Annotated in this window: 44 protein-coding genes (2 of these 44 running past the window's edge); 13 read left to right on the forward strand and 31 right to left on the reverse strand. The window is 71.1% G+C overall.

Features of this window, described 5'->3' with window-relative positions:
* Positions 1-579, forward strand: partial view of a VWA domain-containing protein gene (locus L942_RS26230; RefSeq protein ID WP_037365341.1) — the final stretch only. Its footprint begins 582 nt before the window's first position; the window shows 579 of its 1,161 coding nt (coding positions 583-1,161); its start codon lies beyond the left edge, outside the window; its stop codon occupies positions 577-579.
* Between the two features lie 595 nt (positions 580-1,174).
* Here L942_RS26230 and L942_RS26235 read toward each other — a convergent pair.
* The 6 genes from L942_RS26235 to L942_RS26260 form a co-directional block, all read right to left on the reverse strand.
* Complete coding sequence (locus L942_RS26235) at positions 1,175-2,644, reverse strand: flavin-containing monooxygenase (RefSeq protein WP_106965036.1); 1,470 nt, start codon at positions 2,642-2,644, stop codon at positions 1,175-1,177.
* Between the two features lie 107 nt (positions 2,645-2,751).
* Complete coding sequence (locus tag L942_RS26240; protein ID WP_037365348.1) at positions 2,752-5,073, reverse strand: polysaccharide lyase 8 family protein; 2,322 nt, start codon at positions 5,071-5,073, stop codon at positions 2,752-2,754.
* Positions 5,074-5,152: 79 nt separating this feature from the next.
* Complete coding sequence (locus tag L942_RS26245; RefSeq protein ID WP_037365352.1) at positions 5,153-6,607, reverse strand: aldehyde dehydrogenase (NADP(+)); 1,455 nt, start codon at positions 6,605-6,607, stop codon at positions 5,153-5,155.
* A gap of 524 nt (positions 6,608-7,131) precedes the next feature.
* Positions 7,132-8,280, reverse strand: a complete 1,149-nt coding sequence (locus L942_RS26250) for a hypothetical protein (RefSeq protein ID WP_037365354.1) — start codon at positions 8,278-8,280, stop codon at positions 7,132-7,134.
* 4 nt (positions 8,281-8,284) lie between these two features.
* Positions 8,285-9,541: a glucarate dehydratase family protein gene (locus L942_RS26255; protein ID WP_037365357.1), complete on the reverse strand. Its 1,257-nt coding sequence runs from the start codon at positions 9,539-9,541 to the stop codon at positions 8,285-8,287.
* Entirely contained in the window at positions 9,541-10,467 is a 927-nt protein-coding gene (locus L942_RS26260) for a 5-dehydro-4-deoxyglucarate dehydratase (RefSeq protein WP_037365359.1), read from the reverse strand. The genes L942_RS26255 and L942_RS26260 overlap by 1 nt, the downstream gene beginning before the upstream one ends.
* Before the next feature lie 129 nt (positions 10,468-10,596).
* Here L942_RS26260 and L942_RS26265 point away from each other — a divergent pair, with 129 nt between their 5' ends.
* The 5 genes from L942_RS26265 to L942_RS26285 all read left to right on the forward strand — a co-directional run bounded on the left by L942_RS26265 (position 10,597) and on the right by L942_RS26285 (position 16,940).
* On the forward strand, positions 10,597-11,394 hold the full coding sequence (locus L942_RS26265; RefSeq protein WP_037365361.1) for an IclR family transcriptional regulator: 798 nt from the start codon (positions 10,597-10,599) through the stop codon (positions 11,392-11,394).
* Positions 11,395-11,442: 48 nt separating this feature from the next.
* On the forward strand, positions 11,443-12,267 hold the full coding sequence (locus L942_RS26270) for an NAD-dependent epimerase/dehydratase family protein (protein ID WP_037365363.1): 825 nt from the start codon (positions 11,443-11,445) through the stop codon (positions 12,265-12,267).
* 43 nt (positions 12,268-12,310) lie between these two features.
* Positions 12,311-13,192: a helix-turn-helix domain-containing protein gene (locus tag L942_RS26275; protein ID WP_037365365.1), complete on the forward strand. Its 882-nt coding sequence runs from the start codon at positions 12,311-12,313 to the stop codon at positions 13,190-13,192.
* Positions 13,193-13,284: 92 nt separating this feature from the next.
* Complete coding sequence (locus L942_RS26280; RefSeq protein WP_037365370.1) at positions 13,285-15,192, forward strand: maleylacetate reductase and hydroxyquinol 1,2-dioxygenase domain-containing protein; 1,908 nt, start codon at positions 13,285-13,287, stop codon at positions 15,190-15,192.
* A gap of 17 nt (positions 15,193-15,209) precedes the next feature.
* Positions 15,210-16,940 (forward strand): FAD-dependent oxidoreductase, encoded by a 1,731-nt coding sequence (locus L942_RS26285; protein ID WP_081655235.1) that lies wholly within the window; start codon positions 15,210-15,212, stop codon positions 16,938-16,940.
* Position 16,941: 1 nt separating this feature from the next.
* Here L942_RS26285 and L942_RS26290 read toward each other — a convergent pair whose 3' ends face one another.
* The 7 genes from L942_RS26290 to cmk form a co-directional block, all read right to left on the reverse strand.
* A complete protein-coding gene (locus tag L942_RS26290) occupies positions 16,942-19,245 on the reverse strand; it encodes a glycosyl hydrolase family 95 catalytic domain-containing protein (RefSeq protein ID WP_037365375.1) in 2,304 nt (767 codons plus the stop codon).
* A gap of 29 nt (positions 19,246-19,274) precedes the next feature.
* Positions 19,275-21,569, reverse strand: a complete 2,295-nt coding sequence (locus L942_RS26295) for a glycosyl hydrolase family 95 catalytic domain-containing protein (protein WP_037365379.1) — start codon at positions 21,567-21,569, stop codon at positions 19,275-19,277.
* A 525-nt stretch (positions 21,570-22,094) separates the two neighbouring features.
* Positions 22,095-23,459 (reverse strand): M1 family metallopeptidase, encoded by a 1,365-nt coding sequence (locus tag L942_RS26300; RefSeq protein WP_106965037.1) that lies wholly within the window; start codon positions 23,457-23,459, stop codon positions 22,095-22,097.
* Positions 23,460-23,541: 82 nt separating this feature from the next.
* Entirely contained in the window at positions 23,542-27,393 is a 3,852-nt protein-coding gene (locus L942_RS26305; RefSeq protein ID WP_440201343.1) for a Pls/PosA family non-ribosomal peptide synthetase, read from the reverse strand.
* A gap of 309 nt (positions 27,394-27,702) precedes the next feature.
* A complete protein-coding gene (der, locus tag L942_RS26310; protein WP_037365387.1) occupies positions 27,703-29,184 on the reverse strand; it encodes a ribosome biogenesis GTPase Der in 1,482 nt (493 codons plus the stop codon).
* A gap of 15 nt (positions 29,185-29,199) precedes the next feature.
* A complete protein-coding gene (locus L942_RS26315) occupies positions 29,200-29,856 on the reverse strand; it encodes a lysophospholipid acyltransferase family protein (RefSeq protein WP_037365389.1) in 657 nt (218 codons plus the stop codon).
* Entirely contained in the window at positions 29,853-30,578 is a 726-nt protein-coding gene (gene cmk, locus L942_RS26320; protein ID WP_037365393.1) for a (d)CMP kinase, read from the reverse strand. The genes L942_RS26315 and cmk overlap by 4 nt, the downstream gene beginning before the upstream one ends.
* A 227-nt stretch (positions 30,579-30,805) precedes the next feature.
* Between cmk and L942_RS26325 the strand changes: the two genes are divergently transcribed.
* Genes L942_RS26325 through L942_RS26335 form a run of 3 tightly spaced genes read left to right on the forward strand, consistent with a single transcriptional unit; the run spans position 30,806 to position 32,883 of the window.
* Complete coding sequence (locus L942_RS26325) at positions 30,806-31,174, forward strand: DUF4267 domain-containing protein (RefSeq protein WP_037365396.1); 369 nt, start codon at positions 30,806-30,808, stop codon at positions 31,172-31,174.
* A 36-nt stretch (positions 31,175-31,210) separates the two neighbouring features.
* The gene (locus tag L942_RS26330) at positions 31,211-31,693 is read left to right on the forward strand and encodes a cation:proton antiporter regulatory subunit (RefSeq protein WP_037365497.1); all 483 of its coding nucleotides are present in this window, start codon (positions 31,211-31,213) and stop codon (positions 31,691-31,693) included.
* Positions 31,693-32,883 carry a cation:proton antiporter gene (locus tag L942_RS26335; protein WP_037365400.1) on the forward strand — a complete coding sequence of 397 codons (1,191 nt, stop codon included), beginning with the start codon at positions 31,693-31,695 and terminating at the stop codon, positions 32,881-32,883. Before L942_RS26330 ends, L942_RS26335 begins: the two co-directional genes overlap by 1 nt.
* Positions 32,884-32,941: 58 nt before the next feature.
* On the opposite strand, the gene L942_RS26340 is transcribed toward L942_RS26335, so the two are convergent.
* From L942_RS26340 to L942_RS26380, 9 genes are all read right to left on the reverse strand, one after another.
* The gene (locus tag L942_RS26340; protein WP_106965023.1) at positions 32,942-34,843 is read right to left on the reverse strand and encodes a Xaa-Pro dipeptidyl-peptidase; all 1,902 of its coding nucleotides are present in this window, start codon (positions 34,841-34,843) and stop codon (positions 32,942-32,944) included.
* Between the two features lie 88 nt (positions 34,844-34,931).
* On the reverse strand, positions 34,932-35,684 hold the full coding sequence (locus L942_RS26345) for a pseudouridine synthase (protein WP_037365403.1): 753 nt from the start codon (positions 35,682-35,684) through the stop codon (positions 34,932-34,934).
* On the reverse strand, positions 35,674-36,528 hold the full coding sequence (gene scpB / locus L942_RS26350) for an SMC-Scp complex subunit ScpB (RefSeq protein WP_037365406.1): 855 nt from the start codon (positions 36,526-36,528) through the stop codon (positions 35,674-35,676). Before scpB ends, L942_RS26345 begins: the two co-directional genes overlap by 11 nt.
* Complete coding sequence (locus L942_RS26355) at positions 36,525-37,541, reverse strand: segregation and condensation protein A (RefSeq protein ID WP_037365408.1); 1,017 nt, start codon at positions 37,539-37,541, stop codon at positions 36,525-36,527. The genes scpB and L942_RS26355 overlap by 4 nt, the downstream gene beginning before the upstream one ends.
* Complete coding sequence (locus L942_RS26360) at positions 37,541-37,954, reverse strand: hypothetical protein (RefSeq protein WP_037365411.1); 414 nt, start codon at positions 37,952-37,954, stop codon at positions 37,541-37,543. Before L942_RS26360 ends, L942_RS26355 begins: the two co-directional genes overlap by 1 nt.
* Complete coding sequence (locus L942_RS26365; RefSeq protein WP_037365413.1) at positions 37,951-38,982, reverse strand: ParA family protein; 1,032 nt, start codon at positions 38,980-38,982, stop codon at positions 37,951-37,953. The genes L942_RS26360 and L942_RS26365 overlap by 4 nt, the downstream gene beginning before the upstream one ends.
* Before the next feature lie 132 nt (positions 38,983-39,114).
* Positions 39,115-40,047: a site-specific tyrosine recombinase XerD gene (gene xerD / locus L942_RS26370; RefSeq protein WP_106965024.1), complete on the reverse strand. Its 933-nt coding sequence runs from the start codon at positions 40,045-40,047 to the stop codon at positions 39,115-39,117.
* 40 nt (positions 40,048-40,087) lie between these two features.
* Complete coding sequence (locus tag L942_RS26375; protein ID WP_037365419.1) at positions 40,088-40,720, reverse strand: NUDIX domain-containing protein; 633 nt, start codon at positions 40,718-40,720, stop codon at positions 40,088-40,090.
* The gene (locus L942_RS26380; RefSeq protein ID WP_081655236.1) at positions 40,717-42,417 is read right to left on the reverse strand and encodes a CTP synthase; all 1,701 of its coding nucleotides are present in this window, start codon (positions 42,415-42,417) and stop codon (positions 40,717-40,719) included. Before L942_RS26380 ends, L942_RS26375 begins: the two co-directional genes overlap by 4 nt.
* A 97-nt stretch (positions 42,418-42,514) precedes the next feature.
* Between L942_RS26380 and aroA the strand changes: the two genes are divergently transcribed.
* Complete coding sequence (aroA, locus tag L942_RS26385; RefSeq protein WP_037365424.1) at positions 42,515-43,801, forward strand: 3-phosphoshikimate 1-carboxyvinyltransferase; 1,287 nt, start codon at positions 42,515-42,517, stop codon at positions 43,799-43,801.
* Here the strand turns inward: aroA and L942_RS26390 are convergent.
* Entirely contained in the window at positions 43,794-44,639 is an 846-nt protein-coding gene (locus L942_RS26390) for an alpha/beta fold hydrolase (protein WP_037365428.1), read from the reverse strand. The genes aroA and L942_RS26390 overlap by 8 nt on opposite strands.
* Positions 44,640-44,682: 43 nt before the next feature.
* The gene (locus L942_RS26395; RefSeq protein WP_037365430.1) at positions 44,683-45,363 is read right to left on the reverse strand and encodes a GntR family transcriptional regulator; all 681 of its coding nucleotides are present in this window, start codon (positions 45,361-45,363) and stop codon (positions 44,683-44,685) included.
* A gap of 135 nt (positions 45,364-45,498) precedes the next feature.
* On the opposite strand from L942_RS26395, the gene L942_RS26400 reads away from it, so the two are divergent.
* Positions 45,499-46,926, forward strand: coding sequence for an NCS1 family nucleobase:cation symporter-1 (locus tag L942_RS26400; RefSeq protein WP_037365433.1), 1,428 nt, complete (start codon positions 45,499-45,501; stop codon positions 46,924-46,926).
* Positions 46,926-47,636: an aspartate/glutamate racemase family protein gene (locus tag L942_RS26405; RefSeq protein ID WP_037365435.1), complete on the forward strand. Its 711-nt coding sequence runs from the start codon at positions 46,926-46,928 to the stop codon at positions 47,634-47,636. Before L942_RS26400 ends, L942_RS26405 begins: the two co-directional genes overlap by 1 nt.
* A gap of 4 nt (positions 47,637-47,640) precedes the next feature.
* On the opposite strand, the gene L942_RS26410 is transcribed toward L942_RS26405, so the two are convergent.
* A complete protein-coding gene (locus L942_RS26410) occupies positions 47,641-48,777 on the reverse strand; it encodes an acyltransferase (protein ID WP_037365439.1) in 1,137 nt (378 codons plus the stop codon).
* A 382-nt stretch (positions 48,778-49,159) separates the two neighbouring features.
* Between L942_RS26410 and L942_RS26415 the strand changes: the two genes are divergently transcribed.
* The gene (locus L942_RS26415; protein WP_037365440.1) at positions 49,160-51,025 is read left to right on the forward strand and encodes a glycosyl hydrolase family 18 protein; all 1,866 of its coding nucleotides are present in this window, start codon (positions 49,160-49,162) and stop codon (positions 51,023-51,025) included.
* Between the two features lie 383 nt (positions 51,026-51,408).
* Here the strand turns inward: L942_RS26415 and L942_RS26420 are convergent, their stop codons facing one another.
* The 6 genes from L942_RS26420 to L942_RS26445 form a co-directional block, all read right to left on the reverse strand.
* On the reverse strand, positions 51,409-52,356 hold the full coding sequence (locus L942_RS26420; protein WP_037365441.1) for a copper transporter: 948 nt from the start codon (positions 52,354-52,356) through the stop codon (positions 51,409-51,411).
* Positions 52,353-53,537: a putative cytokinetic ring protein SteA gene (gene steA / locus L942_RS26425; RefSeq protein WP_037365443.1), complete on the reverse strand. Its 1,185-nt coding sequence runs from the start codon at positions 53,535-53,537 to the stop codon at positions 52,353-52,355. The genes L942_RS26420 and steA overlap by 4 nt, the downstream gene beginning before the upstream one ends.
* A gap of 102 nt (positions 53,538-53,639) precedes the next feature.
* On the reverse strand, positions 53,640-54,788 hold the full coding sequence (locus L942_RS26430; protein WP_037365445.1) for a DUF1266 domain-containing protein: 1,149 nt from the start codon (positions 54,786-54,788) through the stop codon (positions 53,640-53,642).
* Between the two features lie 10 nt (positions 54,789-54,798).
* Positions 54,799-56,583 (reverse strand): DNA repair protein RecN, encoded by a 1,785-nt coding sequence (gene recN / locus L942_RS26435; protein WP_037365446.1) that lies wholly within the window; start codon positions 56,581-56,583, stop codon positions 54,799-54,801.
* Between the two features lie 96 nt (positions 56,584-56,679).
* A complete protein-coding gene (locus L942_RS26440; RefSeq protein ID WP_037365447.1) occupies positions 56,680-57,600 on the reverse strand; it encodes an NAD kinase in 921 nt (306 codons plus the stop codon).
* Positions 57,597-57,671, reverse strand: partial view of a TlyA family RNA methyltransferase gene (locus tag L942_RS26445; protein WP_037365448.1) — the final stretch only. The gene runs 753 nt beyond the window's last position; 75 of the gene's 828 nt are visible here — the last part of the coding sequence; its start codon lies beyond the right edge, outside the window; its stop codon occupies positions 57,597-57,599. Before L942_RS26445 ends, L942_RS26440 begins: the two co-directional genes overlap by 4 nt.

Raw genomic sequence — 57,671 nt, forward strand, 5'->3', positions numbered from 1 at the left:
CCCGAACAGCTTTCCGGCTTCGGCCGCCGAGAACACAGCGTCCGGCGGGACGTGATCCTGGCTGTCGACCAGTCCGGCTCGATGGCAGAATCCGTGGTGTACTCCGGCGTTTTCGGCGCGGCCCTCGCCTCGATGCGCGCACTGAGCACGAAATTCGTCGCGTTCGACACCGCGGTAGCGGATTTGTCCGACCACCTGGACGACCCCGTCGACGTCCTCTTCGGCACCCAGCTCGGCGGCGGCACGGACATCAACCGCGCCTTGGCGTACTGCCAAGGACTCGTGGAGCGTCCGGAGCAGACCCTCCTGGTGCTGATCAGCGACCTCTACGAAGGCGGAGTACGAGACGATCTGCTGCGCCGAGTCGCCGACCTGGTGGGCTCCGGGGTGCAGGTGGTCACGCTGCTGGCGCTGTCCGATTCCGGAGCCCCGTTCTACGACCACGACAACGCGGCCGCGCTCAGCGAACTGGGAGTGCCCGCGTTCGCCTGCACACCGGATCTTTTCCCGGATCTGATGGCCGCCGCGCTCCGAAGGGAGGACTTGAGCCGCTGGGCCGCCGCCGCGACGGCGCAATGACCGCCCGTCGCTGAACCCGCACCGCCAGAAAGCCCGGCTCCGGTCCGGCCGGGAATGCCGAATTCCGGGGAAAGCGGACAGCCCGAGGCGGGCGACGGAATCCTGCGAAAAGGAACTGCGCACGAGGAAACGGGACCTCCTCGGTCTCCCGCGGGGACACGTTGTAGCCGCCCCGGATGATGAGGTCTTTGGACCGGTGGACGAGGTAGTACCAGCCGTCCTCGTCCCGGTGCGCGCGGTCGCCGGTGCGCAGCCATCCGTCGCGGATCGCGTCGGAGGTGGCCTCCGGCCGCCCGTGGTATTCCAGGTTCGCGTGGGCGGACCCGGCCTCTCGGCGACCTCAACCTGGTCTAAGCACAAATGGCCCGCCGCCGTCCCTGCTGATCCGGAACACGAAGACCAGCTGGGCAGACCTGAACGACCTTGCCGGGACGGCAACGACTCCCGTCAGGTCAGGAGACCGCCCCGCTCGGGCCGGAAAGGCCCAGAGCGCAACGCCGCGTCCGCACCAGATCGTCCGAGCACGCCAGCCGGGAGAATCTCGACAGCTCCCCGCGCGGCCGCCACGGAAGCCGAACGTCGCCAGGTCAGAAGGTCAAGCGCTGCGCCGCGATTCCGCTCTCCCGAACCGCAGCACCCCGTCGTCCACTCGGCTCAGGCGCAGGTCCGCCGCGTCGAGCAGGTAGTTGTGCCGCATCAGCCACGGGCGGCGGGTTCCCTGGCGCGGCAGGGCCGAGGCGGCGCGGGTCAGGTATCCCGACGTCAGGTTCATGACCGGCCGCCGCCGAGCCGACGGGATCGCGGGCGGGCGCGGCACGCAGGTGTCGAAACCGTTGCGGGACATGTGGTTCAGCACCCGGCACACATAGCGGGCAACGAGATCCGATCGCAGCGTCCAGGAGGCGTTCACGTAGCCGATGCACCACGCCAGGTTCGGCACCCCGCCGAGCAGCATTCCCTTGTACACCAGCTGTTCCGAAGGTTCGACCGCCTCGCCGTCCACGGTCAGCTCGATTCCGCCGAACGCGAGCACCCGCAGGCCGGTCGCGGTGACGATCACGTCCGCGGGCAGGTGCGCGCCCGATTCCAGCGTGATGCCCTCGGGGGTGAACCGGTCGATCCGATCGGTGACGATGCCGGCCTTTCCGCTGCCGAGCGCCTGGAAGAAATCCGCCCCGGGCGTCAGGCAGAGCCGCTGGTCCCAGGGCTGGTACCGGGGCGAGAAGTGCGGATCCACCGGAATCGACGCGGGCAACTGCTTCGCGGCCGCGTCCCGCAGGAACGCCGCCGTGCGTCGCGGCAGCCGGCGGGAGACTTGGTACAGCAACGTCGTCACCAGGATGTTTTTCGCCCGCACCACGTGGTACGCGAGCCGCGAGGGCAGGATTCCGCGCAGGCGGCGGGCGAGCGAGTCCGTCCACGGGCGGGCCAGGACGTAGCTGGGCGAGCGTTGCAGCATGGTCACCGACTTCGCCGTCGCAGCCAGTTCCGGCACCAAGGTCACCGCGGTCGCGCCGCTGCCGATCACGACGACTCGTTTGCCCGACAAATCCAGATCGGACGGCCAGAACTGCGGGTGCACGACCTCGCCGCGGAACGAGTCCCGGCCGGGGAAGTCGACGACGTGGCCGTTCTCGTAGCTGTAGTAGCCGCTGCACAGGTACAGGAAAGAGCAGGTGTGGGTGACGACCTCGCCGTCGCGCGCGGCTTCCACTGTCCAGCGCGCCGAGCCGGACGACCAGGACGCCCGGACCACCCGGTGCCCGAACCGGATGTGCCGGGAAATCCCGTGTTCGGCGGCGGTCTCGCGGAGGTAGTCCAGAATCTCGGCGCCGGACGCGATGGCCTGGTCCTTGCGCCACGGCCGGAACGGGTAGCCGAGCGTGAACATGTCCGAGTCGGAGCGCACGCCCGGGTACCGGAAGAGGTCCCAGGTTCCGCCGATCGTGTCGCGTGCTTCGAGGATCGCGTACGTGCGGTCCGGCGCCTGCTGCTGCAGCCGGCAGGCCGCGCCGATGCCGGAAAGCCCGGCTCCGACGATCAGGACATCGAAATGCGCCACAATTCCTCCCCGGGCGAAGCGGCTCCGCCTCACCTTACGGCCGGAGCAGGTTCAAGTGGGGCCCCGCCGGACCGGGCCGGGAACCACCGGCCCGGCGGGGAAAACCGGGTTCACCGCAGGGAAACCACCTTGGTGGCGCCGAAGGAGCCGTTGAGCGGAACCTCCACCGTGCGCCGCCGCACCGTCACCCGGACGCTGTCCTGCAGCTGCGTCGGGTCGGAGACAGCGAGGCTGTTCCGGCCGAGCGCCACCGAAGCGGGTCCTGAGACTGATACTTCGTCTACGGTACCCGCACTGTAGAAGTTTGCGAGCAGTGTGTTATCCCACAGCCGCAAGGCCTGGACATCGGGCGTATTGGCCCGCACACGCCACGCGAGCGCCGAAGCGACCGTCCCGGCGACCGACGCGCCCGGCAGGACCGCGTACGCGTACTTCGCGTCCACCGGGTTCGTGCCGTGCTCGATCACGAGCTTTTGGTACCGCCGGGTGTTCGGCGTCGTGGTGCCCTTGGTGTTGGCACCGGTGTCGACGTCGCGCCACGCCCCGGTCCGGTCTTCGCGCAATGCGGTGACCTCGGCGTTGTCGAGCAGGACGTACCCGCCGACGTGGTCGAGGTGCAGCCAGCGCGGCCGGTGCAGCGTGCTCGAATCGCCGACCACGCGGGCGTCGGCCAGCAGCGTGCCGCGTCCGTTTTCGCCGAGGTTGCGGTTTTCGACCGTCGTCCGGACCGCCTGCCCGGACGTGTCGGTGATCCCCGCGCCGAGGCAGACGATGCCCGCCGGAGTGAAGAACCACGACTTCTTCGCCGTCAGCGAACCGTCCTCGGAGACGAAATCCATCGCGTACGCGCCGTGCCGGTCGTCCCAGCGCACGCCGCCGACGTGCGCCTTCGTCGTCAATGGCGTGGCCGCCAGCGGTCCCGGCGGACCCGCCTTCGCGGTGGTCCCGGGCAGCAGAGCCGGGTCGACAGTCGGCCAATAGGCGTCCGAGTAGTGGCCTTTCGCGGTGGGAAGGAACAGGTACAGCACCCCGTCGCCGACGTGCCAGCCGTGCAGGTTCATCCCGTTGATCGACTCGTAGCGCGAGATCCGCGCGGAGCCGACGCCGAGCGACGCGGACCAGCCCTCGGTCACGTGCACCATCCGGTCCTGCTGCCCGAAGATCCGGTGCGTCGCGACGATCGGCGCCGGCCGCACGCGTCCGGCGAGCATTTCCTGGGCGAACTCGATGCCCGGCGTCGCGACCAGGTCCGGGCCGGGCGCGAACCGTTCGGGATCGGGGATTTCCAGGAACGGCGCGTACGTGCCCTCCTTGATCCACTTGGCGGCGAGCCCGGACAGCTCGGTCTTCGCCGTCCCGGTCGCCGACCGCGCGAGGACAAGGGTCGCGACCGTCAGCTGGTGTCCGATGTCGTGCGCGGTTTCGCCCTGCCTCGACAGCATCCGTCCGCGCACCGGCTCCATCAGCGCGCCCGCGTACACGAACGGCGCGAACGTGTCGCCGACCAGCGCGTACACCTTCTGCTTCAGCTCGTCCGGCAGCGCGTACTCGGTGCCTTCGGTGACGTGGATCGTCCCGGCGAGCGCGGTCAGCAGGACGATGCCGTAGTGGCCGGGGTACGGGATGGTGTCGTGCTGGATGAAGGAGCCGTCGACGTGGAAGCCGTCGCCCGCCGCGCGGTCCAGCTTCGCCAGGACGCTGGCCGCTCCCCCGCCGGCGACGTCGGTGATCGCGTCGATGCCGGTGCGGATCCACGCGGGGTCGCCGGTCAAGGCGCCGGACACGATCGAGATCAGCGCCTTGTCCGCCCGGTTCGCGCCGGTTTCGACGATCTTCGGATTGTTCGCGCGCAGGTTCGGGTTGCCGACGAACCGCTTGACCGGGCTGACGTAACGGGCCAGTTCGTCGGCGGTCAGCTGGTCGGCGACCGTGACGAGCGTGTGCAGCAGGTAGTACGGCACGCCGATCTCGTAGGTGTACCAGTTGCCGATCTCGCCGACCTGCGGGTTGTACTGGCTGGCGTAGATCAGCTCCAGCGCCTTCTTGATCGCGTCGAGCACCTTCGGGTCGCCGGAAAGCGTGCTGCCCGGGGTTCCCCACTCGACCGCGATCGCCCGCAGCCGCGCGTACATCGACGTCGTGTAGTCGCTGCCCGGGCCGAGCGGCAGGTCAGTCCACAGTGGACCGTTTCCGGACACCGACATGCTGTCGTAGTACGACTTCGCCACCCGGCCGAGGTTCTTCAGCGCGGCCGTGCGTTCCGGCGACGGCCGGTTGATTCCGGTCTGCAGCTCGCGGTACCCCGCCACGATCTTCTTCAGCGGATCAGCGACCGGATCAGCGGCGGGTGCGGCGAAGGCCGGACGAGCCGTGGCGACGAGCGCGGCGGCGATCGCACCGCCACGCAGCGCGGTTCTGCGGTTCACGGGCATGACGGTGCCTCCCAGTGGGGTTGGGTCGCGAGCGGCGATCCCGGTGAGAGCCGGGATCGCCGCTCACGAGGGGGTCTGCTCAGCGCGCTCCGTCGACACGGCGCGGCAGCTGCCACGGGTTCGCTTCCTGCAGGGCTTCCGGGAGCAGCGCGTCCGGGAAGCTCTGCCACGCCACCGGACGCAGAAAGCGTTCGATCGCGGCGGTGCCAACCGACGTCGTGGTCGGGGCGGTCGTCGCCGGGTACGGGCCGCCGTGCTGCTGCGCCCAGCTGACCGTGACGCCGGTCGGCCAGTCGTTCCACAGCAGCCGTCCGGCCAGCCGGGTCAGCGAGGGCAGCAGCGGACGCACGAAGCCGGCATCGCTGTCCTCGCCCTGGACTGTCGCGGTGAGGCCGGGTTCGAGGCTGTCCAGTACCTCGACCAGTTCCGCCTGATCGGAGTAGGTGACGATCAGCGACGCGGGCCCGAAGTGCTCCTCCCGCACCGCCTCGCCGCCGGCCAGGAACTCCTTCGCGGTCGTCGCCAGCAGCGACGGAGTGAACGCGTCGCCCTCCTGCGCGCCTTCGACGATCGGCTCGACGCCCGACACCGCACGCAGGTCCGCCAGCTTCTGCGCGAATCCGGCCGCGATGCGGTCGTTCAGCATTTCCTGCTGCGCCACCGCACCGACCGCCTCGCGCAGCGCGTCGTCCAGCCCGTGACCCTCGGGCAGGAACAGCAGGCCCGGCTTGGTGCAGAACTGGCCCGCGCCGAGGCTGAACGAACCGGCGTAGCCCTTCGCCACCGCCTCGCCGCGCGCGGCGACCGCACCCGGCGTGACGACGACCGGGTTCACGCTGCCCAGCTCGCCGTAGAACGGAATCGGCGTCGGCCGCGAGACCGCGATGTCGAACAGCGCGCGCCCGCCCGGCACGGAACCAGTGAAGGCGGCGGCGGAAATCCGCGGGTCCTTGAGCGCCGTGACGCCCTGTTCGACGCCGTGGATCACCGCGAACGCCCCCTCCGGCGCACCCGCGTCGGTCAGTGCCCGCGCGACGATCTCGCCGGTCCGCGTCGAGAGTTCTTCGTGGCCCGGGTGTGCCTTGAGCACCACCGGACACCCGGCGGCCAGCGCCGAAGCAGTGTCGCCGCCCGCGACGCTGAACGCGAACGGGAAGTTGCTCGCGGCGAACACGAGCACCGGACCGATCGGCACCAGCACGCGCCGCAGGTCCGGCCGGGGGCCCATCGGCCAGTCCGGGTCGGCGTGGTCGACGGTCGCGCCCAGGAACGCGCCGTCCCGCAGGACTTCGCCGAACAGCCGCAGCTGGAACGTCGTGCGCGCGAGCTCGCCTTTCAGCCGCGGCGCGGCCGGAAGGCGGGTTTCCCGGTGCGCCAGCGGAATCAGGTCTTCGGCGGCGGCGTCGAGCGCGTCCGCGGCCGCGGCCAGCCAGCGCGCCCGGTCGGCCGGGGTGCTCTCGGCGAACGGCCGGGCCGCTGCCGCCGCGGCGGCCAGCACGCTCTCCAGTTCGGGGGCGGAAGTTTCGCGGCTCAATGGATCTCCTCGTCAAACAAGTTCAGGGCGCCGAGTGCGCGGGGGCCGCCTGGTTCGGGCGGCGCGTGCCGTTCGCGGAGAGGGCCAGCCGTCAGCACGGCTTCCGGTTCAGTGGCAGAAGCTTCGCAACTCAACGAAACGGCAACCAACCACTCCACCGGCCCACCAGGCACACCCTCACCACAAGACCGAACGGCCAAGTCCAAGGCGGACGTTTCGCAACTCGACCTCCTCCAACAGCTTCAGAACGCCAAGCCCGCAGCGGCAACCAGCCACTCCGCACGCCCGGCCGACACTCCCTCAGCACCGGACCAAGCAGCCGCCGCCAATCCCAGGGCGGACTCGTCGCAGCTCAACAAACCTCCTCCAGCACGTTCAGGACGCCCAGTGCGCGGCGGCAGCCAGTCGGCCCGGGCACGCACTCAGCAGGCGAGCCTCCAGCAAACGGTCGAGCGGACACCGCCGCCGCACCTTCCACATCACTAGCGGACGTTTCACACCTCAACGGTCCTCCTTCAACAGCGTCAGGACGCCGAGTGCGCCGCGGCGGTGGCCGCGTGCAGGTCCGGCCAGCGTGCCGGTCCGGCGAGGCCCAAGTGGTAGAGGTGCAGTTCAGCCGCCCCGGCCTTGGCCAGTTCGCCCACGTACGCCTCGATGTCCGGCACCGCGCTCGCCGCGACCGCCGTGATGTAGCTGCCGATCGCGACCCGTTCCGGCAGCGCTCGGCGGGCGGCCGCGACCGCGTCGACGCTGCCCTGCCCGGGGGCCCAGTTCTGCAGCACCACGGTCTCGGCGTCGTCGGCGGCCGTCGGGGTCAGGCCCGGCAGCGCGCCGGTGACCCACGGGTCGAGCGCACCGTGCAGCACGATCCGTGCACCCGGCTCCAACGCGGCCAGTACCGCAGCCCGCAGCGCGTCGGTCGCCTGCTGCCGTCCGGAGAGCAGTTTTTCCTTCAGTTCAGCCGGAAGTCTATCCTCGGCCACCGACAAATCCGCGGTCGCGATCAGCCGCTGCACCTCGGCGCGCAAGGTCGCCCGGACGTCCGAGGGGTCGAGTCCGGGCCAGCCGTCGGCACAAGCGTCGCAGCAGCAGATCGACAACAGCCGCGCGGTGGCCGGGGCCCACACGCCATCGGTTTTCTCGTGCTGGTGCTGGTGCACTCCGCCGAGCGGGCCGCACGCCTCCAGGATCACCGACGAAAGCTCCAGTCCCGCAACGGATTCCGCGGCCAGCGTCGCCGCGTACTCACGTACCGCGGGCTGCGCCGGGCACAACGCCCACGGGTACGTCTCGTCGAAGCAGTTGCGTACCGCATGCTGCGGAAACGCGGTACCGAGCTGCGAGTTGTGCGTGAGCACGAGCCACCCGGCAGCCGGGATTCCGGCCTCGTTGAGCCGCCGGACCGCATCGCCGCCGCTGTCTTCTGCCGACACCCAGTCCGGCGTCGCGGGGACCAGATCGCGGCCCTGCCAAGCCTCCGCGCGCACCGGCCGGTAGAGCGCGGCGGTTCGCGCGATCACCGACGTCCGCTCGGCCGACCACGGCGTCGCGGCCCGGGCGCTGTGGTAGGCCAGGGCCACCGCGACCTCGTCCACGCCGAGGTCCTGCACCCGCTCGGCGAACGCGGTCTCGCCGAGCACGTCCCACGGATACGCGTATCCGGTCACCTTCACCGGCTCACCACCTCGCCGTGTTCGGCTCGAAGCCGGGCGCGTACTTGCGCATGTACGTCACGTCGTCCCGTTTGGTCAGTCCACATCGGACATAGTCCTCGTGCGCCCTGGCGAGCGCGTCCTGGTCGAGCGTCACTCCGAGCCCGGGCCGGTCCGGCACCGCCACCGCGCCGTCGACGAAATTCAGCACGCCCGGCTCGATCACGTCGGCAGTCTTCCACGGCCAGTGCGTGTCGCAGGCATACGTCAGATGCGGGGTCGCGGCCGCGACGTGCACCATCGCGGCGAGGGAGATGCCGAGGTGGCTGTTGGAGTGCATGGACAGCCCGACGCCGAAGCTTTCGCAGGCCACCGACAGCGCCTGGGTGTCGCGCAGCCCTCCCCAGAAGTGGTGGTCGGACAGCAGAACCCCGATCGCCCGCTGCCGGAAAGCCGGCTCGAGGTCGCCGAAATCGACCACGCACATGTTGGTGGCCAACGGCATGCTCGCCTCGCGCGCGACCTTCGCCATTCCCTCGATGCCCGGCGTCGGGTCTTCGAGGTACTCCAGCACGCCGTCGAGCTCGGCGGCCACGCGGATGCCCGTTTCAGGCGTCCACGCCGCGTTCGGGTCGATCCGCAGCGGATGCCCGGGGAACTCCGAGGCGAGCGCGCGAATGCCCTCGATCTCCTGCTCTGGAGCGAAAACCCCGCCTTTGAGCTTGATCGAGCGGAAGCCGTGCTCGCCGACCATCCGCCGAGCCGAGCCGACCAGCGCTTCCGGCGTGCGGATCTCGCCCCAGCTGTCCTCTTCCCCGCCGAGGTGCGCGCCGTACTTGTAGAACAAGTACGCGGAGAAGTCGACCGCGTCGCGCGCCTTCCCGCCGAGCAGGTCCGCGACCGGACGGCCGAGGAACTGGCCTTGCGCGTCCAGGCAGGCGACCTCGAACAGCGAGTACACGCTGGCGATCGTCTTGCGGATGGAGAACCCGCCGATCAGCCCGTGCTCGTCGGTCAGCACGGTGCCGGCCAGCGCGCGGGAGACGATCCGCTTCAGGCCGGGCAGGTCGAAGATGTCGTGACCGGCCAGTTCCGGCAGCACCTTGCGCACCTCGCCGAGGAACGCCGCGTCGCCGTACGACTCGCCGAGGCCGACCACGCCGTCGTCGCACCTCACCTGCACCACGCTGCGCAACGCGAACGGCTCGTGCACGCCCATCACGTTGAGCAGCGGCGGGTCCGCGAAGGCGACCGGGGTCAGCACCACGTCCCGGATCTTCATCAGAGGCCTTTCAGCACGGCGAAACCGTTTTCGACGACCTTGCCCAGCCGGTCGATCTGCTCCGGCGTCGGCTCGACCAGCGGCGGCCGGACGGTGCCGACCTTGTCGCCGCGCAACCGGGCGGCGGCCTTGACCAGCGACACCGCGAAGCCGGGCGTCTCGTCGCGCAACGCCACCAGCGGCAGGTAGAAGCCGGCGAGCAGCGCGTCCATCGTCGCGTTGTCTTCCTCCGCGAGCGCGCGGTGGAAGCGGTGCGCGATCTCCGGCGCGAAGCAGTGCACCGCCGAGGAATACCGCGCGACGCCCACCGCCGCGTACGCCTTCGCGGACACCTCAGCGGTCGGCAAACCGTTGAAGAACAAGAAATCCGCGGAACGCTGCGTGCCGAGCGCCCGGATCGTGGTGACGATCCGGGTCATCGCTTCGACGTCGCCGTAACCGTCCTTGATCCCGACCACCGACGGGATGTCCAGCAGCTTCGCGGCCGCCGGCGCGGTGAACACGCCGGTGCTGCGGTGGTAGACGATCACCGGCACAGTGGTGTCGCCGACCGCGTAGCGCACGTAGTCGACCAGCCCCTCCTGCGGCCCGGTGACCAGGTACGGCGGAAGCAGCAAGACGCCGTCGGCGTTCCCCGCCTGCGCCGCCGCGACGCCCGCGCGCGCACCGGCCGCGCCGCCGCCCGCACCGACCCACACCGGCACTCGCCCGCCGGCGACCTCGCGTGCCTTGGCCAGCAGCGCGGCGACCTCGTCGACCGACAGCGAGCTGAACTCCCCGGTGCCGCACGCGACGAACAGCGCGCCCGCACCGGCGGCGATGTGGCTCTCCGCGTTTTCCGCGAACCCGTCGAGGTTGAGCTCGAGGTCTTCGGTGAACGGGGTCAGCGGGAACGCCAGCAAGCCGTCCAGCTCGATCTGTGCCATCAGTGTTCGCTCCAATGTTCACATTCTTGAATGGAGTCTGCTATCGTGACCATGTTCACCCACAAGAACGTTGTTCGGGACGCTAATATGGCCGGACTCACAAGTCAACGGCCCGGTTGGAGGACGCGCATGGCGCAGAAGACGGAGCCCGCCACCGCTCCCGCGGAGTCCGCGGGCGTGAAGTCGGCGCGGCGCGCCATCGACCTGATCGAGACGTTCGCCGCGAACGACGTGTGGCTGTCGCTGTCGGATCTCCATGCGCGCACCGGGTTCCCCCGCTCCAGTCTGCACGGACTGCTGCGCACCCTGCTGGACGCGGGCTGGCTGGAGGCCGACGCGAACTCCGCGCGCTACCGGCTCGGCGTGCGCGCGCTGATCTGCGGCACCGCGTACCTCGACCGCGACGCGATCGTGCCCTACGCCACCGAAGCTCTCGAGCGCATCCGCGAGAAGACCGGTTTCACCGCGCATTTCGCCCGTCGCAACGGCACTGAGGTCGTCTACCTCGAGACGCGCGAATCGCAGCACTCCACGCACCTGATCTCGCGCGTCGGCCGCACCCTTCCGGCGCACGCGACCGCGCTGGGCAAGGCCTTGCTCGCCGAGCTGACCCACGAAGAGGTCGAGGCGCTCATGCCCGAGAACCTGGCCGCGCTCACCCCGAACACCATCACCACGCTGGACGCGCTGCACGCCGACCTCGCGCGCACCCGGGAACGCGGGTACGCCGCCGAGAGCGAAGAGGGCACCCTCGGCGTGCGCTGCGTGGCCGCGGTGATCCCGTACCGCATCCCCGGCACCGACGCGATGAGCTGCTCGATGCCGCTGGGCAAGGTCACCGACGCCGACGTCGAACGCGTCGGCGAGCTGCTGGCCGAAACCACCGCCGAGCTCGGCCAGCAGCTGCGCCGGGCCGGAATCCGCTGACCGCCGCCACCGTGTCACCCGCCCGCGGGCTTTCGTGAGAGGAAATCCATGCCAGACCAGCGTGTGCTGATCACCGGATCGGCCGGCGTAGTCGGCGCCCTGATGCGGCCGCGGCTGCGCCGGGAAGGCCGGGTGCTGCGGCTGCTCGACCTCGCCGACCAGGCCCCCGCCGAGGACGGCGAAGCGGTCGAGATCGTGACCGGCTCGGTCACCGACCCGGAGGCGATGGCCGCCGCCTGCGCGGGCGCGGACGCGGTGATCCACCTGGGCGGCCTCAGCCGCGAGGCGTCGTGGAAGGACACCCTCGACGTCAACATCAACGGCACGCACACCGTCCTCGAAGCCGCCCGCGAAGCCGGGATCCGCCGGGTCGTGCTCGCGTCGAGCAACCACGCCGTCGGCTTCCGCCGCAACGACGAGGCGGGCGAGAACGGCCACCCGGCCGACTCGAGCCCCCGGCCGGACACCTATTACGGCGTAAGCAAAGCCGCCATCGAAGCGCTGGGCAGCCTCTATGCGTCGCGCTTCGACATGGACGTGATCGTCATCCGCATCGGATCGTGTTTCGAAACTCCGCTGCCGCTGGGCCCGCGCGGGTTGTCCACCTGGCTGTCGCCGGACGACGGGGCGCGGCTGTTCGAGGCGTGCCTGAGCGCGCCCTCGCCGGGCTACCGGATGATCTGGGGCGTCTCGGACAACACCCGCCGCGTCTACTCGCTCGCCGAGGCCGAGAAGCTGGGCTACCAGTCCCGCGACAACGCCGAGGTCTACGCCGAGCAGCTGGCCGGCAAGCCCGCGCCGGCCGGGGCGGCCGCCGAGTACCTGGGCGGGCCGTTCTGCACCGCGCCGCTGGGAGTGTTCAACCCGCTCTGAGAGGTACCCTCGCCCACGGAGACCCTCGAAGAGGAGGACGGCCGTGGGCGAGCTGGGGCCTGCCGACACGAACGGCATCCTGTCCCTGCCGTGGATCCGCCCGGAACGCACCAGCGCGGGCCTCGGCTGGGACCGGCTCTACCTGTCCAAACAGCGCGAACGGCCGTATCGCGCGGAGTTCGGGCCCGCTCGCACCCACCAGCTGATCCTGCACCTGGCCGGCCCGGTCACCGTCCGCCGCGGCGTCGGGTCGCCCGGCGAGCGCAGCCGGCGCATCCCGGCGGGCGGGCTCTTCCTCCAGCCTTCGCACCAGGAACTGTCGGTGGAACTCGGCGGCGAACTGGACACGCTGCACGTGTACCTGCCGGATTCGGCGGTGCAGGAAGCCGCCGAATCGGACGCGCCGGTCCGGCTGGCCGACGAACTCGGCAGCGTCGACCCGTTGCTGGAACAACTCGTTCTCGCGCTCGACCGCGTCGTGCGGGAGTGGGAGCCGGGCGCTCGCGCGTACGCGGATCAGCTCGGCGCGCTCGTGGCCGCGCAGCTCGCGCGTCAGCACCGCTCCGGGCGGAGCCTTCCGGCGGAGACACGGCCGGTCGAGGCGTTGACGGACCGGCAGTTCGCCCAGGTCCGCGAGCTGATGGACGAACGGCTCGCCGAACCGCTCGGGCTGGCCGAACTGGCCGCGGCGGCCGGGCTGAGCGTCAGCCGGTTCGCGCGGCGGTTCAAGGCGCGCACCGGCCTGCCGCCGCACCGGTATCTGCTGCGGCTGCGGGTGGAGCAGGCCGGACTGTTGCTGCGCACCGGCACCGAACCGATCGCGGACATCGCCGTGCGCTGCGGATTTTCGCATCAGGAACATCTCACCCGCGTTCTGCGCGCCCACCTGGGCACCACGCCCGCCGCGCTTCGCCGGGACGGCTGACGCGCGTTTCGTGCAGCCAGCTCAGCACTTCTGTGCAGGCGCGGGGTCCCCGCCGCCCGGATACTCGACGTACCCGCGTGGAAGGACCGTCGATGTTCACCTACACCGCCAACCCGGCCCGGGTCGTGTTCGGCAGCGGCACGCTCTCCGTCGTCCCCGACGAGGTACAGCGGCTCAACGCGCGCCGGGTGCTGCTGGTGGCCGGGAAGTCCGCCGCCGCGGCCGCCGACCGGACGGCCGAGGCGCTCGGCCCGCTGCTCGCCGCCCGCTTCGGCGAACCCGCCATGCACACTCCGGTCGAGGTCACCGAACGCGCACTCGCCTTGGTCGCCGAACACGACGTCGACTGTGTGGTGGCGATCGGCGGCGGGTCCGCGACCGGGCTGGCCAAGGCGCTCGCGCTGCGCACCGACCTCCCGCAGCTCGTCGTGCCGACCACCTACGCCGGGTCCGAGATGACGCCGGTGGTCGGCGAAACCGAGAACGGCCGAAAGACCACCCAGTCGTCGCCGAGGGTGCTGCCCGAGGTGGTCGTCTACGACGTCGACCTCACCCTCGGCCTGCCCGTGCCGACCTCGCTGACCAGTGGCGTCAACGCGCTGGCGCACGCGGTCGAGGCGCTCTATTCGGCGCAGGCCAACCCGATCGTCGACCAGTTCGCGCTCGAAGCGATCCGGCTCCTGGCCGCCGCGCTGCCCCGGATCGCCGCCGATCCGTCCGATGCGGACGCCCGCACCGACGCGCTGCGGGCCGCCTGGCTGGCCGGTTCCTGCCTCGGCTCGGTCGGGATGGGCCTGCACCACAAGCTGTGCCACACCCTCGGCGGCAGTTTCGGGCTGCCGCACGCGGAAACGCACACGATCGTCCTGCCGCACGCCATGGCGTACAACGCGCCGAACGCCGCCGGCGCGATGCGGCGGATCGCCGAAGCACTCGGTGCGCCGGACGCGCCGACCGCGGTGTTCGACCTCGTCGCCAGCCTGCCAGTGCCGCACTCGCTGGCCGAACTCGGTCTTGCCGAAGGCGATCTCGCCAAGGCCGCCGAACTGGCCACCGCCGCGCCGTATCCGAATCCCCGCGAACTCACCCGCGACGGCATCGAAGACCTGCTGCGGCACGCGTGGTCCGGCACCCGGCCGGCTCCGGCGCGGGGCGCGCCGCCGGATCTGCGCGGGCTCACCCAGGAGGTCGTGGACAGTTTCGCCGGCACGCCGGACCCGAGGCTGCGCGAGCTGCTGACCGAACTCGTCCGCACGCTGCATTCGTACGTCGTGCGCACCGACCTCACGCAGGAGGAGTGGGAGCACGCGATCGGTTTCCTCACCCGCACCGGGCAGATCAGCTCGGACACGCGGCAGGAGTTCATCCTGCTGTCGGACACCCTCGGCGTCTCGAGCGTGGTCGACGTTCTCACGAACTCGCGCACGCCGGACACCACGCCGTCCGCGGTACTCGGCCCGTTCTACGTCGAAGGCCCGCCGGAAACCGAGCAAGGCGCCGATCTCGCCGAGGGACTGCCGGGCACTCCGCTGTGGACGGACGTCCGGGTGACGGAACCGGACGGAACCCCGGTGCCGGACGCGGTCGTGGACGTCTGGCAGTCCAATGAGGACGGTTTCTACGACGTCCAGCTGCCCGACCTGGACGGCCCGGTGCTGCGCGCCCGGTTCCGCACCGACGCCGAGGGCAGGCTGCGGTTCTGGACCATCGTGCCGTCGGCGTACCCGATCCCGGACGACGGTCCGGTCGGCGGAATGCTGGCGGCGACCGGACGGCATCCGTTCCGCGCCCCGCACGTGCACTTCATGATCGCCAAACCCGGCTACCGCACGCTGGTGACCCAGCTGTTCGTCCGCGGCGGCGACTACCTCGACTCGGACACCGTGTTCGGCGTGAAGGACGGCCTGATCGTCGACTTCGCCGAGCAGGCCGGCCCCGCGCCGGACGGGCGCGAACCCTGGCGCCGGCTCGATTTCACCTTCCGCATCTCCCCCGCCTGACTCCCCGGGAACCCACCATGACCAGTTATGACACCGATGTCCTCGTAGTCGGCAGCGGCCCGGCGGGCGGTTCCGCCGCCTTGCTGCTCGCGACGTACGGCGTCCGCACCGTGCTGGCGACCAAGTACGGCTGGATGGCGCACACGCCGCGCGCGCACATCACCAACCAGCGGACCATGGAGGTGCTGCGCGACCTCGGCATCGAAGACCAAGCGCTCGCGCAAGGCACTCCCCCGGAGCTGATGGGCGACACCGTGCTGTGCACGTCGCTCACGGGCGAGGAGATCGGCCGGATCGCCAGCTGGGGCACCGCCGATCGCTCGGCCGCCGAGTACGCGGCGGCGAGCCCGTGTCACATGATCGACCTTCCGCAGACCTACCTCGAGCCGATCCTGGCGACGAACGCCGCCGCGCGCGGGGCGAAACTGCGCCTGGACACGGAATTCCTCGACTTCTCCCAGGACGCCGACGGCGTGACCGCGCGGCTGCGGGACCGGGTTCGCGGCGACGAGTTCACCCTTCGCGCCCGCTACCTGATCGGCGCGGACGGCGCCCGCAGCCGCATCGCCGAACAGGCCGGTCTGCCGATCGACGGCCAGTCCGGCAAGGCGGGCAGCATGAACATCACCTTCACCGCCGACCTGTCCGAATACGTCGCGCACCGGCCGAGCGTGCTGTACTGGGTGATGCGGCCGGGCGCGCATCTCGGCGGCATCGGGATGGGCCTGGTGCGGATGGTCCGGCCGTGGAACGAATGGCTGCTGACCTGGGGCTACGACATCGCGCAGCCCCCGCCCGAAGTGGACGGGGACGAGGCGGCCCGGATCGTGCGGGACCTCGTCGGCGACCCGGATCTCCCGGTGGAGATCACCTCGACGTCCCTGTGGACGGTCAACCACAGCTACGCCACGCAGTACTCGTCCGGCCGCGTCTTCTGCGCCGGCGACGCGGTGCACCGGCACCCGCCGTCCAACGGGCTCGGCTCCAACACCTCGGTCCAGGACGCGTACAACCTGGCGTGGAAACTCGCGATGGTGATCCGCGGCGAGGCGGGCGACGGGCTTCTCGACAGCTACAGCGCCGAGCGCGCCCCGGTCGGGAAGCAGATCGTGGACCGGGCGAACCTGAGCCGCGACCAGTTCGCGCCGATCTTCGCCGCGCTCGGCATCGACGGGGACACCGATGCGGACGGCATCGCCGCCGGTCTCGCCGCCTGCACCGCCGCGACCGAGGAGGGCGCGCTCCGGCGGAAGGAGCTGCGGGCGGCGATCGAGCTGAAGAACTACGAGTTCAACGCGCACGGCGTGGAGATGGATCAACGGTACGTGTCGAACGCTGTGCTTCCGGACGGCGCCGAACCCGCTGCCGACCGGGATCCCGAACTGTTCCACCGCCCCACGACCACGCCGGGCGCGAAACTGCCGCACGTCTGGCTCGTCGGCCCGGACGGGCGTCGGCTGTCCACTTTGGACCTGGTCGGCCGCGGCCGGTGGACTGTCCTCACCGGACTCGCCGGCGGCGCCTGGCGGGACGCCGCCGCGAAAGCCGGTGCGGACCTCGGACTGGACCTGCGGGTCGTGACCATCGGTTCGCCCGAAGCCCGCGACTCCTACGGCGACTGGGCCCGGATCAGCGGCATCGAGGAAGACGGCTGCCTCCTCGTCCGGCCGGACGGCTATCTCGCCTGGCGGCGCGCCACCGCCGGAACTGGACTGCTCGAAACGCTTCGCAGCCTCCTCGACCGCTAGCTCACGGCATCCCCCACGGATCGCTCGCGCTGCCCGGGGCGACCGGCCGGACGGTGAAGTCCGGCCGGTCGCCGCGGCGGCAGACATACGCGTCCTGACCGCGTCCGAGATCGACCTGCACGTCGCCGTTCGCCAACCGCCGCCACCGTCGCGGACGGCCGTGCGCGTCCGTCACCGTCAACTCGCCGTCGATGCCTGGCCGCAGCACACACGGCGCACCGGCCTCGCTGTGCACCTTCAGCCAGCGGGTTTTCCCGCCTTCACGCGATGCGCTCAGCAAGAACGCGCCTTCGGTCCGGAAGTCGCGCAACGCGATGTCGCCCCACGCTTCCGGTACCGCCGGGAACAGCCGGAGCACTCCGCCCCAGCCCTGCACCAGCATGTCCTGCATGGATTTCGCGGCCGACAACGGCGTTTCGATCACCGGACCGGATTCCTTGTACATCGTGTTCGGCTGGATGTACCGCTGCTGGAGTTCACCAAGGTAATACGCCGCCTTCTCGCCGCGGAGCATCTGCGCGGAGATCGACGCGGCACCGGTGAAAGTGTAGCCCTGCAACGCACCCTCGAAGCCGACCCAGTGGTTGAGCGAGGTTTCGATGATTTCGCGGTGCTCCGGTTGTTCCCAGGTGATCTCGTAGAGCGGGTAGATCTGCAGCAAATGCGAGTAATGCCGGTGCGATTTCGCGAACGGCACTCCGGCGCCGATCATGTAGCCGTTCTCGTCGGCTGGGTAGTCGGTGAGCGTGGCGAGCACCTGCTGCCACTTCCCCGCCAGCGGATCCGCGATCCGCAGCTCGCGCGCGGTGTCCAGCAATGTCTTGCAGCCCCAGCGGATCAGCGCGAGGTCGTAGTTGGTGTCCGGAGCGTTGACGCCGTACTCCGGGGAGAACGTCGCCGGAAGATGCAGGCGGCCGTCCGGGCCGGGGGCGAGGAAGTGCAGGTAGTAGTTGATCGCCCTGCGCAGCAACGGGAACAGCGTGTCGCGCAGCAGCTGGCGGTCCATCGTGTGCCGGTAGCTGAGCCAGACGTTGTGCAGCGCCCAGGTGAGGTTGCCGACCTCGGGCGTCGGGGTGTCCTGGCCCGGGATGCCGACCGGATAACCGCTGGTCGCATCGGCGAGGCCGTTGAGCAGCGTCATGTCGGTGGTGCGCGGGATGCCCGCGGAATCGGCCTGGTACGGCTTCGCGACCTGGCTGGTGAGCCGGTCGCGGTACTTGCCGAGCGCGTAGCTGACCGCGTCGAGTTCGAGATGGTTGGAGCCCTGGATGAGCCAGTACTCCAGCTGCACGTTCAGGTTCCACCACGTCGCGGGCCACGGCGTGTTTTCCAGCCATGGTCCGGAAGTGGCCATCACCGGCGCTTCGCGCCGCGCGGCGGACGCGACTTTGTACAGCTGGATCCAGTAGAAACTCTGCAGCCGGGTGTCCGGAATGGACAGAAAGCTGCGCTGGTAGTAGTCGTGCCACCAGCGACGGTGGTCCCAGGTCAGCACGTCCAGCGCGCTCGCTTGCCGCACCGTCCGCAGCGCCCGGACCGCCGAGGTCTTCTCCGGATGCGACCACGCGACCGACGTGTACAACGTCCGCGCGCTGCCCCGGGCGACCTCGCGCCAGGCCGTCACGTGCTCGCCGCCCGCGAGCAGCGGCTGTATCGCGAGATGCGCGTCGCCCGCCTGCCGCAACTGGACCGGCGGGTTCTCGGCATATCCCTCCGGCGGCGGCTTTTTCCACACCGGATCGGCTCGCGGGCTGATCGCCTTCGCCGGATGGAACACCCACTGGAAGCCGCGTTCGCCCTCCGACGGCCGCACCTCGACCGCCAGCAGCGACTGTCCGGTGTGGACGATCGCGCGCAGCTCCAGACTGCCCACCGCGGTGGTGATCGTGCCGGTCAGCTCGGCGTTCCACAGGTCGAGCCGCCAGTCGAGACCGGTGATCGCGCCGACCGGTTCGAGCGTGAAGTACCCGATCGGCAACCGCGCCAGGCCGAACAGCGAGCCGAACTGCGGCCGGTGGTCCTGCACCTGGCTGTGCTGGACGTTGAACCGGACCGCGTTGCGCTCGGGCTCGGCGTAGATGCCGGAGCCGAGGAAACCGTTGCCCAGGAACGGTCCCTCGTACCAGGTCTTCGGCATCCGCCGCCAGCGAAGGTCCGCGCTCGCCAGGAAATCCGCCCAGTCGATGCCGTCCCGGCTCAGCTCCGCGGCGCTCGCCCGCGGCAGCCCAGCCGGGGACAGCCCGGCCGTTCCGGCGGCGATCCCGGCGAGCGCTCCGCCGAGCACTGTCCGGCGCGAGATGTCCATGTCCGCCAACCTCCTCGTTGAAGCCGGTTCTAGTCAGGCAAACCCCAGGCCGGGACGGTGCCGAGCGAGGGAACATCTCGCGGCCCCAAGTCCGGCCGGGCACCGCGCGGGGTGACGATGACCGTGCTGTCTCGCCGCAACTCCAGCGTGATCCGTCGCGGTCCCACCGACCGCCACGGCAACCGTCGGCCCCCTTGATCGCGCACGTCGATGTCGCCGTCGATCCCGTGGTCGAGCACCAGCGGTGCCCCGGCTTCGCTGCGCACCCGCACGAATTCCGTCGCACCATCCCGCCGCGACGCGTCCACCAGGAACGCGCCTTCGGTGCGCAGCCCCGAGATCGACGCGTCCGGCCACTTCGCCGACACCGAAGGGAATGCCTTCACCACTCCCCCGGAACCCTGCAGCACCATGTCCACCACGGACTGTGCCGCGGTGATCGGGCTTTCGATGGCGAAGTTCGCACCCTCGCGGTACATCGTGTTCGCGGTCAGCTCGGTGTCCGCGACGATGTTCCGGTCGAGGAAGAACTTCAAGTACCGCAAGGCTTCCTCGGGCTGGTCCATCACCGAGTTCATCGACGACGCGGCCGCGTAGCTGTAACCGTGCCAGGCCGACTGGTCCGCCGCCCAATGCCGGAAGCTGCGGGTCATGACGTCCCGGTCGCCAGGCCGCTCCCAGTTCCGCTCCCGCAGCGGGTACAGCCAGAGCAAGTGCGAGAAGTGCCGATGCGAATCAGCGAGCCGGACTCCGTCGCCGATCAGCACGCCGTCTGCCGGATCCTCGTGGTACGGAACGAGTTTCGCCGCGATCTCCCGCCACATCGGCACCCGCGGCTCGTTCAGCCGCAGGATCCGCGCGGAGTCCGCCAGCGTCGTCGCGGCCCAGCGGATCAACGACAGGTCATAGGTGCAGTCGGCCGCGTCGGCGTACTCCGGCGACCTCGTGAGCGGCAGGTGCAGCCGCCCGTCCGGACCGGGGAACAGGAAGTGCCGGTAGAAGTTGAGCGCCTTGGCCAACGTCGGATACAGCACGTCGCGCAGCACCCGCTGATCGAGGCTGTGCCGGTAGGTGAGCGAGACATTGTGCAAGCCCCACAACAGGTTCCCGGTCTGGTCTGTTTTGGACGTCGTCCCCGGAACCCCCACCGTCCGGACGCCGCCGGGCCGCAGCCGCCAGTCCCCTGGATGCGAAAGCGCGTAGGTGTCGCCGTCGCGGTACGCGGACGGTACGGACACCTCCAGATTCGCGTGATCGCGGCGGAACGTCTCGGTGACCGCGTCCAGCTCCGGATGGTTGGAGCTGTTCACGATCGGATACGTGACCTGGACGTTGAGGTTCCACCACACCGCCGTCCAGCTGTTGCCGACCTCCGGGAACCACGGCCCCCACTCGGCGGTCACCGGGCCTTCCCGGCGGGTGGCCGAGGCGATCTTGTAGAGCTGGATCCAGTAGAACCGCTGGACCTGTTTGTCCGGCACGGACACGAAACTGCGCTGATGGAAGCTGTTCCACCAGCGGCGATGCCAGGCGAGCAGCAGATCCGGGTTCATCGAGAGCGTCCGGTCGACCAGCGACACGGCGTCGCGGGTATGCGTCGACTGCGGGAACGAATACGCGACCGCCGCAGCGAACAACCGCTTCGACCCGACCCGCTTCTCCCGCCACGCCGTCGTATACCCGCCCCCGGCGAGCAACGGCTGCGCGCAGTACCCGTTGGCCTGCTCGGGTTCCGGATTCGCGGTGTACTCCGGCGGCTTGCGCACCGTCCGCGTCGTGGCCGACACCAGGGGCGCGAAGCTCCAGGACGCGCCGGCCTCGCCCGCGCTCGGGTCGAGCGAGACGAGCAGGACGCCAAGATCGTTGTGCACGACGGCGGAGAACGCGACCTGCCCGCGAGTGGTGGTGATGACGCCGCCGAGTTCGGCGTTGTAGAGATCAAGCGTCCAGTCAACGCCGGTGATCGAGCCCGCGAAGGTGAGCGTGATCGCGCCGATCGGCAGCCGCGACAGCCCGATCCCCGCTTCCCACTGGATGCGCTGGTCCTGGACCTGGGTGTGGCTGAGCATGAACTTGACCACCTGCGGCGCCTGCCCGGCGTAAGCCTGGACACCGAGATAACCGTTGGCCAGAAACGGCGCCTCCTGCCAGTTCTTCGGCACCCGCCGCCAACGCATCCGCGCATCCGCCGCAACATCCCGATGCGGACTGCCCGGCACCGCCACCCCCGGGGGCGCCCCTCGCACCCACAGCCCGCCGAACGCCGCCGCCCCCGCAGCAACCGACCCGGATCGAAGCACCGTCCGCCGCGACACCCCACCCATGCCGTCCCTCCGGATTCATATTACGTTTCGCCCTCACCACCACGAGGCGAGCGGAATATATCCAGACAGAGCAAGCACAAGCCAGAGACGTTCACCCAGAAAGCCGCACAGACATCCGATGACTGGGACAAACACCAACGCATTCAGATACGTGAAGGCCCTAGCAAAGACCCCACCCCTAAAACCGCAGCCGCCGCACCCGAAATTCGAGGCACCCAGCCCCCGCCCCGCAGCCGCTCCACCCAACGATCAAGGCACCCAGCCCCCGCCCCGCAGCCGCCGCACCCAACCATCGAGGCACCCAGCCCACCCAACCGCAGCCGCCGCACCCAACCATCGAGGCACCCAGCCCCCGCCCTGCACCCCGATACGAAGCCTCCCTGCGGGCGGCGGGTGCTTGTCAAGGCACGCTTTCCCGCCTTGACAAGCACCCACCGCCCGTCAGCACAATCAAGCTTCGGGGTGCCCCACACACGCCGGAGGGCGCAATGTCGCCCGCCAGGGCGACGAGCCGCCCACCCAAACTCACAACCCCGGCAGCCCCGGCAACTCAACCCGATCCAGCCAAGCCCCGAAGAACCCGGCCAAAGTCCGCCCAGCATAAGACTCGGCCAGCGACACGAACCCCTCCGTGGTCACCACCCCGTGCCGGTTCTCCACCGCCCAAGCCTTCACCAGCGCGAAAAACGCCGGATCCCCCATCTCCCCGCGCAGCGCATGCAGCGTCAGCCCCCCACGCTTGTACACCCGCTCGTCGAACATCCGCGCCACGCCGGGGTCACCGATAGCCACATCCGCGGGCTTGGCCCGCACCCGCGCGTACCACGCCCGGGCCAACGCCTCCGTCGACTCGCCCCCGGTACGCTCCGACCACAACCACTCGGTGTAAGTGGCGAAGCCCTCGTTGAGCCAAATGTGCTGCCAGTCCGCGACCGTCAGGCTGTTGCCGAACCATTGATGCGCCAGTTCGTGCACCACGAGCCGCTCGTGGGTGCGCTTGCCGTCCACGTGGTTGGCCCCGAAGATCGCCATCCCCTGCGCCTCGATCGGGTCGTCGAGGTCGTCGTCGGTCACGACCACCACGTACTCGCCGAACGGATACGGCCCGAACCACTCCTCCAGCGCGTCCATCATCCGGTCCTGGCGGCCGAAGTCCCGCGCGAACGCCCGGCGCAGCCGCGGCGGCACCGCGGCCCGCTGCACGATCCCGCCCGGCCGGTCGACCGCGATCTCCGGAACCCAGGCGCCCTCGGACAATTCGAGGTCTTCGTACCGGCCGATCTGGACGCTCATCAGATACGTCGAGGTCGGCTCGGGCCGCTCGAACACCCATTTCGTCGTGCTCGCCGACTGGTAGCGCGACACGAGATTCCCCGTCGCCGCAACGAGATACGGCGACGACGTGGCCACCGCGAGCCGGTAGGTCGCCTTGTCCGCCGGATGGTCGTTGCACGGGAACCACGACGGTGCGCCCACCGGCTGGCTCGCCACCAGGGCGCCGTCGGTCAGTTCGTCCCAGCCGATGTCGCCCCACCGGCTCGCGATCGGGCGCGGATTGCCCGCGTAGCGGACCTCCACCTGGAACTCGGTCCCGGCCGGCATCGACCGCGCCGGTTTGACCTGCAGCTTCCGCCCGCGCCGCGTGTACTTCGCCGGTTTGCCCTCGACCAGCACGCGCGACACCCGGAACTCGCCGAAGTCGAGCGTCAGCCGGGACAGCGCCTGGGTGGCCTCGCAGGTGAGCACCGCGGTGGCGGACAACCGGTTCGGCCCGATGCGGTAGTCCAGATCGAGGTCGTAGTGCCGGACCCGGTAGCCGCCGTTCCCGTGCTCGGGGAGGTACCCGTCGCCCGAGGTCTCCGCGCCAGGCGCGGCCGCTTTCCCGTTCACCCGCACCGAAACCCGCTTTCGCCCGCCGCCGTGATCCTTTCCAGGATGCGGCGCCGAGACGGGGTCCGCAACGCTCGCGCCCTCACCGCCGCCAGGCCGAGATCGGATTGCCGAGCCAGCGGGTGTCCGCGGGCACCGCGTCGCCGCGCGTCACGAGCGAGCCCGGGCCCACCGTGGTGCGCGCGCCGATGCTCGCGCCCGGCAGCACGATCCCGTGCGGGCCGAGCGTCGCGCCCTCTTCCAGCGTCACCCGCGACATGGTCATGATCCGGTCGTGGAACAGGTGCGTCTGGACCACGCAGCCGCGGTTGATCGTCGCGCCGTCGCCCAGCTCGACGAGGTCCGATTCGGGCAGCCAGTACGTGTCCAGCCAGACGCCGCGGCCGATCTTGACGCCCATCGTGCGCAGCCACGCGGGCAGCAGCGGCGTGCCGCCGAGCGCTCCGATCAGCCACGGCACCGCGAGCGCCTCGACGAACGTGTCGGCCAGCTCGTTGCGCCAGACGAACGAACTCCACAGCGGGTGGTCGATCTCGCGGAACTTGCCGACCAGCAGCCACTTCGCCGCGGTCGCGGTCAGCGCCGCGACGATCCCGGCCGCCAGCAGCACCGGCCCGGCCAGCAGCGCGGCGACCCAGAACCCGCCCCACGACGCCAGCGCCAGCAGCGAAGCCGCGACGCCGACGGTCAGCGCGACCGCGCACATCACCGGCAGGATCCGGCACAGCTCGACCAAGGCCCGCGCCGCCTTCAGGTGCAGCGGCGGCGTGTAGGTGCGGCTGGTGTCGCTCTCCTCCACCGCGCGGCGCACCGGCAGCGGCGGCATGCCCAGGTACGACGAGCCCTTCTTCGCCTTGGCCGGCGTCGAGGACAGCACCCCGACGAGCCCGCGCTTCGGCACCGAACGGCCCGGCGCGGTCATCCCCGAGTTGCCGAGGAACGCCTGCTTGCCGATCCGCGCCGGAGCCGCGTGCAGCCAGCCGTGGCCCAGTTCGTAGGTGGCGACCATGGTGTCGTCGGCCAGGAACGCGCCACTGTCCACTTTGGTCATCTTCGGCAGCGCGAGGACGGTCGACGCCTCGACGTTGCGGCCGACCTTCGCGCCGAGCAGCCGCAGCCACACCGGCGTGAACAGGCTGGCGTACAACGGGAACAGGCCTTCGCGGGCCATCCCCATCAGCCGTTCGGTCGCCCAGACCTGCCACGCGACGCGCCCGTGCACCGGGTGGTAGCCCTCGACCATGCCGACGCCCAGCGCGCGCACTCCGGCCAGCACGAGCAGCGCGTACGTGAGGAAGTAGGCGACGGTCGCGACCGGCACGAACAGCAGCGCCTGTGCCAGCGCGGCACCCAGGCTCGAGGTGCCGGACACCGCGTAGCCAAGCACCGCGACGCCGGGCAGCGCGGCGATCCCGGGCAGCAGCCCGAGGAACACCGAGGTCGCGCCGTACACCGCGGCCCAGAACCGCGAGCGCGGCGGGCGGCTCGACGGCCACTTCAGCGCGTCCTTGGCGTCCGAGCGCACCGCCGGCGAACCGGCCCAGCGCTGGCCGGCCGGGACCGCGCCGCGCACCGTCGAACCGGCGGCGATCTCCGCGCCCTTGCCGATCCGGGCGCCGGGGAACAGCGTGCTGCGCGCGCCGACCCGGGCCTCGGCGCCGATCCGCACCTTGCCGATGTGCACGACGTCGCCGTCGACCCAGTGCCCGGACAGGTCGACCTCGGGCTCCACCGCGGCGCCGCGGCCCAGCTTGAGGAGACCGGTGACCGGCGGCGGCGAATGCAGGTCGACGTCCTTGCCGATGCGCGCGCCCAGCGCCTTCGCGTACGTCGTCATCCACGACGCGCCCGCGACGCTGTCCGCCCCGCTGAACTCGGCCAGCTTCTCGGCGGTCCACAGTCGCAAGTGGACACTCCCGCCGCGCGGGTACGTGCCCGGCCGCACCCCGGCAAGCAGCACGCGCGCGCCGCCCGCGGCGATGGCGATCCGGCCAGCCGGGGTGAACAGCACCAGGTAGGCGAGCACCAGCCACGCCCAGTTCAGCGTCGGCGCCCAGGAAACGCCCAGCAGCGCCAGCACGTTCGAGCAGGCGGCGGCGAGCGTCGTCCAGCGCAGCCCGACGAGACCCATCAGCGGGACCATCAGCAGCGACTGCACCAGCCCGGCGCGGCGCGGCGTCGGCGCGATCTCGCGGCGCTCGGTCTCCTCGCCGCTCAGCGCGTCCAGCTTCGCGGCCAGCGCGCCCAGCTTCGGGTTCTGGTAGATGTCGCTGACCGACACCTCGGGGTGGCGGGTGCGGATGCGCGCGATCAGCTGCGCCGCGGTGAGGCTGCCGCCGCCGTTGGTGAAGAAGTCGGCATTCGCGGTGCTCACCGACACGCCGAGGATTTCGCTCCAGCCCTCGGCGAGCCACGCCTCGGTGGGCGACAGCCCGGCCGCGCTCGCGTCCACAGTGGACAGCGGCCACGGCAGCGCGGCGCGGTCGACCTTGCCGGACGTGCGGGTCGGCAGGTCGTCGATCGTCGCGAGCAGCGGCACCAGCGCGGCCGGAAGCTGCGCGCGCAGCCGGGTCGCGGCGTCGTCGGTGTCGAGGGTCTCGCCGTCCTCGGGCACGACATAGCCGACCAGGACCTGGTTGCCCGCCTTGGTGCGGCGGACGGCGGCGGCCGCGCCGCGCACGCCGGGCAGCGCCTGCAGCGCCGCGTCGACCTCGCCCAGCTCGATCCGGCGGCCGCCGAGCTTGATCTGCTCGTCCATCCGGCCGAGGAACAGCAGGCCTTCCGGCTCCGCGCGGACCATGTCGCCGCTGCGGTAGGCGCGCTCCCAGCCCATCGAAGGCAGCGGCGCGTACTTCTCCGCGTCCTTTTCCGCGTCGAGATACCGGGCCAGCCCGGCGCCGCCGATGACCAGCTCGCCGGTCTCGCCCATCGCGACGGGCTCGCCCGCCTCGTTCACCACGACGAGCTGCCAGCCGACCAGCGGCAGGCCGATCCGCACCGGGCCCTCGCCGGTCATCTGCGCGGCGCAAGCCACGACAGTCGCCTCGGTCGGGCCGTAGGTGTTCCACACTTCGCGGCCTTCGACGGCCACGCGCTCGGCCAGCTCCGGCGGGCAGGCTTCGCCGCCGAAGATGAGCAGCCGCACGTCTTCCAGCGCGTCCGCCGGCCACAGCGCGGCCAGCGTCGGGACCGTCGACACGACGGTGATGCCCTGCGAGACCAGCCACGGGCCGAGGTCGACGCCGGTGCGGACCAGCGCGCGCGGCGCGGGCACCAGGCAGGCGCCGTGCCGCCAGGCCAGCCACATCTCTTCGCAGGAGGCGTCGAACGCGACGCTCAGCCCGGCCAGCACGCGGTCGCCGGGGCCGATCGGCTCGTCGGCCAGGAAAAGCTGTGCTTCGGCGTCCACGAAAGCCGCCGCCGAGGCGTGCGTGACCGCGACGCCCTTCGGCTTGCCGGTGGAGCCGGAGGTGAAGATGATCCACGCGTCGTCGGCCGGGCCGGGCGTGCCGGTGGCGCCGCTCGGCGGGCCGGCGACGGCGATCTGGCCGTCGGTGGCGATCGCCGCGACGCCCGCCTCGCCGAACACCAGCTCGGCGCGCTCGTCGGGGTCGTCCGCGTCGACCGGCACGTACGCCGCGCCGACCGACAGCGTCGCCAGGATCGCGACGTACAGCTCGGCGGTGCCGGAGGAGATCCGGATGCCGACGCGGTCGCCGAGGCCGACGCCGTGCTCGCGCAGCCTGCGGGCGTACGCGTCGATCTCTTCCATCAGCCGGCGGTAGCTCAGCGGGCCGGTGCCGTCGTCGAGCGCGGCGGCGTTCGGGTGCCGCTCCGCGGTCTCGGTGAGGATGTCCAGGAGGGTGCGCTCGGCGACCGGAGCCGCGGTTTCGTACAAAGCGGGCGAGAGCGCGGCCTCGACGGCGAGCGCCAGGGCGTCGGCACTGCCGGAATCGGCGGTCAGCGTCACCGGGCCACCTCGGCGGCCGGGTGCGTTCCAGTATTCCGGAACGACGGGAACACGGTCGAACTCTGGGCGCGCAAGCCCATCACTCACCTTTCGCGAGCGTCATTCGGGCTGGCCATCCGAATGAGGCGCCCGTAGCGACCGTCTACCTTACGCGGCAATGAAGCGAAGGTCGCGTCAGGGTAACGACCGCGTGTCGGACGTCACGGCGCGCAGGCCAGGCAAGGGAATCCCGCGAAATCCGGTTCGCCGGGAATTCCCTTGCCGGGAAAGGAATCAGCGGTTGCGGGCCGCTTTTCCGCCCGCCTTCGGCTTCTGCTTCTTTTCGCGGACGCGCACATTCACCCGGACGGGGCTGCCCGCGAAGCCGAACTGCTCGCGGAATTTCCGCTCGATGAACCGGCGGTACCCGGCCTCGAGGAACCCGGTGGTGAACAGCACCAGCGTCGGCGGCCGGATGCCCGCCTGCGTCGCGAACAGCACCTTCGGCTGCTTGCCGCCGCGCACCGGCGGCGGCGTGGCCGCGATCAGGTCGGACAGCCAGCCGTTGAGCTGCCCGGTCGACACGCGCTGGTCCCACGACGACAGCGCCGTGCGCAGGGCGGGCGCGAGCTTGCGCACCGCGCGCCCGGTGAGCGCGGAGATGTTGACCTTCTCCGCCCACGGCACCCGCACGAGGCCGCGGTCCAGCTCGCGCACCATGGCGTGCCGGCGGTCCTCGTCGACCAGGTCCCATTTGTTGAACGCGAGCACGCACGCGCGGCCGGCCTCGACCACCATCGTCAGCACCCGCAGGTCCTGTTCGGTCAGCGGTTCGGAGGCGTCCAGCAGCACGATCGCGACCTCGGCCGCGTCGATCGCGGTCTTGGTGCGCAGCGAGGCGTAGTACTCCGCGCCGTCGGCGAAGTTGACGCGCTTGCGCAGCCCCGCGGTGTCCACGAACCGCCAGACCTCGCCGTCCAGCTCGACCAGCGAGTCGACCGGGTCGACCGTGGTGCCCGCGACCGAGTCGACCACCGAGCGCTGCTCGCCGGAAAGCCGGTTGAGCAGGCTGGACTTGCCGACGTTCGGCTTGCCGACCAGCGCGACGCGGCGCGGCCCGGCGGTCACCGTGCCGGCTTCGCGCGGCGCCTCGGGCAGCGCGGCCATGATCGAGTCGAGCAGGTCGCCCGAGCTGCGCCCGTGCAGCGCGCTGACCGGGTGCGGTTCGCCGAGGCCCAGCGACCACAGCGACGCGGTGTCGGCCAGCAGCCGGTCGTCGTCCACCTTGTTCGCGGCCAGCAGGACCGGCTTCTTCGAGCGGCGCAGCACGCGCGCGACGGCCTCGTCGGTGGCGGTGGCCCCGACCGTCGCGTCGACCACCAGCAGCACCGCGTCCGCGGTCTGCATGGCCATCTCGGCCTGCTGCGCGACCGAGGCCTGCAGGCCGGTCGCGTCGGGCTCCCAGCCGCCGGTGTCGACGAGCGTGAACCGCCGCCCGGCCCAGAACGCGTCGTAGGCGACGCGGTCGCGCGTCACGCCCGGCACGTCCTGCACGACCGCTTCCCGGCGCCCGAGGATGCGGTTGACCAGCGTGGACTTGCCCACGTTCGGCCGGCCGACCACAGCGAGCACCGGCTGCGCGGCGGCGGCGCGGCCGTCGGCCTCCTCGGCCTCGATCTTCGCGTCGAGCGCGGCGAACTCGGACTCGTCGGCCCACGTTCCGTCGATCTCGCCGAGACCGTCCACCGCGCTGTCGGCGGCGTCAAACCCTGTCATCGTTTCCCACTTCGCCTACGGCGTGGCGAACCCGTGTTCGCCCCGCCAGTCGTCCAAAGCCTGTACGAGCGCCGCGAGCTGCGCACGCAGCTCTTCGGTGCCCTGGTCGAGCCCTTTGCGGCCCGGACCGACCTTCAGCGCGAACGGCTCCCCGAAGAGGAGGTCCACGCGCGGGCGCCACCGCCGTTTCCCGTCGGCGGGCTTGCGCGTCCCGCGGATCGCCACCGGCAGCACCGTGGCGCCCGAAGCGCGCACGAGCCACGCCGCGCCGCGTTCGGCGGCCCCGACGTCGCCCTCGCCGCGGGTGCCTTCCGGGAAGATCCCGACGGCCCCGCCCGCTTTGAGCACGCCGACCGCCGTGGTCAGCGGCGTCCGGTCGATCTCGCCCCGGCGGACCGGGATCTGGCCGATCGCCCGCAGGAGCCGCCCGGCGACGCCCTTGAACAGCTCGGCCTTGGCCAGGAACGCGCTGCGCCGCGGAAGCATTCCGATCAGCAGCTGCGGATCGACGTTCGAGCTGTGGTTCGCGATCACGACGAGCGGCCCGTCGGCGGGCACCCGGTCGCGGCCGTGCACCCGGATCCGGAACGCCGGACGCAGATAATACCGGCCCGCGGCCCGCCCGATGTCGAGCAGGAGCCCGTTCGCCCCCTCGGGAAGGGCGCCGCTCACCGGCTGACCCCGGCCTCGGCGGCAGCCGGTTCGGCCGGGCAGTCGCCGAGCAGCCCGCGCCCGCGGGCGAGTTCGGCCAGCGCGACGATCACCTGGTCGATCGTCAGCTCGGAGGTGTCCACCTGGACCGCGTCCCCGGCCGCGCGCAGCGGCGAGGCGGCGCGGGTGGAGTCGATCCGGTCGCGGCGCTCCACCGATTCCCGGGCGGATTCGACGCTGGACGCGCGGCCGGCCGCGGAGTCCTGGGTGTTCCGCCGCGCGGCGCGGACCTCGGCCGAGGCGGTGAGGTAGACCTTGAGCGGCGCGTCCGGCGCGACGGTGGTGCCGATGTCGCGGCCCTCCACGACGATCCCGCCGTCGTCCTCGACCGCGTCGGCGATCATCCGGCGCTGCCGGGCGACGAGCACCTCGCGCACCTGCGCCACGGCCGACACCGGCGAAACCGCCCCGGTCACCTCGGGGCCGCGGATCTCGGCGGCCACGTCCTCGCCGGCCAGCCGGACGTCCGGCCGCTCCGGGTCGGTGCCCAGCGAGAAGTCGACGTCGTGCGCGAACGCCCCGACCGCGTGCTCGTCGGCGAGGTCGATCCCGGCCCGCAGCGCGGCCAGCGTGACGACGCGGTACATCGCTCCGGTGTCGAGGTAGCGGGCGCTCAGCCGTCCGGCGAGCTTGCGCGCCACCGTGGTCTTGCCGGTTCCCGACGGGCCGTCCAGCGCGACCACCCCACGTAGGGCTCCCGTCACCGATGTTCTCCTCACGCTCGTCCCGCACTCCCGGTCCGGTTCATTCTGCCGGTAGCCGGTCCCGCCGCCTCAGCCGGTGCCCGCCGGGAAGCGGGCCGGCGGCGCGCACCGCCGCCTCAGCGTTCTTTCAGTCGCCGCTAGACAACCTAGCGGCGCTAAGTTAGCGTTGCACTTGTTCCTAGCACTGCTAACTCCGGAGGGTCCCCATGCTGATCGCCGCTTACGTCCTCGCCGCCATCCCCGTCCTCGGGATCATCTACGTCGGGTTCACCTATCTGTTCGCGCCGGCGAAAACCGCCGCCACGTTCGGCCTGCGGGAGATCCCGACCGGCTCGACCGCGTTCTTCGAAATCAAAGGAGACCGCGACCTCGGCACCGGGCTGATCCTCGGCGTCGCGATGCTGGCGGGCAGCGCGCACCTCGTCGGCTGGCTGCTGCTCGCCGCGACCGTGATGCCGGTCTGCGACATGCTGATCATCCTGCGGCACAACGGGAAGAAGGGAATGGCCTACGGCGTGCACGGCGCCACCGCCGCGTTCATGGCCGCCACCTCGGTGCTCTTCCTGCTGGGCTGAACTCCGCGAATCGGACAATGAGTTACCGTGGCGAGCGTGAACGTCGAAGTCACCCCACTTCCCGGAATCGGTGTCCGCAAGGACTTCGCCACCCGCGCGGGACGCCGCATCGGCGTCGTCACCCAGCGGGACGGCAAGATCGAGCTGATCGTCTCCAAATCCGACGATCCGGACGCCTGCCTCGCGTCGCTGCCGCTGACCGCGGACGAGGCGGGCGCGCTCTCGAACCTGCTGGGCGCGCCGCAGCTGGTGGCGCAGCTGAACGAGGAGCACCGCGAGCTGCCCGGGATCAACACGAAGCAGCTGCCGATCACCTCCGACAGCCCGTTCGACGGCCGCTCGCTCGGCGACACCGCGATGCGCACGCGCACCGGCGTCTCGATCGTCGCGGTGATGCGGGCCGGCCAGGTGCACCCGTCGCCGACGCCGGACTTCCTCTTCACCGCCGGCGACCTGCTCGTCGTGGTCGGCACGTCCGAGGGCCTGGAAGCCGCCGCCAAGATCCTCAAGCACGGCTGATGGACCACACCGCACTTTCGCTGATCGAACTCGGCGCGGTCTTCTTCGTGCTCGGCGCGCTGGGCAGGCTCGCCGGCCGGATCGGCCTCTCCCCCATCCCCCTGTACCTGCTCGGCGGCCTGTGCTTCGGCTCCGGCGGCCTGATCCCGCTCGCCGACATCGGCGATTTCGCCCACCTCGCCAGCGAAATCGGCGTGGTGCTGCTGCTCTTGCTGCTGGGCCTGGAGTACTCCGCGGCCGAACTGTTCACCGGCATGCGGCGGTCGTGGACCGCGGGCCTGGTCGACATCGTGCTCAACGCCGCCCCCGGCGCGGCGGTCGCGCTGCTGCTGGGCTGGGGCCCGATCGGCGCGATCGTCATGGCCGGCGTCACCTACATCTCGTCGTCCGGCATCATCGCGAAGGTCCTCGGCGACCTCGGCCGGCTGGGCAACCGGGAGACGCCGGTGGTCCTGTCGATCCTCGTGTTCGAGGACCTGGTGATGGCGCTGTACCTGCCGATCCTGACCGCGATCCTCGGCGGCGTCAGCCTGCTCGGCGGGCTGGAAGCGGTCGGCATCTCGCTGCTGGTGATCACCGTGGTGCTGGTGATCGCGCTCAAGTTCGGCCGCTACGTCTCGGCGCTGGTGGACAGCGACGACCGGGAAGTGTTCCTGCTCAAGATCCTCGGCGCGGCGCTGCTGGTGGCCGGCATCGCGTCGGCGCTGCAGGTGTCCGCTGCGGTCGGGGCGTTCCTGCTCGGCATCGCGGTGTCCGGCTCGACCGCGCACAACGCGACCCGGCTGCTGGAACCGTTGCGGGACTTGTTCGCCGCGATGTTCTTCGTGGTGTTCGGATTGAACACGAACCCGGCGTCGATCCCGCCGGTGCTCGGATGGGCCGCGGTGCTCGCGGTCGTGACGACGCTGACGAAGGTGGCCACCGGATGGTGGGCTGCCCGCCGGCAGAAAATCGGACGGCTCGGCCGCGCCCGGGCCGGGGCGGCGTTGGTCGCGCGGGGCGAGTTTTCGATCGTCATCGCCGGGCTGGCGGTCACCGCCGGCGCGGTGGACGGCGAACTGGCCGCGCTGGCCACGGCTTACGTGCTGCTGATGGCGATCCTCGGTCCGACCGCGGCGCGAGTGGTCGAGCCGATCGCGAAAGCCTTTCAGCGCAAGGCCGCGGCAAAGGAAACCGTCGCCGCCAGCTGACGTCCGTGAGGGGACCCCGAGGGAATCTGATCCCTTCAGGGTTCCCCTCACGGCTTTGTCAGCGGAGGTCGAAGCGCGCGGCAGCCGGAACGTGCGCCAGCGGACCCGCCGGCGCGGATTCGGTCCGCGGACGCGCCGGGACCGTGCCGACCAACGGAATCCGGGCCGACGTCTTGGCCAGGTCGATGGTCAGCTGGGGCGGATTCGCGGGCGCGGTGATGAAACCGTTGTCCGTCCCGCCGATCACCAGGGCCAGCCGGTGCCCGGCCGGGACCAGGTGGTCCGTGCTGGCCAGCCGGAACGTCATCGTGTACGCCTTGCCCGGCGCGAGCCGCGCTTCCCGGCTCAGCGACTGGTAATTCGCCAGGTCCGCCCAGCCGCGGCTGATGATCGTGTAGTCCACCTTCGTCGTGTCCGCGCTGGTCACCTTGTAGCAAGCGCTGTCGCCGTCGGTGCTCGAACCCCAGCACGTGCGGTCCGTGCCGGTGACGATTCCTTCGCCGGATCCCGAGAAATTGCGGATCGTCGCGGGGCCGTAGTCCACCAGCAACGCCGACAGATGCGCGGTCGAGGTGCTCGGCGTGGCCGTCACGGTGATCGACGAGGTGCCCGAAATCTGCACTGGAGCCGTGAGCGCAGCAGTGCTGTAGAGGACACGGTTCGCCGACGTGGCCGAAGGATTCGCCGCCCACTCGTTCTCGCCGGCATTCGGGTTGTCGATGAACGAAGCGCGGCCCTGACCGCCCGAGGTGCCGAGCGTGCCGACGCCAGGCGTGCGACCCGGCTGCGGACGCAAAACCGTCTCCGTCGTCCCCGGAGCCGGGTAGGTGGCTTCGTCGACCCACTGGTCCGGCTGGCGCTCGACGGTCGCCATCGGTTCCTTCTCGATGCCGTTGTCGATGCCCATCAGGTAGTGGTCGAACCACCGGTGCAGGGTGTCGACCCACTCGGCGCGCCGGTAGTCGAACGGGTCGACGTGGCCGGTCTGGGCGAGCCAGATCTTGCGCTGCACGCCCTTCGCGGCGAGCGCGTCCCACCATTGCCCGTAGTTGATCGGCATGACGTTCAGGTCGTTCACGCCGTGCGAAACGAACACGCTGGCGCGCACGTTCTTCGCGTTCGCCACGTAGTCGCGCTCCGCCCACAGCGGCCCGTAGTCGCCGTTCGCGGTCGCGCCCTCGGCGAGTTTCCGGTTCTGCGCCGAGCAATCCTGGCCGCCGTTGCGCCGCTCGACGGTCTGCGCGAGCCCGTCCGGGTTGAAGCCGAACGACACGCCGTCCGAGCGGTAGTAGTCGTACCAGGAGCTGATCGCGGAGATCGGCACGATGGTCTTGAGCCCCTCGACGCCGGTCGAGGCGACGCCGTTGGCGATGGTGCCGTCGTAGGACTTGCCGATCATCCCGACGCCGCCGTCGCTCCAGCCCGCCGACATCTTCGTGCCGCCGGTCTTCGCGGTGTAGCCGGTCGCGCGGCCGTTCAGCCAGTCGACGACCTTCTTCGCCGACTGCACGTCGGAGTTGCCGCCGACGTCCACGCAGCCGGTCGACCGGTTGGTGCCCGCCAAGTCCACCAGCACGACCGCGTACCCGCGGGGCACGAAGTAGTTGTCGTAGAACAGCGGGAAGCCGACCGGGCGGCCCTCGGCGTCGTAGGTCTTGAACTGGGTTTCGTTCCCGCGCCCCACCGAGGAGTAGTACGGGCTGGCGTCCATGATCACCGGGATCTTCTTGCCCGCCTCGGCCGGTTCCCTCGGCCGCACGATGTCCGCGGCGACCCGGTCCGGGACGCCGTCCCCGTCGCCGTCCCGGCCGAGGTCGACCCACACCGTTTCGCGGATCGCCCCGGCGTAGTCGTACTGCGGCTCAGTCGCGGTTCTCGCCGGGGCGGCCGTCGCGGCCGCCGGCGCCACCACTCCCGCGGCCAGCACCGCGGCGGCGCACAGCCCTGTCAGCACACGCATTCCCGTCGCCCTCCAGAGTCTTCGTCGGGTGCCGACAACTCTGGTCGGGGCGCGGGGCCTGGCAGCAGGGCCGAAAGTGGGGAACCGGTCAGAGTCCCACGGTGCGGTACAGCGAGCCGACCTCGCCTCGGTTCAGCCTGCGGATCGTGCCCTGGCGCTGGTTGCCCAACTGCACGTCGCCGACCGCGGTGCGCACCAGCTTGCGCACCGGATGCCCGGTGGCCGCCATCAGCCTGCGCACGATGTGCTTGCGGCCCTCGTGGATCACCAGCTCGACCATGCTCCGGCCGGAATGCATGTCCTTGACCCGGAACTGGTCGACCTTCACGATCCCGTCCGGCAGCTCCCAGCCCGCGCGCAGCTGCTTGCCCAGCCCGCGCGGCACCAGGCCCTCGACCTCCGCGAAGTACGTCTTGAGCACCCGGTACGACGGATGCATCAGCCGGTGCCCGAGGTCGCCGTCGTTGGTCAGCAGCAGCAGGCCCTCGGTGTTCTCGTCCAGCCGCCCGACGTGCACGACGCCCGGGGTCTCCTCCCACCGGCCGCGCAGGTAGTCGCCGACGCACGGGCGGCCCCGGTCGTCGGACATCGTGGAGTGCACGCCCTTGGGCTTGTTGAACGCGAGGTACACGAGGTCGTCGCGGAGGTTGACCCGCGTCCCGTCGACGTGGATCACCGCCGACTCGGGGTGCACGCGGCGGCCCAGCTCGGTGACGACCTCGCCGTCCACCTCCACGCGGCCGGCCGCGATCAGGTCCTCGGCGGCGCGGCGCGAAGCCACGCCGGCCTGCGACAGGACCTTCTGCAGGCGGATGCCGTCGGGGTGCTGCTCAGATGTCATCGATGGTGTCCACTTCGGGTAGCAGCGGAGCGATCGGGGGCAGGTCGTTCAGCGACGACAGCCCCAGTCGCTCCAGGAACAGCTCGGTCGTCACGTACAGCGTGCCCGTGGTCTCCGGGTCGGTGCCCATCTCCTCGATGAGCCCCCGCGCCAGCAGGGTCCGGATCACGCCGTCCACGTTCACCCCGCGCACCGCCGCGACCCGGGCCCGGGTGACCGGCTGCCGGTACGCGATCACGGCGAGGCTCTCCAGCGCGGCTCTGGTCAGCTTCGACCGCTGGCCGTCCAGCAGGAGCTTCTCCACGAACGGGGCGTAGGTGTCCCTAGTGTAGAACCGCCACCCTTCGCCGACGCGCCGCAGGTCGATCCCGCTGGCCCGCTCGGTGAACTTCTGCGCCATCGTCCGCAGCGCGACGGTCACCCGGGCGACCGGCTGGTCCAGCGTCTCGGCGAGGGAATCCTCCGCGATCGGCGAATCCACCACCAGCAGCAGCGCTTCGAGGGCGGCTTCGAGCGCCTCGTCGTCCTCGACGCTGGGCAGCCCGTTGTCCACGGCGACCAAGCCCTCGTCGTCGGACGGCTCGGTTTCCGGCTCGGCTTCGGTTTCCGAAGCGGCTTCCGCGGCTTCCGGCTCGGCGGCGGCAGGTTCCGCGGCCTCAGGCTCGCCTGGCTCCGCGGTTCCGGGCTCCGGCTCGGCCTCGTCGTCCGGCCGCGGCGCGGTTTCCGGGGCCTCGGCGTGTCCGGTCCCCTCGACCGCGGCCTGTTCGGCCTCGACCTGAGCCTCTTCCGCCGGAGCGTCCGGGGTTTCCTCCCGCTCCGGTGCGCGGTCGTCTTCGGTGCTCACCCGTATTCCTCCTCCTCGGCCGCCGCGCGGTCCTGCTCGGCGGCGGCGGACGCCTCGGCCACGCTGCCGCCGGTCCAGCGGACGTGCAGCTCCGCCAACGCCTCCAGCTGGTCGAACTGCACCGCCGATTCGCGGTAGAGCTCCAGCAGCGCGAGGAACCGGGCCACGACCTCCACCGTGTGCTCGCAGTCCGAGGTCAGTTCCTTGAACGTGGCCTGCCCGGCCTCGGCGAGCTTCACCCGCAGCAGCGCGGCGTGCTCGCGCACGGACACCCGTCCCATGTGGATGTGCGCGATCGACACCTGCGGCGGCGGTTTCGGCCGGAACACCGCGACCGCGATCTCCGCGAACCGCTCCGGCGTGACGCCCAGCATCACCTCCGGCAGCAGCCCCAGGTACCGCTCCTCCAGCGCCACCGACCGCGGGTACCGCCGCAGCGCGCCTTCCTCCAGCTCGCCGAACAGCGCGGCCACCTGCTTGTACGCGCGGTACTGCAGCATCCGCGCGAACAGCACGTCGCGGGCTTCCAGCAGGGCCAGGTCGTCCTCGTTCTCGACCTCGGCCGCGGGCAGCAGCCGGGCGGCCTTGAGGTCGAGCAGGGTCGCCGCGATCACCAGGAACTCGGTGGTCTCGTCGAGGTTCCAGTCCGGGCCGAGCGCGCGGGTGTAGGCGATGAAGTCGTCGGTGACCGTGTGCAGGGCGACCTCGGTGACGTCCAGCTGATGCTGCGAGATCAGCTGCAGCAGCAGGTCGAACGGGCCCTCGAAGTTCTGCAGCCGCACCTTGAACTTCGAGGTGCCTTCCTCGGCGGCGGCGTACCCCTCGGGGATGGTGCCGCCGTGCACGGTCTGGTGCTCGGCCGGCGCGGGCTCGGCTTCCCCGGAAGTCTCCGGGGAGTCCGCGGCCGCCGCGCCGTCCGTGCTTTCGGTGCCCTCGGCGCCTTCAGTGCTCTCGGTGCTGTCCGAGACTGCCGCTTCCGGCTCCGGCAGCTCGGCCGATGCCGGTTCGTCCATCAGCCCTCGGTTCCGCCGTCCTCGCCGCTCGCCCGCAATCGCTGCACCAGCACGGACTCCTCGCCGCGCTGGTCGAAGTCGGCGAGCAGCACCGCGACCGCCTCGCGGACCAGCCGGCCCCGGTCGACGACCAGCTCGTGCTTGGCGCGCAGGTTCAGCCGGGCCTGCTCCATCGCGAGCAGTTCCTCGCCGGAGACGTAGACGGTGATCTTCGCGTCGTGCTTGGTGCGCCCGGAGCCGCTGCGCGCGGCGTTGCGGGCCAGCTGCTCGGCCTCGCCGCCCGCGGGCTTCGCGGCGCGCTGCACCGGTTCCGCGGGCGCGGGCACCGCGGGACGGTCGAGCGCGGGGGTGGCCGGGCTGGAGGTGAGGCGGAAAAGCTCCGACGCTCCGGGCAGGGAAGCGCGCCTGCTCACCGAGCGATCACCTCGCGGGCCAGCGCGCGGTAGGCCGCGGCGCCGGCGGACTTGGGGGCCCAGGTCGTGATGGGTTCGCCCGCGACCGTCGTCTCGGGGAACCGCACGGTGCGGTTGATCACCGTGTCGAACACGGTGTCGCCGAATGCCTCCACCACGCGAGCCATGACCTCCTTCGAGTGCAGGGTTCTCGGGTCGTACATCGTGGCGAGAATCCCCGTGATGTCCAGTTTGGGGTTGAGGCGTTCCTGCACCTTCTCGATCGTGTCGATCAGGAGCGCGACGCCTCGCAGACTGAAGAACTCGCACTCCAGGGGGATGATCACACCGTCCGCGGCGGTCAGTGCGTTCACCGTCAACAGGCCGAGCGAGGGCTGGCAGTCGACAAGAACATAGTCGTAGTCGTTCATCACCGGACGAAGGACCCGTAACAACGTGTGCTCGCGCCCTACCTCTGCGACGAGCTGGACCTCCGCCGCGGACAGGTCGATGTTGCTCGGCAGCAGGTCAACGCCGTCGACGCGGGTTTTGCGGAGCACGTCCTCGATCTTGACCGAGCGCTCCATGATGACGTTGTAGACCGTCTGGTCCAGTTCGTGCGGCTGGATGCCGAGCCCGACCGACAGCGCGCCCTGCGGGTCGAAGTCGACCAGCAGCACCCGGCGGCCGCATTCGGCGAGCGCGGCCCCGAGGTTGATCGTGGACGTGGTCTTGCCGACCCCGCCCTTCTGGTTGCACATGGCGAGGACTTTCGCCGGGCCGTGCCGCTCCAGCGGCGGCGGCTCGGGGATCTCGCGCAGCGGGCGCCCGGTCGGCCCGATCCCGCTCTCCGCGCGCTCCTTCGCCCGCATCCGGGCGCGTTCGGCGCGCGTGCGCGGCTGCTGCGGCTCGTCGCCCTCGTGGTCTGCCGGGGTGGCGATCCGCGCGTGCTCGAGGTTCGCCGCGGCCGAACCGGCGGACCCGGCGGCCCCGGCTGGCCCGGCGGACGCTGCCGGGTCCTCCGGCTGGTTCGGGGTCGGTGTCGACATGGCGCGAAAGCTCCTTGTTCGGCGGGGTCTCGCGCAGCCTATGCGGATTTCCGGAGCCCCGGCAAAGCGCCGCGCCGGGCCGCGCGGACCGAGTCACCGCAGCGTGGGAAGGCCCTCGGCCGCGCCGGGCGATCAGCCGAGCGCACGCGGATGCGCGGTGGCGTAGACCTCTCGCAGCGTCGTGACCGTGACGAGCGTGTACACCTGGGTCGTGGTCACCGAGGCGTGGCCGAGGAGTTCCTGCACCACGCGGACGTCCGCGCCGCCTTCGAGCAGGTGGGTGGCGAACGAGTGGCGCAGGGTGTGCGGCGAGACCGCGGCGGTGATCCCGGCCCGCTCGGCGGTGTCCTTGAGCACCTGCCACGCGCTCTGCCGGGAAAGCCGGCTGCCGCGGGCGTTGAGGAAGATCGCCGACGTGCCCCGTCCGTTCGCGGCGAGCGCGGGACGGGCGCGGACCAGGTACGCGTCGAGCGCTTCCAGCGCGGGACGGCCGATCGGCACCAGCCGTTGCTTGCCGCCCTTGCCGTCGAGCAGGACGGTGCGCTCGGTGTCGTCCACGTCGTCCACGTCGAGCCCGACCGCCTCGGAGATCCGGGCGCCGGTCGAGTAGAGCAGCTCCAGCAGCGCGCGGTCGCGCAAGGCGCGTTCGCCGTCCGGCGGCGGAGTGTCGAGCAGCTTGAGGACATCCGCGACCGGCAACGCCTTGGGCAGCCGTTTCGCCGCGGCGGGCGGACGGACGTCGCGCGCGGGGTCGTGTTCGGTGAGCCCGTCGGCGTGCGCGAACTTGTGCAGCCCGCGCACCGCGACGAGCGCCCGCGCGGCCGACGACGCCGCCAGCGGCTGATGCTCTTCGTCGCCCTCGCGCAGTGCGGCGCCGAACGAAGTGACGTGCGCGGGCGTGACCTCGGTCAGCCGCTCGACCCCCGCCGCTTCCAGATGGGCCGCGTAGCGGCGGAGGTCGCGGGAGTAGCTGTCGAGGGTGTTGCGGGCAGTGCCGCGTTCCACGACGAGGTGGTCGAGGTACGTGGCGATCGCGCCCCGCACCTCGACACCCGCATCGTTCACGCCGCCACTCTAGGACGGCGCACCGACAGAACCGGGAAACTCAGCCCTCGGCCAGTCGGCGGGCGAACCGCGTGGGCCGGTCCCGCCACGGCGCGTCGGCGGGGCGGGTCTGGGCCGCCCCAGTCACGACCGCGTGCGCCGACAGCACCCCGGACACCGTCGCGCCGTTGACCAGCTCGCCGGCCAGCGCCATCCGGACCGCCTCGGCGAGCGGGAACTTCCGCACCACCAGGTCGGCCTCCTCCTCGCCGAGCACCTCGCGGTCCACTTCGGACAGATCGCGCGCGAGGAACACGCGCACCACCTCGTCGGTGAACCCGGGCGAGGCCGCGACGTCGACCAGCGTCTCCCAGCTCGCCGCCGAGAGCCCGGCCTCCTCGGCCAGCTCGCGCCGGGCCGCGTCGACCGGGTCCTCCCCCGGCTTGTCGATCAGCCCGGCGGGCAGCTCCCACAGCCGGCGCCCGAGCGGATGCCGGTACTGGTGGACGAGCGTGACGTTGTCCTCGCTGTCCAGCGCCGCGATCACGACCGCGCCGAGGTGTTCGACCACCTCGCGCTTGGCGGTCTGCCCGCCGGGCATCACGACGTCGTCGATCCGCAGGCCGACGACGCGTCCCGCGTGGACGACCGTGCTGCCGGCGACGGAGAACTCGTGCGTGCCGGGCGCGCTCACCGAGCCGCCACGGGCGTCTCGGGCAGTTCGACCGGGAGCCGCTCGGCGACCTTGCGGTCCACGACGGCCTTCACGAACGCGCTGAACAGCGGGTGCGGCCGGGTCGGGCGGCTCTTCAGCTCGGGGTGCGCCTGGGTGCCCACGAAGAACGGGTGCACGTCCGCGGGCAGTTCGACGAACTCGACCAGGCGGTCGTCCGGCGAGGTGCCGGAGAAGACCAGGCCCGCGTCGCCGATCTGCTTGCGGTAGGCGTTGTTCACCTCGTAGCGGTGCCGGTGCCGCTCGGACACCTCGGTCGTGCCGTAGGCCTTGGCCACCTGCGAGCCCGGCTTGAGCTTCGCCGGGTACGCGCCGAGGCGCATCGTGCCGCCCATGTCCCGCTCGCCCGCGACGACGTCGCGCTGGTCGGCCATGGTCGAGATCACCGGGTGCTGGGTGGTCTCGTCGAACTCGGCCGAGTTCGCGCCCTCGATGCCGGCCAGGTTCCGGGCGCTCTCGATGACCATGCACTGCAGGCCGAGGCACAGCCCGAGCAGCGGAACGCCGTGCGTGCGCGCGTAGTGGATCGCGCCGACCTTGCCCTCGATGCCGCGGATGCCGAACCCGCCGGGGATCAGCACACCGTCCACATCGGACAGCACGGAGGCGGCGCCCGATTCGGTCTGCGCGTCGTCCGAGGCGACCCACACGATCTCGACCTTGGCGCGGTGCGCGAACCCGCCCGCGCGCAGCGCCTCGGTGACCGAGAGGTACGCGTCCGGCAGGTCGATGTACTTGCCCACCACCGCGACCCGGACGATCTCGCTCGGGTTGTGCACGCGGTCGAGCAGGTCGCCCCACACCGTCCAGTCGACGTCGCGGAACGGCAGGCCCAGCCGGCGCACCACGTAGGCGTCGAGCGCCTCGCCGTGCAGCACCTTCGGGATGTCGTAGATCGAGCGCGCGTCCGGGCAGGCGATGACCGCCTCGGTGTCGACGTCGCACATCAGGCCGATCTTGCGCTTGAGGTCGTCCGGGATCTCCCGGTCCGCGCGGCACACGAGCGCGTCCGGCTGGATGCCGATGTTGCGCAGCGCGGCCACCGAGTGCTGGGTCGGCTTGGTCTTGAGCTCGCCGGAGGGGGCGAGGTAGGGCACCAGCGACACGTGCAGGAAGAAGCACTGGTCGCGGCCGACGTCGTGGCGCACCTGGCGGCACGCCTCGAGGAACGGCAGCGACTCGATGTCGCCGACCGTGCCGCCGACCTCGGTGATCACCACGTCCGGCGCGACGCCGTTCTCGTCCGGCCCGGCCGCGGCGGTGATCCGCGCCTTGATCTCGTCGGTGATGTGCGGGATCACCTGGACGGTGTCGCCGAGGTACTCGCCGCGGCGCTCCTTGGCGATCACCTCCGAGTACACCTGCCCGGTGGTGACGTTCGCCTTGCCGTCGAGAGAACGGTCGAGGAAGCGCTCGTAGTGCCCGATGTCGAGATCGGTCTCGGCGCCGTCCTCGGTGACGAACACCTCGCCGTGCTGGAACGGGTTCATCGTCCCGGGGTCGACATTGAGGTACGGGTCGAGCTTCTGCATCGTGACGCGGAGCCCGCGTGCGGTGAGGAGCTGTCCGAGGCTGGACGCCGTCAGACCCTTACCCAGAGAGGAGGCGACGCCTCCGGTGACAAAGACATACTTGGTAGCCCGCGACTGAAGTCCCACGGGCCGCCAGCATATCCCACTCCGGGCAGATCGCTCGCCGACGCCTCTTCCCGGCGCGGCGGAATCGGTTCACCCGCCGCGCGCTAGGCTGCGCGGCGTGCCGAACCTCCGCGATGACCACTGGACCGCCCCGGTCGCGGGCGCCTCGCTGGACGCCGCGGTGCGCGTCCCCGGATCGAAGTCGATCACCAACCGGGCCTACGTGCTCGCCGCGCTGGCGAGCGCGCCCACGCGGGTGCGCCATCCGCTCGACTCGCGCGACACCCGGCTGATGCTGGCCGCGCTCGCCTCGCTCGGCGCGCTGTCCGAAGAGACCATCGACGGGTTCCTCGTCCATCCGCTCGGCACCATCGGCGGACGCGGCGACGAGACGACCGTCGCGCTCGGCAACGCCGGGACCGTCGCCCGCTTCACGCCCGCGCTCGCCACGCTCGGCGACGCGTCCGTGCTGTTCGACGGCGACGAGGCGATCCGCCGCCGTCCGATCGGCCCGCTGCTGACCGCGCTGCGCAAGCTCGGCGCGCGGATCGACGACGGCGGACGCGACGCGCCTCCGTTCACCGTGCACGGCACCGGCGGCCTGCGCGGCGGCCGGGTGGACCTCGATTCGTCGGCCTCCAGCCAGTTCCTGTCCGCGCTGCTGCTCGCCGGCCCGGCGTTCGAGCAGGGCGTGACGGTGCGGCTGGTCGGCGGCGCCCCGCCGAGCGAACCGCACATCGCGATGACGCTCGACATGCTGCGCCGGTTCGGGGCCACTGTGGACCGTTCCGGCACGGAATTCCGCGTGGAGCCGGCGAAACTGTCGTGCCCGGAGTACGTCGTGGAGCCGGATCTGTCCACCGCGGCCCCGTTCGTGGCCGCCGCGGTGGTGGGCGGCGGGACGGTCCGGGTGCACGGCTGGCCGAAGCGGACCACGCAGCCGGGCGACTGGCTGCGCGGCCTGGTGACCGAGCTGGGCGCGAAGGCGACGCTGGACGACGACGGCCTGGTCGTCACCGGCGGCGGCGCGTTCCCCGGCATCGACCTCGACCTGCACGAGGTCGGCGAGCTGACCCCGGTCATCGCGGCGATGCTGTGCTTCGCCGACAGCCCGTCGAGCATCACCGGCGTCGCGCACCTGCGCGGTCACGAGACCGACCGGCTCACCGCGCTGGCCACCGAACTGTCCAGCCTCGGCGCGGGCGTCACCGAACTCGAGGACGGCCTGGAAATCGCCCCCGCCCCGATGCACGGCGGCGTTTTCCGCACCTACGAGGACCACCGGCTGGTGATGGCCGCGGCGGTGCTGGGGCTGCGCGTGCCCGGCGTGCTGGTCGAGAACCCGGCGACGGTCGGCAAGACGTTCCCGGAGTTCGTCGAGACGTGGAGCGCCGCCGTCAGCTGAGCAGGCGGCGGATTTCGCCGGCCACCACCTCGGGTTCGGTGACCGGCACCAGATGCCCGGACTTCTCCGCGATCCGGTGCCGTCCGCCGGACGAAACCCGTTGCGCGTGCGCGGCATTCGCCTCCGCGCGCACGGCCGCGTTCATCCCGTCCCCGGCGCGGCCGCCGGACACGACGGTGACCGGACAGCCGGCGGGCGCGGGCGGATTCGTCCGCCAGGCCGCCAGCTCGTCGAGGAAGGTCCGCGCCTGTTCGGCCTGGGTGCGCAACACTTGCGGCGTAAAGCCTTCGCGCGCCAGATCGCGCCGGACGTCCTCCGGAGCCGCCCGCAGCATGGGGCGGTACAAGAACTTCAGCAACCCAGCCGCCGCGAGGACCCGGCCGGCGCGCAGAAAAACCCGCTCCGCGGTGCGGAATCGGGGCGAGAACAGCACTTCCGCGGTTTCGTCGGCCGGGTCGACGAGGACGAGTCCCGCGATCCGCGCGGTCGTCCGGGACGCGGCGAGCCGCACGATCGGTCCCCCGGCGCTGTGCCCGACGAGCACATAGGGCCCCGGACCGAAGTGGCGCAGCACGTCGACCAGGTCGCCGGCCATCCGGTCCAGCGTCCGCCCGGACGAATCCGGGGCGCTGCGGCCGAGCCCGGACCGGTCGTACACCACCGCCCGCGCGAACTCGGCGACCAGCGGTTGCACAAGCCCCCACGACGACCGGCTCGCGCCCGCTCCCGCCTCGAACACCACGGTCGGCGCGTTCTCCGGACCGGGCAGCACCATCGCGTACAGCCGTCGTCCGTCCCGGGCGGACACCCACTCCGGCTCGCCCTGCACGTGCGCCACCAGCGACCCCCCTCGCTCGAAGTTAGGGTCACCTTACTAGAGCTCAGCCCGCTGGCCGCTCGTCTTGGTCGTCCTCCCCGAAAAGGTCGCGCAGCGTCACCGCGCGGTTGACCCGGACGTGCTCGGCGGCGTACTCGCGCGCCCGTTCCACGTCGCCGGACCCGATCGCGTCCACCAGCCGGCGGTGTTCCTCGAGCAGTTCGTCCCAGTGCTCGTTCTGGCTGGTCAGCCACCGCAGCTGACCCTGGAGCGGATGCAGCATCGTGGTCAGCAGGCGGTTGCCCGCGACGGCGATGATCTCGGTGTGCAGCCTGCTGTTGACCTCCGAGATCCGCGCGCCGTCGCCGCCCTGGGTCACCCGCGCGGACTCGGCGAGCAGCCGCTCCAGCCGGCGCATCTCCGGTTTGCCTGCCCGCTCCGCGGCGCGCGCGGCGGCGAGGCTTTCCAGCGCCTCCCGGACGTCGAACAGCTCCTCGACGTCCGCCCGCGCCAGCTGCCGCACCACGACCCGCCGCGGCGAGGGCACGACCACGAATCCCTCGGCTTCCAGGCTGCGGATCGCCTCGCGCACCGGCACCCGGGACACGCCGAGGTCCTCGGCCAATTCGCGCTCGACCAGCCGGGCCCCCGGCTTCAGCCGCCCGGTCAGGATCCGTTCCCGCAGTTCGTCGAGCACCCTGCGGCGCGTCGCCGCCAGCGGCTGCCGCTCCTCCGTGCCGCCCATGAGTCCCCCTCTCGCCGAACCGGACAATCGCCGAGTTTATCGGGAAGGGGTTGACGCGGCAGCCGCGCGGCGCGATATTTGGTATCCCAAGTTTGGGATACCAAAGCTGCCCGGCACGTCGACCGGAGGTCTGCAATGGCGCACGCCCCGTCCACCGAAACCAGCGCGAACATCCAGACCGAACCCGATCCTCGGCTGTGGAACGAGGACCTCGCGCCCGCCAAGGAGCGGCGCTGGAAGGTGTACGACATCTTCGCGCTCTGGATGTCGGACGTGCACAACCTCGGCAACTACACCTTCGCCGCCGGACTGTTCGTGCTAGGCCTGTCGGCCTGGCAGGTGTTCACCGCGCTGCTGTTCGGCTTCGTGATCATCTTCTTCGGGATGAACCTGATGGGCCGGATCGGGCAGCGCACCGGCGTCCCGTTCCCGGTGGTCGCGCGGATCAGCTTCGGCACGTTCGGCGCGAACCTTCCCGCGCTGATCCGCGCGGTGATCGCGATCTTCTGGTACGGCATCCAGACCTATCTCGCGAGCGTCGCCATCACGCTGCTCGTGCTGGCGATCGATCCCGGCCTGAAACCGTTGACCGAGCACAGCTTCCTCGGCCTGCACGCGCTCGGCTGGATCTGTTTCGTGGCGCTGTGGCTGGTGCAGGCGCTCGTGCTGACCCGCGGCATGGAGGCGGTGCGGAAGTTCCAGGACTGGTGCGGCCCGCTGATCTGGGTCGTGATGATCGCGCTCGCGGTCTGGATCCTCGCCGCGAGCCACTGGCACATCTCGCTCACCAGCAGCCCCCGGCGGCTCTCCGGCGGCGAGCAGGTGCGGCAGTGGTTCGGCGCGGCCGGGCTGATCCTGTCCACCTACGGCACGCTGATGCTCAACTTCTGCGATTTCTCCCGCAACGCCCCGGACCAGAAAACGGTGCGGCGCGGCAACTTCTGGGGCCTTCCGGTGAACTCGACGGCGTTCGCGCTGCTGTCGGTGATCGTCACCGCGGGCAGCCTGCAGGTGTTCGGCGAGGCGATCACCGACCCGGCCGAACTGCTCGCCCGCGTGCACAACACCCCGGTGCTGGTCGTCGGCGCGCTGACCTTCGCCATCGCCACCATGGGCGTGAACATCGTCGCGAACTTCGTCTCCCCCGCCTACGACCTGGCCAACATCTGGCCCAAGCGGATCTCGTTCACCGTCGGCGGGATGATCAGCGCCGTCGCCGCGCTGTGCGTGCTGCCGTGGAAGCTGTACTCGTCGCCGGTGGTGGTCAACTACTTCCTCGGCGGGCTCGGCGCGTTCCTCGGGCCGCTGTTCGGGATCATGATCGTCGACTACTACCTGATCCGCCGCGGCAAGGTCGACGTCGAGCAGCTGTTCGTGCGCGACGGCAAGTACCCCCGGGTGAATCCGCGCGCGATGGCGGCCTTCTTCCCGTGCGCCGTGCTGTCCGCGGTGATCGCGCTGGTGCCGTTCTTCGCGCCGGCCGCGCCGTACTCCTGGTTCCTCGGCACCGCCAGCGCCGGGTTGCTCTACTACGCCGTTTCGTACCGCCAGCGGAGGGCTTGATGCGGATCCTCGTCACCAACTGCAACACCACCGAGGCCATGACGAAGGAGATCGAGGCCGGGGCGCGGGCGGCGGCCAGCCCCGGCACCGAAATCGTCGCCCTGACCCCGAAGTGGGGCCCCGAATCGGCCGAAGGCTGGCTCGACAGCTTCCTGTCCGCCGCGGCGGTGCTGGACCTGTTGCGCACCACCGAGGAAACGTTCGACGCGGTCGTCCTCGCCGGGTTCGGCGAGCACGGCCGCGAGGGCGCGCGGGAACTGCTGGACGTGCCGGTGGTCGACATCACCGAGGCCGCGGCGCATCTCGCCGGGCTGCTCGGCCGCCGGTACGGCGTGGTGACGACGCTGGACCGCACGTGCGGGCTGATCGAGGACAGCCTGCATTCGGCGGGCGTGGACCGCAACTGCGTCGCGGTCGTCGGCACCGGGCTCAGCGTGCTGGAGCTGCGCGACGAGGAGCGAACCGAATCAGCGCTGCTCACCGCCGGTCGCCGGGCGCGCGACGCGGGCGCGGAGGTGCTCGTGCTCGGCTGCGCCGGAATGACCGGGCTGGACCGCACGATGTCGGCGATGCTCGACGTCCCGGTGGTCGACGGCGTCGCGGCCGCGGTCCGGCTCGCGGAATCCCTGGTGGCGCTGGGATTGCGGACCAGCCGGGCCGGTTCCTACGCGCGGCCGCTCGAGAAACACCGCAGCTGGCCCGGCGAATGACTCCTCAGGCGCGCACCGGCACCCGGGCGCGGCCGGTCAGCGCCTTGCTCCACGGCAGCCGCCGCAGCACTTCGACGATCCCGAAGGTCAGCGCCACTGTCGCCGGGTAGGCCACCAGCGTCGTCCACGGCGCGCCGTAGCGGTCGCCGACGAAGACGAACAACGGGTCCAGCAGCGCGATCGCGATCGGGTGGGTCAGGAACACCGCGAACGAGCGGTTCACCGCCCAGGACACGAACCGCCCGCCGCGCTGCCTGCTCTCCGCCCAGCGCGCGCCCGCGAGGTAGATCCCGGCGATCACCGCGACGAACCACGGGATCAGGTACGGGCGGAAGGCGTCCGACGCCATCTCCGGCCACTCTCCGAAGTGGACACTCACGAAGTAGCCGGCCTCCGCGACGGCCAGCCCGCCCGCCATCGCCAGCAGCACCCAGCGCGAATGCGTGCGCAGCCAGGCGTGCACCGCCTCGAAGTGCACCGCCGCCGCGGCGCCGAGCAGCAAGTAGAACTGGTAGACGACGAACGTCGCGAAGAACTTGCTGACGAAGACGTAGCCCAGCGCGTCGGGCGGGTAGCTCATGAAGATCGCGACCCCCACCTGGATCGCGCCGGAGCACGCCAGCACCGTCCACGGACGGCGGCGGATCAGGCCGAACATCTTGGCCAGCAGCGGGAACAGCAGGTACACCTGCAGCGTCACCAGCATGAAATACATGTGGTACCAGGCGTTCCCGGTGAGCAGGTCCGTCCCGAGAGTGCGCAGCTGGGCGCCGGCCGACCCGAACGGCTGGCCCGAGGTGAGCACCGAATAGACCCGGTAGATCACCGTCCAGACCACGTACGGCACCGCGACGAGCGGGAACCGCCTGCGCCAGAACTTCCCGGGCTGCAGCGGCCGGTCGCGGTACTGGAACACGAGCACGAACGCGGTGAGCGCGAAGAACGCCTCGCGGGTCAGGTGCAGCGGAGTCTGGATCGCGTCGGCGACGACGTCCTGCGGCAAAGTCGTGGAGCCGACCACGTGGATGAGGATCACCAGGGCGAACGTGACGACCCGGTACAAATCGAGCTGGCGCAGGTGCGTTCGCCTGGCGGGCGCCGGCTCGTCCGCGCGGACGAGCGGGATCTCGGTAGTGGTCATCGTTCGGCCGTGCTCCCGGGGTCGTTGGCGCTCATGGTGCCAGGCTCTCGTGCGCAGCTGTGAGCCACCCATGATCTTCCTGAGACCCGGCTGATGCCGCGCGAGCCGGATGTCGGGTCAGCCACACCCGTCCGGGTGAACCTGTGGTCCGGACCACGCGCCCAGCCTGGAACAGGCCGTTCGTCGGGCCTTTCCGGACACTTCACCACAAATCGCCCGGGCGCGAAAATTGGTCTAGTCCACAGTATTGACTCCGGCTGTGCGCTGGTTCACATTCGAATGCGGGCCGGCCCCCGCTCCTGCAGTGATCACCCGATGTCCGACGCTTGCCGCGCATTCCGGTGCGGCGAGCGGACTTCGCCTGTGCGAGGGAGAAACGCTCATGCCCCACCGGACCTTGAGACCGCTGGCCGTGGCCTGCGCCGCCCTGGCCGCCGTGGTCGTGGCCGGTCTCGCCATCCTGGCCCGGCCCGCCCCGGCCACCGCGACGCCCGCCCCCTCCTCGGGAGGACTGCGCATCGCCTACTTCGACCAATGGAGCATCTACCAGAACGCCTACTACCTCAAAAACGTCGACAAGATCGCCGACAACATCGACTACCTGCTCTACGACTTCGAGAACATCGACCCGAACAACCTGACCTGCTTCGAAACGACCAAGGCCACAACTCCGGACCCGGGCGGCGAGGACGACCCGAACGCGGGCGACGGCGCGGGCGACCAGTTCGCCGACTACCAGAAGTCGTTCGGCTCGGACATCAGCGTCGACGGCACCGCCGACACCTACAACATGCCGATCGTCGGCAACTTCCACCAGCTGCAGGAACTCAAGGCGCGGCACCCGAACCTGAAGGTGCTGCTGTCGCTCGGCGGCTGGACCTACTCGAAGTACTTCTCCGACGCCGCGGCCACCGACGCCTCGCGCAAGAAGTTCGTCAGCTCCTGCATCGACATGTTCGTCAAGGGCAACATCCCGGCCGCGGGCGGCTACGGCGGCCCGGGCACCGCCGCGAACATCTTCGACGGATTCGACATCGACTGGGAGTACCCGGCGCACCCCGGCGGCCACACGGGCAACCACTACAGCCCGAACGACACCCAGAACTTCACCGCGCTGCTCGCCGAGTTCCGGAGCGAACTCGACGCACTGGGCAAGCACTACGCGCTGTCGGCCGCCCTGCCCGGCGGACAGGACAAGATCGCGAAGATCCAGACCGACAAGATCCACCAGTACATGGACTTCGCGGACCCGATGACCTACGACATGCACGGCGCGTGGGACAAGACCGGTCCGACGAACTTCCAGGACCCGCTCTACCCCTCGCCGAACGACCCGTCCGCGCCCATTCCGCCGGGCACCGAGAAGTACACGATCGATCAGGTGGTGAAGGCCTACACGCAAGGAGATCCGGCGTACGGCATCCCCGGCGGGTTCCCGGCTTCGAAACTGACCTTGGGCATCCCGTTCTACTACCGAGGCTGGACCGGCGTGCCCGCCGGCTCGAACCACGGGCTGTACCAGACGGCCACCGGCCCGTCCGCGCCGCATCCGCTGAGCGGCAACGTGCCCGGGGTCGCGATGTACAAGGAACTCACCGGCGTGGTCGACAACCCGGCGGACACGTTCTGGGACCCGACCACGCAATCCGCGTGGTTCTACGACGGGACGAGCTTCTACGGCGGTTCGTCGAAACAGTCGATCAAGGCGCGCACCGATTACATCCATTGCAACGGCCTCCGCGGCGCGATGATGTTCTCGCTCTACGACCTCGACCCCGACTCGACGCTGTTCCACGCGGTGGTGGACGGGCTAGCCGCGCCGACGGAGGGCTGCTCCGGCCCCCCGCCGACCACCCCGACGACGCCCACCACGCCCACGACCCCGACCACGCCCACTACGCCGACCACTCCCACGACTCCCCCGGGCGGCCAGTGCTCGGCCCCGGCCTGGGATTCCGGCAAGGTGTACACCGGCGGCGCGGTCGTGTCGTACAACAACCACACCTGGACGGCGAAGTGGTGGACGCAGGGCGAGCAGCCCGGCACCTCGGACGTCTGGTCGGACAACGGAGCCTGCTCCGGCGGCGGCGGTCCCACCACCGCGTGCCCGGCGGCGTGGAACAGCTCCCAGTCCTACATTGCCGGCGCGGTGGTGTCCTACAACGGCCACCGCTGGTCCGCCAAGTGGTGGACACAAGGCGAAACGCCCGGCACCGCGACGGTCTGGGCAGACAACGGCGCCTGCTGACCCCGCGGCAGGCGCTCGCATAGCGGCGGCGGCACCGGGAGCCCGCCCCGAAGGGCCCGGTGCCGCCGCCGAATCCGCTTTGGCCTAACCCAAATCAGCGGCGGTGCCGGGTTTCCTCGCGCACGAAGGGAATCCGGCGCCGCCCGAGTCACCGTTCGCTCGCTCCTCGCGACGCCAGACCCCCTGCCGCCCGCACAAGTCTGCTGCGGCACCGAATTCCTCACTCACGAAGGAAACCCGACACCGCCCGACTCGAACCGCCGTCCAGCCGCCCCGCAACACCACACCACTCGCCGCCGGCACAAGACGGCGACGGCACCGGATTTCCTCACCCACGAAGGAAACCCGACACCGCCGCCTTGGTCGTGCGGGAAGACGCCCGCTCAGTTCCCCGGCGCAGTCACCCCGGGCGCGATCGCCTGCGCGTTCCCCGCGATCCCGTACCGGCCCGAGCCGCCGTTCAGCTGCTCCTGCAGCGCCAGAATCGTCGCCACGCGGCCGGCCGCCGAATCCGCGTTGTCCACAGTGGACAGAATCGAGGTCGCGGAGGTGTCCGCGCGCACCACGCCGATCGGGCCGGTACCTTCCGCCGAACCCGGGTCGCCGGCGAGCACGGTGCCCGCGCCGGAACGGTCGAGCTGTGCGGCGAACCGCGCGATCGTCGCGGCCCGGTCGCCCGCGCCGTCGCCGGTCTGCTGGGCTCCGGTCAGCACGATCGCGAGCTGCGCGGGCTGCACGCCCTGGCTCGGCTTCACGAAACCGCCGTCGGTCAGCCCGCCGAGGGCGGCGGCGAGTTCGTCGCCGCTCGACTGCGGTTTCGCGCTCGCCTTGTCCAGCAGCAGCACCGAACCGAGCAGCGCGCCGGCGAGCGTGCCGGAGTCGCCCGCGGTCGGGAACTTCGCCCCGGCCGGCTGCAGCCGCGTGACGACGTCGCGCAGCTGGTCGGCCTTCGCCGGGTCGGTGAACGCGTTGGTGAGCTGGAGTTCGCCGGTCACCGAGGCGCCGGACTGGCCGACGAGCTTCTTGAGCGCGTCGCGGTCGGCCGGGCGCGCGTCCTGCGTGGTGACGATGACGACGCTGCGCTTGTCCAGCGCGCCCGCGACGACCTTCGGGCCCATGGTCCCGGCGAAGGCGTCCGCGTCGGACAGCCGCGCGTTGAGCGCGTTGCGCTGCGCCTCGAGGTCGGACACCTGAGTGCCGAGGTCTTTCTTCTGGTCCGCGAGCCCGGAGAGCAGCGAACCGTTGAGCGCGGTCGAGCCCAGCACCACGCCGACGGCCAGCGCCAGGAAGCACGCGGTGATGGAAACGATGTGGTACCGCAGGGAAATCACGTGAAGAGACCCTTCACCCAGGCGACGAACGTGGACCAGGCGTGCTGGATCCACTCGAGGTAGACGGAGCCGACGTCGGACACCAGCAGCGCGGCGATGACGACGACGATGGCGGCGAGGACGAGCAGCGCGACCGCGCCGAGCGACACCCGGGCGCGGTGCAGCGTCGCGACGGCCTTGCCGTCGACCAGCTTCGTGCCGAGCTTGAGCCGCGTGAGGAACGTGGACGGGTTCGACCCGGACCGGCCGTGGTCGAGGAATTCCCGCAGCGTGGCCTGGAACCCGACGGTGACCACCAGGCTCGCGCCGTGCGCGTCGGCCAGCAGCAGGGCGAGGTCCTCGGCGTTGCCGGACGCGGGGAAGGTGACCGCGCCGATGCCCAGGTCCTGGATCCGCTCGACGCCCGGCGCGTGCCCGTCCGGCTGCGCGGGGACGACGACCTCGCCGCCGCTGCGCAGCGTCGCGGTGCCGATCCCGGTCGGGTCGCCGACCATGACGTCCGGCTGGTAGCCCTGCGCGCGCAGGGTGTCCGCGCCGGCGTCGACGCCGATCAGCACCGGCCGGTGCTCGCCGATGTACTTCTTGAGCTTCTTGAGGTCCTCGGCGTGCCCGTTCCCGGCGGCGACGACCAGCACGTGCCGGTCTCGCACCGGGACCTTCAGCTCCGGCACGCCGACGCCGTCGAGGATCAGCGTCCGCTCCCGGCGGAGGAACTCGATCGTGTTGGCGGAGAAGGCTTCCAGCTGGGTCGACATCCCGGCCTTGGCCTCGATCATCTGGTCGGCGACGCTTTCCGCGGTCTGCTCGACCCCGGTCGCCAGCTGCCGCTCCCCCAGGTACACCGCGCCCTCGTGCACGCGCAGCTTCGTGCCGTCCTTGACGCTGCGCAGCAGGTCCCCGCCGACCGAGTCGACCAGCGGGATGCCCGCCGCCACCAGGATTTCCGGGCCCAGGTTGGGGAACCGGCCGGAGATCGACGGCGACGCGTTGACCACCGCGGCGACCTCGGCGGCGACGAGCGCGTCGGCCGTGGCCCGGTCGAGGTCGAGCTGGTCCAGCACGACGATGTCGCCGGCGCTGACCCGGCGCAGCAGCTCCCGCGTGCGCCGGTCGACCCGCGCGACACCGATGACGCCGGGGAGGGCTTCTTGGTTCCGCGCGAGAAGACCAGTGAGCTTCATGTGGCTGATGGTGACAAATTTGTGCGTGCGTGCGGAGCCGACGCGCCGAAGCGGACATGACTCGTTGTGGTGAGCCATGTCGCGGAGGCGGGCGCGCCGGGGTTAACTGTGCGGTCCGCCCGCCTCGAAATCGAGGTTGGACCAGGGACTCGCGGGATCGGTCAGCAGCCGGTGGCGCACCCGCGCGGCCGAGACGTACTCCGGGCCGAATTCCTCGCGGTCGAGCGCGAGCAGCCGGCCGAGCACGTATCCGGTGGACAGTTCCGCCCACGAATCGTGGTAGCGCCGGGCGATCGCGCCGGCCTCCAGCACCATCAGCTCCGCGGTGAGCGCGTCGCAGTAGCCGACCGCCAGCCCCCAGCGCGCCAGTTCGACCGCGCGGCCGACGTCCCAGCCGATGATGCTGTCCACCACGCCGTCCGGCGCGAGCAGGCCGTCGGCGCGGAACCGCTGTTCGTACCGGACGATCCGGCGCACCGCGTCGACGAGCGGCCCGGCCTGGTCGTCGGCGTCGTTGTCCGCGCACCACTGCCGGACCAGCTCGACCCAGCCGTAGACGTCCAGCGCCAGGCCGCTGCGGGCGCGCAGCACGAGCACGAGGTTTCCGGTGGTGAGCTGGTAGGAATCGCCGAGCAGCCGGTCCATCGCGGCCCGCCAGCCCGCCGCGTCCGCGACGCCCCACCAGTCGCGCAGGCCCCGGACTTCGGCGACGTAGTCGTGGTAGCGCGCGTCGAGGACGTTCCACGGTTCGGCCGACAGCACCGCCTGGTGCGCGCCGCACGCGAGCGCGTGCGCGACCGGACCGTCGAGAATTCCGTACCGCGCCGTGTAAAGCCGCTCGACCTGCTGCTCGACCGCGGTGACCCGGTGCGGATTCGCGTCCACCCAGGGCAGCACGGCCGCCGCGCTCACCCGCCATTCGCCGAGCGTGCCGCGGTTGAACACGACCTGTTCCTCTTGGCCGAGACCGTGCGTGGCCCAGTCGAGATCGCCGCTGAGGAACACCACGTCCGCGCCGAAATCCGGCAGCGCGCCGCGGGTGAACACCTGCAGCGAGGACTCGCCGCCGTGCGCGCAGCAGACTTTCGCCGGCGACCAGGTCCGCTCCTGCGCGAGCCGCTGCGCCTCGTCCCGGTGGATCGGCACGAACAGCTCCTCGTCGCCGAGGAGTTCGAGGAAACGGTCGAGATCGTCCTCCCGCCGCGCGCGGGCGAGTTCGGCTTCGACGTCGGCCAGCGTGGCCCAGGTCATGCGATCCGCCTCAGCCCTTCTTCGCGCGCTTGCGCTTCGGACCGGTGTGCTTCGCTTTGTCTTTTTCCGCGGTGGCAAGCAGTTCTTCGGCGTGCGCGCGGCCGGTTTCGGTGCCGTCCATGCCGGCGAGCATCCGCGCCAGCTCGCGCACCCGTTCGTCCTGGCCGAGCGTCTTCACGCCGCTGCGCGTGACGCCGCCGCTGGTTCCCTTGTCCACCACCAGATGCTGGTCGGCGAACGCGGCGACCTGCGGCAGGTGCGTCACCACCAGAACCTGGTGCGTGCGCGCGAGCCGCGCCAGCCGCCGGCCGATCTCCACCGCGGCCCGGCCGCCGACCCCGGCGTCGACCTCGTCGAACACCAGTGTCTGCACGGTGTCCGCGTGCGCCAGCACGACCTCGATCGCCAGCATCACGCGCGACAGCTCGCCGCCCGAGGCGGCCTTGTGCACCGGCAGCGGCGGCGCGCCGTTGTGCGCCCGCAGCAGCAATTCCACCTCGTCGACGCCGTCCGGGCCCGCGTGCACCGCGTGTCCGTCGATCGCGAGCGCCTGCCGGTCGCCGTGCTCGGCCGGGCGCTGCTCGACGGTGATCTCCAGCTCCGCCTGGCCCATCGCGAGCCCGGACAGTTCCTTGGTGATCGCCGTGGCCAGCTCCGCGGCCGCCTTGCCGCGCGCGGCGGAAACCTCGGTGGCGTGCGCGACCAGCTGCACGGCCAGCTCGTCACGGCGCAACGCCAGCGCTGCCAAAGCTTCTTCGGAGGTGTCCATCGATTCGAGCCGGCGGCGCGCGTCCTCGGCCCACGCCAGCACCCCGTCGACATCGGCGGCGTATTTGCGGGTGAGCCGCTTGAGATCGGCCTGGCGCGCGAGCACCTTCTCCAGCAGCGCGGGGTCGGCGTCCAGGTTTTCGACGTAGCTGCCCAGCTCCGCACCGACGTCGCTGAGCAGCGTGGAGGCTTCCTCCAGCCGCGGCACGAGGTCGCGCAGCACGGAGTCCTCCGCCGAAACCAGCCGCCGCACCGCCTCGCCGACCAGGCCGAGCGCGCCCGGGGCGTCCGGATCGCCGTCCTGCGCGCCGGACACCGCCGCGTGCGCCTCGGTGGCCATCGCGCGCAGTTCGTCGACCGCGGCGAGCCGTTTGATCTGCTCGGTGAGCTCGACGTCCTCGCCCGGTTCGGGCGCGACCGCGTCGATCTCGTTCAGCCCGTGTTTCAGCAGGTCCGCCTGCTGCGCCATCTCGCGGGAGCGGTTGGACCGCTCGCTCAGCTCGGTGAGCACGGCCAGCCATTCCTCGCGGACCCGGCGGTACTCCGCGAGCGGCCTGCCCACCGCGTCGCCGGCGAACCGGTCGATCACCGCGCGCTGCTCGGCCGGGCGCAGCAGCCGCAGCTGGTCGTTCTGCCCGTGCACGGCGATCACCTGCTCGGACAGCTCGGACAGCACCCCGACCGGCACCGACCGGCCGCCCAGGTGCGCCCGCGAGCGCCCGTCGGCGGCGACCGTGCGCAGCGCGATGACGCTGCCGTCCTCGTCGACGTCGGCCCCCGCGTCGGTGACGATGCGGGCGGCCGCGTCGTCCTTGCCCACGGTGAAGCGGCCCTCGACGAATGCCTTCAGCATCCCGTTCCGGACCTTCGACGCCTCGGCCCGTCCGCCCGACAGCAGATGCAGCCCGGTGACGACCATGGTTTTGCCCGCACCCGTCTCACCGGTGACCACGGTGAAGCCCGCGTGCAGTTCCAGCAGGGCTTCCTCGATGACTCCGAGGCCCTGGATGCGCATCTCGGCCAGCACGACGCATACGGTAGCGGCCCGCACCGACGTTCTGTGCGTTCGAGGTCCGCTAACTCTTCTTTTCGCTGGTCGAACACTTGTGCGGGCGCGTCGCGCTCAGCGGTCTCCCGGGCGCCGGTCGCGCCAGCTGCGCACCGGCAGGCCGAACTTGTACACCAGCCGGTCGGTGAACACGCCGTCCCACAACCGCACCAGCCGCACCGGCTGCTCGCCGCACACCACGCGCACCAGCGCGCCCGGCGGCAGGTCGAACGACCGCAGCCCGTCGCAGGTCAGCGCCGCTTTCGGGCCGGTCGGGTCGATGCCGACGGTGATCACCGACTCGGGCGAGACGACCAGCGGCCGGGAGAACATCGCGTGCGCGTTGCTCGGCACCACGAGCAGCGCCTCGACGTCCGGCCACAGCACCGGCCCGCCCGCGGAGAAGGCGTACGCGGTGGAGCCGGTCGGCGTCGCGCACAGCACGCCGTCGCAGCCGAAGGACGACACCGGACGGCCGTCGACCTCGATCAGCGCGTCGAGCACCCGCTCGCGGCTGAACTTCTCGACGCTGGCCTCGTTGAGCGCCCAGGTCCGGTAGATCTCCGCGCCGTCCGCGGTGACCGTGACGTCGACGGTCATCCGGTCTTCGACGTGGTACTCGCGGTCGACCACGCGCTGCACGGCGTCGGCGAGCGCGTCCGAATCCGCCTCGGCGAGGAAGCCGACCCGGCCGAGGTTCACGCCGAGCACCGGCACCCCCGCCGGACGGGCGAGTTCCGCCGCGCGCAGCAGGGTTCCGTCGCCGCCGAGCACGAACACGAGCTCGGCTCCCTCGGCCGGATTGTGTTCGGGCGCGACCACGGTGCACGGCATGGCCATGCAGCCGTCCGGGTCGATCAGCTGGAGGACGTCCTCGTCGAGCACGCGCAGCCGGATCCCGGCCTTCGCGAACCGCTGGGACACCTCGCGGGCGGCCTCCCGGGTGGTGTCCCGGTCGGGGTGCACCACGAGGAGCACTTCACGTTCGGCGGTCACTGGGGTCCTTCCTGGACTGCGGCGCGCACGAGCGGTTCGGCTTCCGCGGCGGCTTCTCCGTCCGCGTCTTC

The organism is Amycolatopsis orientalis DSM 43388, assembly GCF_000411975.1.
Classification (GTDB): domain Bacteria; phylum Actinomycetota; class Actinomycetes; order Mycobacteriales; family Pseudonocardiaceae; genus Amycolatopsis; species Amycolatopsis orientalis_D.

Excerpts from the sequence above, each read along its gene's own strand:
- L942_RS26240 (WP_037365348.1), bottom strand. The coding sequence starts at position 5,073 with ATGCCCGTGAACCGCAGAACCGCGCTGCGTGGCGGTGCGATCGCCGCC.
- L942_RS26255 (WP_037365357.1), bottom strand. The coding sequence starts at position 9,541 with ATGAAGATCCGGGACGTGGTGCTGACCCCGGTCGCCTTCGCGGACCCG.
- L942_RS26260 (WP_037365359.1), bottom strand. The coding sequence starts at position 10,467 with ATGGCACAGATCGAGCTGGACGGCTTGCTGGCGTTCCCGCTGACCCCG.
- L942_RS26265 (WP_037365361.1), top strand. The coding sequence starts at position 10,597 with ATGGCGCAGAAGACGGAGCCCGCCACCGCTCCCGCGGAGTCCGCGGGC.
- L942_RS26270 (WP_037365363.1), top strand. The coding sequence starts at position 11,443 with ATGCCAGACCAGCGTGTGCTGATCACCGGATCGGCCGGCGTAGTCGGC.
- L942_RS26280 (WP_037365370.1), top strand. The coding sequence starts at position 13,285 with ATGTTCACCTACACCGCCAACCCGGCCCGGGTCGTGTTCGGCAGCGGC.
- L942_RS26285 (WP_081655235.1), top strand. The coding sequence starts at position 15,210 with ATGACCAGTTATGACACCGATGTCCTCGTAGTCGGCAGCGGCCCGGCG.
- L942_RS26290 (WP_037365375.1), bottom strand. The coding sequence starts at position 19,245 with ATGGACATCTCGCGCCGGACAGTGCTCGGCGGAGCGCTCGCCGGGATC.
- L942_RS26295 (WP_037365379.1), bottom strand. The coding sequence starts at position 21,569 with ATGGGTGGGGTGTCGCGGCGGACGGTGCTTCGATCCGGGTCGGTTGCT.
- der (WP_037365387.1), bottom strand. The coding sequence starts at position 29,184 with ATGACAGGGTTTGACGCCGCCGACAGCGCGGTGGACGGTCTCGGCGAG.
- L942_RS26325 (WP_037365396.1), top strand. The coding sequence starts at position 30,806 with ATGCTGATCGCCGCTTACGTCCTCGCCGCCATCCCCGTCCTCGGGATC.
- L942_RS26335 (WP_037365400.1), top strand. The coding sequence starts at position 31,693 with ATGGACCACACCGCACTTTCGCTGATCGAACTCGGCGCGGTCTTCTTC.
- L942_RS26340 (WP_106965023.1), bottom strand. The coding sequence starts at position 34,843 with ATGCGTGTGCTGACAGGGCTGTGCGCCGCCGCGGTGCTGGCCGCGGGA.
- L942_RS26345 (WP_037365403.1), bottom strand. The coding sequence starts at position 35,684 with ATGACATCTGAGCAGCACCCCGACGGCATCCGCCTGCAGAAGGTCCTG.
- L942_RS26355 (WP_037365408.1), bottom strand. The coding sequence starts at position 37,541 with ATGGACGAACCGGCATCGGCCGAGCTGCCGGAGCCGGAAGCGGCAGTC.
- L942_RS26365 (WP_037365413.1), bottom strand. The coding sequence starts at position 38,982 with ATGTCGACACCGACCCCGAACCAGCCGGAGGACCCGGCAGCGTCCGCC.
- L942_RS26395 (WP_037365430.1), bottom strand. The coding sequence starts at position 45,363 with ATGGGCGGCACGGAGGAGCGGCAGCCGCTGGCGGCGACGCGCCGCAGG.
- L942_RS26400 (WP_037365433.1), top strand. The coding sequence starts at position 45,499 with ATGGCGCACGCCCCGTCCACCGAAACCAGCGCGAACATCCAGACCGAA.
- L942_RS26405 (WP_037365435.1), top strand. The coding sequence starts at position 46,926 with ATGCGGATCCTCGTCACCAACTGCAACACCACCGAGGCCATGACGAAG.
- L942_RS26410 (WP_037365439.1), bottom strand. The coding sequence starts at position 48,777 with ATGACCACTACCGAGATCCCGCTCGTCCGCGCGGACGAGCCGGCGCCC.
- L942_RS26415 (WP_037365440.1), top strand. The coding sequence starts at position 49,160 with ATGCCCCACCGGACCTTGAGACCGCTGGCCGTGGCCTGCGCCGCCCTG.
- steA (WP_037365443.1), bottom strand. The coding sequence starts at position 53,537 with ATGAAGCTCACTGGTCTTCTCGCGCGGAACCAAGAAGCCCTCCCCGGC.
- L942_RS26430 (WP_037365445.1), bottom strand. The coding sequence starts at position 54,788 with ATGACCTGGGCCACGCTGGCCGACGTCGAAGCCGAACTCGCCCGCGCG.